The 43481-nt window shown below is 65.1% G+C and carries 41 protein-coding genes, 1 pseudogene and 1 riboswitch (1 of these 43 cut by a window edge); of the genes and pseudogenes, 20 read left to right on the forward strand and 22 right to left on the reverse strand.

All coding sequences use genetic code 11. The features are described from left to right. The 6 genes and pseudogenes from NU1_RS19945 to NU1_RS19975 form a co-directional block, all read right to left on the reverse strand. Positions 1 to 254 carry the beginning of an aldehyde dehydrogenase family protein gene (locus tag NU1_RS19945; protein ID WP_084521617.1) on the reverse strand. Its footprint begins 1291 nt before the window's first position, so only the first 254 of its 1545 coding nucleotides appear in the window; it begins with the start codon at positions 252 to 254; the stop codon falls past the left edge of the window. Next, positions 208 to 1068: a mycofactocin-coupled SDR family oxidoreductase gene (locus NU1_RS19950; RefSeq protein ID WP_067523295.1), complete on the reverse strand. Its 861-nt coding sequence runs from the start codon at positions 1066 to 1068 to the stop codon at positions 208 to 210. Before NU1_RS19950 ends, NU1_RS19945 begins: the two co-directional genes overlap by 47 nt. Positions 1069 to 1141: 73 nt before the next feature. Next, positions 1142 to 2134, reverse strand: a complete 993-nt coding sequence (locus NU1_RS19955) for an NAD(P)-dependent oxidoreductase (RefSeq protein ID WP_281221255.1) — start codon at positions 2132 to 2134, stop codon at positions 1142 to 1144. Beyond that, the gene (locus NU1_RS19960; protein WP_067523297.1) at positions 2135 to 2323 is read right to left on the reverse strand and encodes a ferredoxin; all 189 of its coding nucleotides are present in this window, start codon (positions 2321 to 2323) and stop codon (positions 2135 to 2137) included. Between the two features lie 444 nt (positions 2324 to 2767). Next, positions 2768 to 3747, reverse strand: a pseudogene (locus NU1_RS40470) (IS5 family transposase). 85 nt (positions 3748 to 3832) lie between these two features. Next, on the reverse strand, positions 3833 to 4672 hold the full coding sequence (locus NU1_RS19975; protein ID WP_067523298.1) for a TIGR02391 family protein: 840 nt from the start codon (positions 4670 to 4672) through the stop codon (positions 3833 to 3835). Positions 4673 to 4741: 69 nt separating this feature from the next. Between NU1_RS19975 and NU1_RS44300 the strand changes: the two genes are divergently transcribed. The 9 genes from NU1_RS44300 (at position 4742) to NU1_RS20015 (ending at position 11551) form a co-directional block, all read left to right on the forward strand. Continuing rightward, positions 4742 to 4990: a transposase gene (locus NU1_RS44300; protein ID WP_443093781.1), complete on the forward strand. Its 249-nt coding sequence runs from the start codon at positions 4742 to 4744 to the stop codon at positions 4988 to 4990. Beyond that, positions 4923 to 5501: an IS5 family transposase gene (locus NU1_RS40475; protein ID WP_371859817.1), complete on the forward strand. Its 579-nt coding sequence runs from the start codon at positions 4923 to 4925 to the stop codon at positions 5499 to 5501. The genes NU1_RS44300 and NU1_RS40475 overlap by 68 nt, the downstream gene beginning before the upstream one ends. 237 nt (positions 5502 to 5738) lie before the next feature. After that, positions 5739 to 6002 (forward strand): hypothetical protein, encoded by a 264-nt coding sequence (locus NU1_RS19990; protein WP_307644367.1) that lies wholly within the window; start codon positions 5739 to 5741, stop codon positions 6000 to 6002. 153 nt (positions 6003 to 6155) lie between these two features. Further along, entirely contained in the window at positions 6156 to 7493 is a 1338-nt protein-coding gene (locus NU1_RS19995) for a tyrosine-type recombinase/integrase (protein ID WP_067523301.1), read from the forward strand. 296 nt (positions 7494 to 7789) lie between these two features. After that, the gene (locus NU1_RS20000; protein ID WP_067523302.1) at positions 7790 to 8521 is read left to right on the forward strand and encodes a helix-turn-helix domain-containing protein; all 732 of its coding nucleotides are present in this window, start codon (positions 7790 to 7792) and stop codon (positions 8519 to 8521) included. A 138-nt stretch (positions 8522 to 8659) separates the two neighbouring features. Beyond that, positions 8660 to 8812 (forward strand): hypothetical protein, encoded by a 153-nt coding sequence (locus NU1_RS41575; RefSeq protein ID WP_157552601.1) that lies wholly within the window; start codon positions 8660 to 8662, stop codon positions 8810 to 8812. Between the two features lie 55 nt (positions 8813 to 8867). Further along, the gene (locus NU1_RS20005; RefSeq protein WP_067523303.1) at positions 8868 to 9407 is read left to right on the forward strand and encodes an HNH endonuclease; all 540 of its coding nucleotides are present in this window, start codon (positions 8868 to 8870) and stop codon (positions 9405 to 9407) included. Between the two features lie 60 nt (positions 9408 to 9467). After that, positions 9468 to 9734 carry a WhiB family transcriptional regulator gene (locus NU1_RS20010; protein WP_067523304.1) on the forward strand — a complete coding sequence of 89 codons (267 nt, stop codon included), beginning with the start codon at positions 9468 to 9470 and terminating at the stop codon, positions 9732 to 9734. 137 nt (positions 9735 to 9871) lie between these two features. After that, positions 9872 to 11551 carry a VWA domain-containing protein gene (locus NU1_RS20015; RefSeq protein ID WP_067523305.1) on the forward strand — a complete coding sequence of 560 codons (1680 nt, stop codon included), beginning with the start codon at positions 9872 to 9874 and terminating at the stop codon, positions 11549 to 11551. 253 nt (positions 11552 to 11804) lie between these two features. Here the strand turns inward: NU1_RS20015 and gcvP are convergent, their stop codons facing one another. From gcvP to NU1_RS20050, 7 genes are all read right to left on the reverse strand, one after another. Continuing rightward, positions 11805 to 14639, reverse strand: coding sequence for an aminomethyl-transferring glycine dehydrogenase (gene gcvP, locus NU1_RS20020; protein WP_067523350.1), 2835 nt, complete (start codon positions 14637 to 14639; stop codon positions 11805 to 11807). 172 nt (positions 14640 to 14811) lie between these two features. After that, a riboswitch (glycine riboswitch) is annotated at positions 14812 to 14905 on the reverse strand. 224 nt (positions 14906 to 15129) lie between these two features. Further along, on the reverse strand, positions 15130 to 15693 hold the full coding sequence (locus tag NU1_RS20025) for a MerR family transcriptional regulator (protein ID WP_067523306.1): 564 nt from the start codon (positions 15691 to 15693) through the stop codon (positions 15130 to 15132). Between the two features lie 172 nt (positions 15694 to 15865). Next, entirely contained in the window at positions 15866 to 16339 is a 474-nt protein-coding gene (locus NU1_RS20030; protein WP_067523351.1) for a bifunctional nuclease family protein, read from the reverse strand. Between the two features lie 81 nt (positions 16340 to 16420). Next, the gene (ftsR, locus tag NU1_RS20035) at positions 16421 to 17182 is read right to left on the reverse strand and encodes a transcriptional regulator FtsR (protein ID WP_157552604.1); all 762 of its coding nucleotides are present in this window, start codon (positions 17180 to 17182) and stop codon (positions 16421 to 16423) included. 44 nt (positions 17183 to 17226) lie between these two features. Then, on the reverse strand, positions 17227 to 17697 hold the full coding sequence (gene garA / locus NU1_RS20040) for a glycogen accumulation regulator GarA (protein WP_067523308.1): 471 nt from the start codon (positions 17695 to 17697) through the stop codon (positions 17227 to 17229). A 187-nt stretch (positions 17698 to 17884) separates the two neighbouring features. Continuing rightward, the gene (gcvH, locus tag NU1_RS20045; RefSeq protein WP_067523309.1) at positions 17885 to 18283 is read right to left on the reverse strand and encodes a glycine cleavage system protein GcvH; all 399 of its coding nucleotides are present in this window, start codon (positions 18281 to 18283) and stop codon (positions 17885 to 17887) included. 61 nt (positions 18284 to 18344) lie between these two features. Further along, positions 18345 to 18956, reverse strand: a complete 612-nt coding sequence (locus NU1_RS20050; RefSeq protein ID WP_067523310.1) for a CDP-alcohol phosphatidyltransferase family protein — start codon at positions 18954 to 18956, stop codon at positions 18345 to 18347. A gap of 150 nt (positions 18957 to 19106) precedes the next feature. Here NU1_RS20050 and NU1_RS20055 point away from each other — a divergent pair, with 150 nt between their 5' ends. The 3 genes from NU1_RS20055 to NU1_RS20065 all read left to right on the forward strand — a co-directional run bounded on the left by NU1_RS20055 (position 19107) and on the right by NU1_RS20065 (position 23400). After that, entirely contained in the window at positions 19107 to 20780 is a 1674-nt protein-coding gene (locus NU1_RS20055) for a GMC oxidoreductase (protein WP_067523311.1), read from the forward strand. A gap of 293 nt (positions 20781 to 21073) precedes the next feature. Further along, positions 21074 to 22411 carry a DUF2252 domain-containing protein gene (locus NU1_RS20060; protein ID WP_067523352.1) on the forward strand — a complete coding sequence of 446 codons (1338 nt, stop codon included), beginning with the start codon at positions 21074 to 21076 and terminating at the stop codon, positions 22409 to 22411. Positions 22412 to 22506: 95 nt separating this feature from the next. Next, positions 22507 to 23400, forward strand: coding sequence for an NERD domain-containing protein (locus NU1_RS20065; RefSeq protein WP_067523312.1), 894 nt, complete (start codon positions 22507 to 22509; stop codon positions 23398 to 23400). On the opposite strand, the gene NU1_RS43355 is transcribed toward NU1_RS20065, so the two are convergent. Together NU1_RS43355 and NU1_RS20075 are read right to left on the reverse strand one after the other, a co-directional pair. Further along, positions 23391 to 24341 carry a phosphatase PAP2 family protein gene (locus NU1_RS43355; RefSeq protein WP_245720208.1) on the reverse strand — a complete coding sequence of 317 codons (951 nt, stop codon included), beginning with the start codon at positions 24339 to 24341 and terminating at the stop codon, positions 23391 to 23393. The genes NU1_RS20065 and NU1_RS43355 overlap by 10 nt on opposite strands. Before the next feature lie 645 nt (positions 24342 to 24986). Then, entirely contained in the window at positions 24987 to 26900 is a 1914-nt protein-coding gene (locus NU1_RS20075) for an acyl-CoA dehydrogenase family protein (RefSeq protein WP_067523354.1), read from the reverse strand. Between the two features lie 114 nt (positions 26901 to 27014). Between NU1_RS20075 and NU1_RS20080 the strand changes: the two genes are divergently transcribed. Next, positions 27015 to 28463 (forward strand): threonine/serine exporter family protein, encoded by a 1449-nt coding sequence (locus NU1_RS20080; RefSeq protein ID WP_067523313.1) that lies wholly within the window; start codon positions 27015 to 27017, stop codon positions 28461 to 28463. 119 nt (positions 28464 to 28582) lie between these two features. On the opposite strand, the gene NU1_RS20085 is transcribed toward NU1_RS20080, so the two are convergent. Beyond that, positions 28583 to 28768 carry a hypothetical protein gene (locus NU1_RS20085; protein WP_067523314.1) on the reverse strand — a complete coding sequence of 62 codons (186 nt, stop codon included), beginning with the start codon at positions 28766 to 28768 and terminating at the stop codon, positions 28583 to 28585. 173 nt (positions 28769 to 28941) lie between these two features. On the opposite strand from NU1_RS20085, the gene NU1_RS20090 reads away from it, so the two are divergent. Both NU1_RS20090 and NU1_RS20095 read left to right on the forward strand, forming a co-directional pair. Then, a complete protein-coding gene (locus tag NU1_RS20090; protein ID WP_067523315.1) occupies positions 28942 to 29844 on the forward strand; it encodes a helix-turn-helix domain-containing protein in 903 nt (300 codons plus the stop codon). A 40-nt stretch (positions 29845 to 29884) separates the two neighbouring features. After that, positions 29885 to 30025, forward strand: coding sequence for a DUF397 domain-containing protein (locus NU1_RS20095; RefSeq protein ID WP_307644373.1), 141 nt, complete (start codon positions 29885 to 29887; stop codon positions 30023 to 30025). Positions 30026 to 30039: 14 nt separating this feature from the next. Here NU1_RS20095 and NU1_RS20100 read toward each other — a convergent pair whose 3' ends face one another. Then, positions 30040 to 30768, reverse strand: a complete 729-nt coding sequence (locus NU1_RS20100; protein WP_067523317.1) for a TetR/AcrR family transcriptional regulator — start codon at positions 30766 to 30768, stop codon at positions 30040 to 30042. Positions 30769 to 30892: 124 nt separating this feature from the next. Continuing rightward, positions 30893 to 32119, reverse strand: a complete 1227-nt coding sequence (locus tag NU1_RS20105; RefSeq protein ID WP_067523318.1) for a cytochrome P450 — start codon at positions 32117 to 32119, stop codon at positions 30893 to 30895. Between the two features lie 287 nt (positions 32120 to 32406). On the opposite strand from NU1_RS20105, the gene NU1_RS20110 reads away from it, so the two are divergent. Then, complete coding sequence (locus tag NU1_RS20110; RefSeq protein ID WP_084521620.1) at positions 32407 to 33912, forward strand: sugar transferase; 1506 nt, start codon at positions 32407 to 32409, stop codon at positions 33910 to 33912. Here the strand turns inward: NU1_RS20110 and asnB are convergent. After that, on the reverse strand, positions 33909 to 35768 hold the full coding sequence (gene asnB, locus NU1_RS20115) for an asparagine synthase (glutamine-hydrolyzing) (protein WP_084521621.1): 1860 nt from the start codon (positions 35766 to 35768) through the stop codon (positions 33909 to 33911). The two genes, NU1_RS20110 and asnB, sit on opposite strands and share 4 nt — an antisense overlap. A 131-nt stretch (positions 35769 to 35899) precedes the next feature. Beyond that, a complete protein-coding gene (locus NU1_RS20120; protein ID WP_067523357.1) occupies positions 35900 to 36469 on the reverse strand; it encodes a DapH/DapD/GlmU-related protein in 570 nt (189 codons plus the stop codon). A gap of 146 nt (positions 36470 to 36615) precedes the next feature. On the opposite strand from NU1_RS20120, the gene NU1_RS20125 reads away from it, so the two are divergent. After that, positions 36616 to 38694, forward strand: coding sequence for a heparinase II/III family protein (locus NU1_RS20125; RefSeq protein ID WP_084521622.1), 2079 nt, complete (start codon positions 36616 to 36618; stop codon positions 38692 to 38694). 51 nt (positions 38695 to 38745) lie between these two features. Here NU1_RS20125 and NU1_RS20130 read toward each other — a convergent pair whose 3' ends face one another. After that, a complete protein-coding gene (locus NU1_RS20130; RefSeq protein WP_067523320.1) occupies positions 38746 to 39597 on the reverse strand; it encodes an alpha/beta fold hydrolase in 852 nt (283 codons plus the stop codon). Between the two features lie 131 nt (positions 39598 to 39728). Beyond that, positions 39729 to 41171, reverse strand: a complete 1443-nt coding sequence (locus tag NU1_RS20135) for an FAD-binding oxidoreductase (protein ID WP_084521623.1) — start codon at positions 41169 to 41171, stop codon at positions 39729 to 39731. Positions 41172 to 41282: 111 nt separating this feature from the next. Between NU1_RS20135 and NU1_RS20140 the strand changes: the two genes are divergently transcribed. The 3 genes from NU1_RS20140 (at position 41283) to NU1_RS20150 (ending at position 43267) form a co-directional block, all read left to right on the forward strand. Beyond that, positions 41283 to 41882: a TetR/AcrR family transcriptional regulator gene (locus NU1_RS20140; protein WP_067523321.1), complete on the forward strand. Its 600-nt coding sequence runs from the start codon at positions 41283 to 41285 to the stop codon at positions 41880 to 41882. A 46-nt stretch (positions 41883 to 41928) separates the two neighbouring features. After that, a complete protein-coding gene (locus NU1_RS20145; protein WP_067523322.1) occupies positions 41929 to 42603 on the forward strand; it encodes an NAD(P)-dependent oxidoreductase in 675 nt (224 codons plus the stop codon). 286 nt (positions 42604 to 42889) lie between these two features. Then, a complete protein-coding gene (locus NU1_RS20150; protein WP_084521624.1) occupies positions 42890 to 43267 on the forward strand; it encodes a nitroreductase family deazaflavin-dependent oxidoreductase in 378 nt (125 codons plus the stop codon). Positions 43268 to 43481: the final 214 nt, after the last annotated feature.

Raw genomic sequence — 43481 nt, forward strand, 5'->3', positions numbered from 1 at the left:
GGGCCTTCGTCGAAGGCACGCCGGGCGGCCTCGATCGCGCGGGTCACCTCAGCGACAGTGGCTTGCGGCACGCGCCCGATGACCTCTTCCGTCGCCGGATTGAGGACGTCGATGATCGACTCGCTGACGCTGTCGACCCATGTGCCGTCGATGTAGAGCTGGGAAATACTCGTTACCACGGTGAACTCCGGTGTCGTTGCGGGCAGGTCAGAAACTCGGCTGCTGCGGGCGGAGTCGCACGTATCCACCGGCATCGACGCGCATCTGCATCCCAGTGACGTAACGCGAGGCGTCCGACAGCAAATAGAGCACCATTTCGGAGATGTCCTCGGGCTCGACGTACGCGACATTCATCGGGCTCATAGTCGCGAAGCCGGGCAGTGCGTCCTCCCGGGTCGGGTGCTCGAGGTCGGAACGGAACTGCCGGAACATCACCTCGCTGTTGAGCATGTCCGTGTTGCAGTTCGACGGGTGCACCGCATTCGCCCGGATCTTCCTCGGCCCCAGCACGATTGCGAGGTCATTGACAAAGGAAGCGACCATCCGTTTAGCCAGCGAGTACCCCTGACCCCCGGTACCGTACGCGGGGTTCTGCCCGGTGCTGTTCATCATCGCTGCCAGGCTGCCGGTGGCAACGATCGAGCCGCCCTCGCCCACGTGTGGGAGGGCGGCCTCGACGGCATTGACGACACCGTTGAAGTCCACTGCCATCGCGTCGATGAACGCCTGGGGATCATTCGAGCCGAGCGGGCAGATACCCGCGTTGGCCACGACGCCGTCGAGCTTGCCGAACGCTGCGACACCCTGCTCGACAGCCCTGGTGAGCGCCTGCCGGTCACGCACATCGGCAATCGTGGAGATCATGCGGCCACCGGCGGCCTCGACCAGGCGGGCCGTCTCGGCGAGGTCGTCGGGCGTCGCCAACGCGTAGTCGTTGGTCTTGACATCCTCGCAGAGGTCCACGCCGATGATGTTCGCGCCTTCCGATGCCAGTCGCACGGCGTGCGAACGCCCCTGACCGCGAGCAGCGCCGGTGATGAAGACGACTTTGCCTTCTACACGTCCCATGATGTGTCCTTCTTGTCGGTTCTAGCATGTGTCTGTGAAGAAGCTCAGCGATATCGCGCCGAGCGTCGACAAATCAGCCGATCGGGGTGGGCGAAGGCTGGTGCAGATCCATCGGCCCCAGCCGGGTCGCCCGCTCCAGATTCCGGATGTCCAGACCGATGTCCTCGGCAACGGCCCGAGCCGCCGCAACGTCTTTCGAGAGGAAGTGCGGCAGATGGGCAGCGAACTCACCGGCCGGCAGCGGTGATGCAGCGATGTATCGAGCCGCCGTGCTTCCACCGCTCGTAGTCTCGAGCGCGGCGAGAAGATGGTCCTCGTCGATTCCCAGCGACCCTGCCAGCTCGAGCGCGGTGAGCGTGAGCTGCGTGCACGCCGCGAACAACATGTTGTTGATGAGTTTGATCGATAACCCGCTGCCCAGGGGGCCGGTGCGCAGAATCCGGTCGGCATAGTCACCGATCACCCGCTCGGCTACCTCGACCGCGTCCTCGGACCCGCCGAGCAGCACGGTAAGCGCACCCGACCTGATGCCCTCGGCTGTTCCACTGAACGAGGCGTCGACCACTGCCGCCTCGACCGAATCGGACAGCTCCCGAAGTAGTTTCGGACTCCCGGTCGTATGCGAGACGAATACGGCACCAGGCCGGAGGAGTTCGATCACCGGTACGCACACGGTACTGATCTGATCGTCGTCGAACAGGCACGCGATCAGTACATCGACGTCGGCGAGATCCGTTGGCGCGCGGACGAGTGTCGCACCGGCCGCGGCCAGGCGCTCACGCACCGCCGGCCTGCGCGCGAACACCGAGACGGTCCGGCCTGCCCCCAGGAGACGTTCGATCATCGGTTCACCGATCTGTCCGGCGCCGATGAATCCGATGTGCTTGTCGTTCATGAATTCCCCGCGTCGTCCGTGATGGGAGATGATCTGGGCCGGAGCGTCCGGCGATGTCGGAATGATCGAAATCGAGCCGAGGCCACCCCGGCGGGTCCGGCGCCGTCCACCACGATGCGCGGGGGTCGCGTATCGGAATGTATGACATCGCCCGCTTCGTCGGTCTGACAATCAGCGAACGGAGATCGCTCGCTCGGGACAGGCCGCGACACCGGCGGCGATGTCCTCATCGAGAGGTTCGGTGACCTCACGGTCGATCGGCATCGCATAACCCAGGTCGTCGATATCGAACACGTCGGGGGCGACGGCATAGCAGCGAGCGTGGCCGGAGCACTTGGCGGTATCGATCGTGAGCTTCATTGGTCCTACCGTTTCGAGAGTTGCGGGCCCATACGATGAGCGTTGGAAGAGGGCATTTCCGCCGACCGTATACGCCTCAAGATATGAGACTCTACTGGAGTTTTCTCTCATAGATTGAGACCCTCCGGGGGCCAATAGTAGCGACCGACGCGCCACCTGTCGAGACCTAGCTCACATAGATAGATAAGTGACGATTCTAGACGCTGAGACCGCAAGTGAGAAGCGGGAACCACCAGGTACGTCGGAACTCAACGCGGCCGGATCGCACGAACGAGGTGCTCGATGGCGTGGTTTGCTGATCAACGCACACCGGCTGGGCTCCAACGTGATCGCACGCGTCCTCAACGAACGCGGCGAAGACCACGCCCACGAGCGCCACGCCGCCGAGCCGGCCTTCCCCAGCGCTACGCAGAATCCGGGCCCCTGACGACTTTCCCTCACCGACTAGGCCGTGTTTAACAAGTGGCCGTTGCCGAGCCAGATGTTGATGCCTGCGATCTGGGTGGTGGCCAGGTAGCGGACAGCGAGTTTGTCGTAGCGGGTCGCTACGGCACGGTGTTGTTTGAGCTGGTTGATGCCGCATTCGACGGCGTGACGCTGCTTGTAGATCTCGGTATCGAAGGCGTGGGGACGGCCACCGTCTGTTCCTCGCCGTCGGCGGTGGGCGAATTGGTCGGCAGGGATGGCGATGGTCGCTTTGATGCCTCGCCGCCGCAAGTAGGCGCGGTTGGCGCGGGAGCTGTAGGCCTTGTCGGCCAACACCCGGTCTGGTCGCGTACGGGTCCGACCGGTCGCGAAGCGGGGGACCTCGATCGCGTCGAGGACTGCCTTGAACTGCGGACTGTCACCCCACTGACCAGGAGTGATCAACAGCGCCAACGGTTTACGGCCCTGCTCGCACGCCAAGTGCAGTTTCGTGGTCCACCCGCCGCGGGAGCGACCCAGGCCGTGGTCGGCCGGCTCGACGGTAACCCCGCCGGGTGGTTCGACCTGCAGATCCCCCTTTTACGCGCACCAGCGGCGTGCTGGTGCGCGCGGGCGATCGTGGAATCCACGCTGACCTCCCAGACGATGTCTCCGGCGGCCTCGGCGCAGATCTGCAACGCCGACAGAATCGCCTCCCACACCCCGCCGCGCTGCCAGGACCGGAACAATCCGTACACCGACTGCCACGGCCCATACCGCTCGGGCACATCCCGCCACGGCGCCCCAACCCTTGTCCGCCAACGGATCCCGTCGATGAGCTGCCGTTTCATCCACTTCGGCGGGCGTCCGGTTCTCTTACCGACCGGCAGCAGCGGCTCGATCGCCGCCCACTGCTCATCGGTGAGATCCGCACGCCTCGATGCCGCTACGCTGGTCACGAGGTCTCCGGTATTCGGTTCGTCTTGGTAAACAAGCCATCTACCGGAGACCTCGCCCATCTCCCGGCAATGACACGCGAAACCCCAACGCCTACAAGCGACTACTCTTCAGCGACGCCGATATCAACCTCTTCTTAAATACGGCCTAGTCGCTGGAATCCTCCGGCCCGAATTCCAGCACGTCGCACTCGTCCACCCACCTCAGCAGCAGACTCAGGGCCGCGAGTCGCTCCAAGGCTTCCTGCTCGGTGTACTCGGTCGATTGATTGTGAGTCGCCTGGTTACGGATTGTCAGTTGAATTCCCGGCGCGTATCTAACCAGGCCGTCGATCATCGACTTCACCGATTGATGATTCGGATCTCCTGGCCAACGCAGCCGTCGCTCCCCCGCTCGTGGCTGGTTCGGGCTAAACGCGTTGTTCATTACTGATGTTCCTGGCTCCTTGTACTGATCCGTCAACGATCGCACGTACTGCTCGGCCATATCGCAGGCAACCAAGACAGCTTGTCTGTAGTGCCCGTCAATCCATAGCTTTCGAGCCGCGCCCCATACGACATGGTGCAACGACGAGGGCCCGATAGAAGGAGGCTCGGCGGCCGACACTTTTGCGATCATCGCGGTCAGGCGACCGATCACGTAGTCGGTGGTGTCCAATACTGTCGTGTCATCGACGATGGGCTTCGGCTCGGTCATCGATCGCCAGTTGACGATTGGATCGATCTGGCCGGCGGTTCCTTGTACCCACAGCATGCCGTCTGCGATGTGCGCCGCTTCGCTGGCTTCACCGGCCAGTCGGTTCAGTTCAGTCCTGAGATTGGCGATGACATCCACGTCGGCGCCAGCTTTCGGCACAACTGCGGGTGCGATACCCGGGGCAATCTCGCTTCGTTCGTGTAACTCCAGAAACTGCTTCAGGACGTCCTGGAACTGCGTTACTGCCGCGAGGACCGATTTGAGGTAGTTGACCTTGTACTCCTGCGCCATGAGCCATCACTCACTTTCGAGAACCTCGTCCATTCACGATTCACCAACAATCGCCTGGTAGTGGAGGGAATGCTGTATCGGCTACGGACGAGCCTGCCGTGGCGGGATCTGCCCGAGCACTTCGGGCCGTGGCAGACAGTGTGGAAGCGCTACCGCCGCTACGCCGCCGACGGCACCTGGGATCGGATGCTGACCGCACTGCTCGCCTTGGCCGACACCACCGGCGATATGGACTGGGTGGTCTCGATCGATTCGACGATCGTGCGGGCACACCAGCACGCCGCCGGCGGGGCCGCCGACTCGGTGTCGGGGCTATGAACCCGCCGACCACGCCATCGGGCGTTCCCGCGGCGGGCTGACGACCAAGGTTCATCTGGCCACCGATGGAGCAGGTCACGGCTTGGCCGTGCTGCTCACGCCCGGGCAGACCAACGACTCCCCGCTGCTGCCATCACTGCTGGACGCGGTCATGGTGCCCCGCCTCGCTGGTGGTCCGCCGCGACGTAATCCGGACGTGGTGATCGCCGACCGCGCCTACTCGGCGGCGTCGAATCGAACCTTGTTGCGGCCCAAACGTATCCAGACGGTCATTCCCGAACGTCGTGATCAGATCGCTAACCGCAAACGCAAGGGCAGTGTCGGCGGCCGGGCGCCGGGCTTCGACGCCGAGACCTACAAGCGGCGCAACGTCATCGAACGCGCCTTCAACAAGGTCAAACACTGGCGCGCGGTCGCCACCCGCTACGACAAGCTCGCGGTCACCTACCGTGCCGGATTCGTCCTGGCCCTCATCGTCGGATGGCTCAAATCATTGGGAGACACAACCTAGAGGCCACGGCGCGCAATCGATCCAAATTCGTGAATATGACAACGACCCATATGGGATGTACGAACATGCGTTGCACGCGCAAATGAACCAGGCGCACGATGACGGGGAAGCCACACCAGGCGAGGCAGGAAATCAGAAACGGGCAGAGAATCAACCTAGTTCCATCAAAAAACGAGGAGGATCCCGGATCGCCAACTGAAGGCGAAAGCTAAATTTGCATGAAAGAGGGTTGTGAAGATGGACGATGATCAATTGGATGAGGAAGACTGGTATTCAACGGCAAGGTCCGGAACCGCAGAAAAACCGGTGACGCGAGCGGACGTGTGCGAGTTGGCAACTCCTGCCGAGACCGCCAAATATCTGCGGACCACCGTGGGCAAGCTTGCCAACGACCGGTATCTGGGGGTCGGGCCGCGCTATATGAAGTATGGCCGCAGCGTCCTCTATCCATGGGACGCCTTACGGGCCTTTATAGACGAGAACACGGCCGACAGTCTGTAGTACCTCATCCGGAGGGTTCATCGGCAACCGCACAGTTACCGCACGGGGTCTTTCGTACGTGCTTATCACTTTCCTACGCTCTCGCCACGCGGCACAGCTAATTGGCAGTGCCCCGCAGTCCAAGGCGAATAACCGAGCAGGAAGGGGCTGAGTATGTCGCAGGCTGAGCTGGACCCGGGGATCCCAGGGAAGTTCAGTGAACCGAAGTGGAATGCCTCTCGTCAGACGTATCAGATCCATTGCCTCGTCGGCGAGCCGCTCGGTGAGCCAACAAAGGTCCACGCCTCCGGGAAGACGAAGCCGAAAGCCGTCGCGAATCTGAAGAAGCGAATCGCCGCATGGAAACCGAAGGCCGAGTCGCTTGGCGTGTACAGCTCGGACGTGACGGTCGAGGCGTTATGCCTAGCGTGGCTGAAGCTGTATGAGCATGACAACACGAAACGCCCGCAGAACGCCAAACACTATCGGCGAGAGATCAATCCCGCGACGAAAGGTTGTGGGAAACACGACAAAATCACGATTTCGGGGTCCGTGCTGGGGAAGATGAAGGCGTTGGAGGCCAGACCGTTCCACATCCGCATCCACCTGGAGCAAATGAACGGAACCGCGTACAAGAAGACCCGCCAGAAGTCGATCCTGCGCAATACGTTTCAAATGCTTGTGGACGACGGTCTCCGCGACGACAACCCGGTAAACAGTGTGCAGGGGAACAAGGGCAGTCGGACGAAGACCGTCAAGCGGGACCGCGTGCGAGCCGGCGTCAACCCGTACTTCCCTGACGAACCGCAGCCGTTCACGCCAAGCGAGATGAATTGGTATCAGGATGCGGAGCGCGACTACTTCCCACGCCCGTTCGCGTCGCGATGGTTCGAGCAACGCTACATGGACTTCACGGCTTTGGCCTACGAGCTTGCTGCGCGCCCCAGCGAGGCGCTCGCTGTCCGGTTTGATGACGTCGACTTCGAACGATGGGAGGTCGCTGTCACCGGAACAATCGTCGATACCGAACTCCGCGTGCATCAGGTGAGAGCCGTCGTCGAGCAGTACGAACTCCAGGACGACGAGATCGTATTCCCGCGCGGCTGGCCAGATTTCGACGACGAGGCAGTGGTGTGCGTTGCGTATCGGCAGCCGTTCACGAAGACCGCGAAATCGATGCGGACGATCAAGGTCGGCGACGACTGTATGGCGATACTGCGGCGACGGCAGATCGCAGCTCAGCCGGGGCAGCGCCTTGTGCTCCCCTCTCGAACGGGGAAGGTTGTGCGGTCGGAACAGATGTCGCTGACTTGGGCCAAGATCGTGAGCGGAACCGGCCTGGAGTGGTCGACGCCAAGAACCCTGCGCTCGACCCGGGCGACCCGCGTCGCCGAGAAGTACAAACTCCCAGCCGCTCGTCTCATCCTCGGACATGAGGAGAACTCACCCATCACGGCGCGGCACTACGTCCCCGACGAGCGCGTGGTCGTCGACTTGACCGATGCACGGTGAGCGCCAGGGATGCCGACTGATCTGTTCAAAACGTCCACAAAACGGCCACATGCCGACTCGCGTCAACGCCCGATGCAGGTCAGGATAGGTAGGCGAGCCGAAAGGGCTACACCGAGCCCATCCTGCACCGCCGTCGCCGTGAGGCGAAGGAGTACAACGCGAAGTTCTGCGTGTAACAGCGCGAAATCACTTGGCGGGTAAGGCATCGCGTCCCCGGTCCTTTCGGACCGGGGACGCGCTCGCTTACTGTCCATCGCGCGGTAGCTGTCGGATGTACTCGGTTCTGGAGGAAGCAGATGAGCGGGCCGCATATGGCCATTGCGGGATACCTTCGGGAACGTCGCGAGGCCGAGCGAATGACCCGCACCGAACTCGCCACCCGAGCGGGAATCTCCGAGGGTCTGATCCAGAAGCTCGAACAGGGCATCCGACCCCCCACACCCACCGCGCTCAACATCCTCTTCGAGGCGTTGGGCGTGCCTCCGGTCTTCCGCGACTACGCCGCGATAGTCCTACAACCCGAGCTGACCACCATTTCGGACGCCGGGCTCGTACCGAGCCGAGCCGAACTGGTCTTTCTCGAGAGCGTGCCGCACCCGGCCTGCTACGTCACCACCCCCGCGCAGGACATCGTCGCAACCAATACCGCCTACGCCCGCGCGTTTCCGGGCCAGGAGCCCGGCACCAATATCATCGCGTGGATGCTGCTGGACCCGCGCGCCCGCGTGGCGGTCGACGACTGGGAACGCGAAGCCCACGTGATGGTGCAGGCGTTCCGGCATATGGCTCCGGGTATCACCGCCCCCGAACGCATCGCCGAGATCATCCGGCTCGTCGAGCGGTCCCCCGACTGGCACCGACTGTGGTCCACCGATATTCCACCAGCCGATATGGTTCCGCGGCCGCTCCGCATCCGTCCGGTCGACGACGGCGCCTGGACGGCCATGCACGCGCACCTCTTGCGCTGCGCGCTGCCGCGGCGGGACTGGCGGATGTTCTGCCTGGTGCCGATCTCGACACCGTTGTGATCCTGTAATCGGTTTCACTGAAACAAAATCGGGGATCCTTCCGTTGTACAAGTACGGCCGAGGGGCGCGCCGCTGTCTACGGCACCCTGCGGCGGGGCGGAAATAAATCACCCGACAACGGTTGACCGTTGTGCCACCATGAGTTTCGAGATCATCGATCCGACCGCACGGTCGGCGACACGCAGGAAGGAGGAGACGGCTTTGAATCCGGAGTTCACCCGAGACCATGCCCCAGCGCGCGGGCTCGATCAGCTCGGTCGGAGTATCGGCCGTCTCGTCGAGCGGGCCTGACCCGCCATCCTCCTTCGCCTCCTCCTCTCTTCATTTCACGAAACATGGTGACCCCATGCACTTCCGTCATGCCGACCTGGAAATAACCGCCGACAACTGGATACACAGCGGAGTGCTGCTCCTCAACGCCTCCTACGAGGCGCTGACCGAGATCCGCGCCGAACGCGCCGTGGTGCTGCTCATCACCGGTGCCGCCGAGCCGGTAACCGAGCGTGAGCCGCACTTCGCGATCAGGTCGAAGCATGTGGAGATCGGCCTGCCCGAGACCATCCGGCTGCTGCGCTACGTGTACCTCGAGCACAGCCTGCTGGTCACCGACGGCAGCCGCGCGACCCTCCCGGCGGTACTGCGACGGGACAACTACCGATGCGGTTACTGCACCGACTGGGCCCGCACCGTGGACCACATTCGCCCGCGCAGCCGGGGTGGCCCCAATACCTGGGACAACCTCATCGCCGCCTGCGGACGATGCAATTCGCACAAGGCGGACCGGACTCCGGAAGAGGCCGGTATGCGCCTGCTGTGGGAGCCGAAGGCGCCCAGGGATATGGAGAAGAGACAACGGCGGATCTGGAAGGAACTGGCCGCCTCTTAGCCGAAAACGACCGAAGTAGATGTAGATACAGCGTGATCGGGACGAAAGGAGCGAGATCCGATGACGAATACAGCAGTGCAGGAGCTGACCCTCGCGGACCTGCTCCCCATCTCCGATTCGAAGGACTACTGGCAGCACGCCGCCTGCAAGGGTGATCCGAACCACGACGCCTGGTTCCCGTATCCCTCGCAGGACTTCGACTACGCGCGAACCATCTGCGCGGGCTGCCCGATCCGGCGCGAATGCGGTGACTTCGCTTCGCGCACCGGCCAGTCCGGTGTGTGGGGCGGCCACGAGTACGACCGCGGCAACCTGATTCGCGACTGAACACCCATAAGAGAACACCGGCAAGAGAGGCCGTCGCTGTGCCACCGGCACCGCGGCGGCCTCGATTCGTCTCCACCCCGCCGCCGAACCCCGCCTGACCTGCGGGGCGATTATGGCGTGAACATAGACTGAAGATCGTGGGAACTCATCGCGCCGGTGCTCGGCCACGAGGTATCAGCAAGGGACCGGTTATCGCCTTGGTGGCAGTGCTTCTGCTAGCGGTGGCCGTGGTCGGCTGGAGCTGGTTGCAGGAACGGGCGAAGGAACGCGATGCCGCCGCGGCCGCGAGCTGTGCCGAGGGCACCGCCACGCTGAACGTCACCGTCGATCCCGATATCGTCACACCGGTCCGGGCCGCCGCCGATCGGTACAACGCCACCAATCCGCGTATCCGCGACCATTGCGCACAGGTGGTGGTGAACCCGCAGCCGTCGGCGGCCATGGTGGCGGCCTTCACCTCGAACGAGCCCTGGAATACGGCGCTGGGACCGCAGCCCGCACTGTGGATTCCGAATTCCGCGCGCGCGGTGGAACTCATGCGGGTGCCGGGTCTCATCGAGGGCACGCCCGTGCCGGTCGCGGTGAGCGCCATCGCCCTCGGCGCACCCGATGAATTGCGTCGCGCGCTCGAGGCCGCGCAGGTGACCTGGTCGGATCTACCTCGGCTACAACAGGGTTCGCTCGCCGAGATCGGATTGGGCGGCTGGGGTGGGCTGCGCCTGGCCATGCCGTCCGGCGATGACACCCTCGCGCTCGCGCTCGCGGTCGGGTCGGGGGTCTCGGGTTCGGATCCGCTCACCGACGAGGCCGCAGGTTCCGGACAGGTGGTCTCGGCCATCTCGCGGCTGGCGGCCGGTGCGCCACCGGCATCGGATCCGGCCGCGGCACTCACCGAGGCGGCCACCGCCACCGATCTGCCGAACGCGCCCATTCACGCGGTGACCGCCACCGAACAGCAGATCAGGGCGGCCGAGGGCGGCCTGACCGTATTCCGGCCGGTCGGCAACGCACCGGTGGCCGACTATCCGGCGGCACTGCTCAATGGCTCGTGGGTGGATCAAACCCAGGGGCTCGGAGCCGGGCTGTTCGCGGACTTCCTGCGCGCCCCGGAGCAGGCGAAATTATTCACCGACAACGGTTTCGGCGCCGCACCGCCTACCGGACCGAAGGTTCCGGCCAAGCAGGTCCTCCAGCAGGTGCAGCAGGTGCTCGCGAATCCGGTCCTGGGCGTGCGGGCCACGGCACTCGTCGATGTGTCCTCGTCCATGGGCACCACCGACGGCACACTGACCCGGCTGGCGAATACCCTGGGCGCGCTGCAATCCACCATGAATGTCATGCCGCCCGATTTCGGTTTGGGCGTATGGACTTTCAGCAAGGATCTCGTCGGCACCGACCCGTACCAGGTGGTGTCGGCCACCGGGCCGCTGACCGACGCCCACCGCGCCGAGATCGCGCAGGCGCTCAGCGCCGTGACCGTGACGAGCTCGCAGACCGATCGCGCCTACCCCAGCCTGTCGGCCGCCTACCAGGCCGCCGTCGCGGGATATGTATCCGGACAAACCAATTCGGTCCTGCTCATTACCGACGGCCCGACCGACGACTCCCCCATTACCGGCGATCAACTCCTCGCCGAGATCGCCGACGCCACCGATCCGGCCCGCCCGGTGCGCGTGGACGTGATTGTGGTCGGCAGTCAGGGCCCCCAGACCCTGCAAACCCTCGCCGAGCAGACCGGTGGTACGTACACTCGCGTACCCACGACCAATGAGCTCGCCTTCGGCTCCGCAATGAACCAGGCGCTGACCACACCCTGACCGTGGCATCCGAGGACCGGGCCAGCTGTCCCGCGCCCCGGTCCGCTCCGGTCCGCTCCGGTCCGCTCCGGTCCGCTCCGGTCCGCTCCGGTCACGAAAGGTGCGGTACTTCGGCTGCGCACCGAGAACCCGACACCCACCAATCCAACGGCGCAGTCTGATCCAGCCGCCCAGGGCCCTCATACAACAGCCCAGCGCCCCACCGGTTTCCGAGAAACCAATGGGGCGCTGGGCGCTATGTCGCGACTGATGACTACTCCGCGTACGCGTCCAGCGGCGGGCAGGAGCAGACCAGGTTGCGGTCACCGAAGGCACCGTCGATGCGACGGACCGACGGCCATACCTTGGCGCGGGCATGCCGCACACCACGCGGGTAGACCGCCGTCTCACGGCTGTAGGGGTGATCCCACTCGCCGACCAGGCATTGCGCGGTGTGCGGCGCGCCGCGCAGCGGATTGTCCTCGATCGGCCAGATCCCGGCCGCGACCTGATCGATTTCACCCTTGATGGCGATCATGGCGTCGCAGAAGGCGTCGATCTCCTCCAGGTTCTCGCTCTCGGTCGGCTCCACCATCAGGGTGCCCGCGACCGGGAAGCTCATGGTGGGGGCGTGGAAACCGTAGTCCGCCAGGCGCTTGGCCACATCGTCGACGGTGACGCCGGTGCGCTTGGTGATCTCACGCAAGTCGAGGATGCACTCGTGAGCGACCATTCCGTTCTCGCCGGTGTAAAGCACGGGGAAGTGCTCGTTGAGGCGCCCGGCGATGTAGTTGGCCGAGGCGATGGCGGTGAGGGTGGCGCGGCGCAGGCCGTCGGCACCCATCATGCGAATGTAGGCCCAGGTGATGGGAAGGATTGAGGCGGAGCCGAATTCGGCGGCCGATACGGCGTGCGAATCCCGTTCGAGCGGGTCGCCGGGCAGGTACCGGGCCAGATGCTCGCGCACCGCGACCGGGCCGACACCGGGGCCACCGCCGCCGTGCGGGATGCAGAAGGTCTTGTGCAGGTTCAGGTGGCTGACATCGCCACCGAACTTACCCGGGCGGGCAAGGCCGACAAGGGCATTGAGGTTCGCACCGTCGACATAGACCTGGCCGCCCGCCTCGTGCACCAGGGCGCACAGTTCGGCGACCTCGTGCTCGTACACGCCGTGCGTGGACGGGTAGGTGATCATGATGCAGGCCAGGCGCTCGGCGTGGTCGGCGATCTTGGCACGCAGGACGTCGAGGTCGATATCGCCGTTCGCGCTGGTCTTCACGACCTCCACCCGCATACCGACCATGGCGGCGGAGGCGGCATTGGTGCCGTGCGCACTGGACGGGATCAGGCAGGTATCGCGGTGGGTATCACCGCGATCGAGGTGGTAGCGACGAATGGCGAGCAGGCCCGCGTATTCGCCCTGGCTACCGGCATTGGGCTGCAACGAGACCCGGTCGTAGCCGGTGACATCGCACAGCCAGCCCTCGAGGTCGGCGATGAGCTTGCGCAGGCCGGGGGCGTCCTCGACCGGCGCGTACGGGTGCACACGATTGAAGCCGGGCCAGGTAATGGATTCCATCTCGGCGGTGGCATTGAGCTTCATGGTGCAGGAGCCGAGCGGAATCATGCTGCGGTCCAGGGCAATATCCTTGTCCGACAGCGCGCGCAGGTAGCGCAGCATGGCGGTCTCGGTGTGGTACTTCGTGAATGCCGGAGCCGTCAGGAATTCCGAGGTGCGGTTCTCGATATGCGGGCGCTGCTTACCGTGGAACAGCGCGCCCTCGGGGCCGACCGGGATCTCCGCGCCGAAGCAGTCCAGCACCGCCACCACGTGCGCATCGGTGGTCGCCTCATCGCAGGCGATACCGACGTGGTCGGCGTCGACGAGGCGCAGATTGATCCCGACCCCCTTCGCCTTGGCCACAATGCCCTCCGCGCCACCGGGCACCCGCACCAGTACGGTGTCGAAGAAGCTCTGATGCACCACCGCGTCGCCGAGTCCGGCGGCCAGCCACTGTGCGTGTCCGTGCACGCGGCGCGCGATCTGCCGCAGGCCCTCGGCACCGTGGTACGAGGCGTACATGGCGGCGACAATGGCGAGCAGCACCTGCGCGGTGCAGATATTGGAGGTCGCCTTTTCCCGGCGAATGTGCTGCTCACGGGTTTGCAGCGCGAGCCGGTAGGCGGTATCGCCATCGGCGTCGACCGAGACGCCGACCAGTCGGCCCGGCAGCTGACGGGCGTGCGCGGAATGCACCGCGAGGTATCCGGCGTGCGGACCACCGAAGCCCAACGGCACCCCGAAGCGCTGGGTGGTGCCGAAACAGACATCCGCGCCCTGCTCGCCCGGGGCGTTGATGAGGGTCAGCGCCAGCAGGTCCGCGCCGACGGCGACCAGCGCACCGCGCTCGTGCGCGGCATCGATGACCGGCTTCCAGTCCACGATCCGGCCCGAGGCGCCCGGCAGCTGCGTCAGCACACCGAAGAATTCCCCCTCGGGCAGTTCCCCGTCGGCGAGGTCGGCCTCCACGATCTCGATACCGAGCGGCCGGGCGCGGGTGTAGAGCACGGTCCGCGTCTGCGGGAACAGGTCGGTATCGATCAGGAGGCGATCGGACTTGCTCTTGCGATTGGCCCGCTGCAGCAGCGTCATGGCCTCGGCCGCCGCGGTCGCCTCATCCAGCATGGAGGCATTAGCGACCTCCATCCCGGTCAGATCCGACACCATGGTCTGGAAGTTGAGCAGCGCCTCGAGGCGGCCCTGCGAGATCTCCGGCTGATACGGCGTGTACGCGGTGTACCAGGCCGGGTTCTCGAGCAGGCTGCGCACCAGGACCGGCGGGGTGAGGGTGTCGTAGTAACCGAGGCCGATCATGGTCGTGGCGACGGTATTGGAGGCGGCCAGCGCGGACAGTTCGGCGAGGGCCTCGTGCTCCGACAGCGCGGGCGGCAGGGCGTCGAGCCCATTGGTGGCGGCGTCGTCGAGAATGCTCGCGGGCACGGCCCGCGCGGCGAGCTCATCCAGCGATCCGATCCCCAGGGCGGACAGGATGCGGTCGGTTTCCCCGCGATCGGGTCCGATATGGCGGTCGGCGAAGGAACGGGTCAGCACGGCGGCTCCAAGGGTCGGGCGGGTCGTCGCGCCATCGCTGCGGGCGCGGACGACGAGTCGGGTGCCCTCCCCCTCTGTCGTTGGCGCCTGAGAGATTCGGGCCCGCTTGTGAGCGGTGCCCTTTCCCCATGGGCGGATGGCTCGCGGCCACCGCTTTCCAGAGGCGTCGAATCTCCGTACGGTCCCTTGTGCCTGAGAGATTGACGGGGAGGTGCTGCTCCTTCGGCGTCCGGTGTTGACCGGAACTCTCCCGCACGGCGGCGACGCACTGCCCAGTCTAAGGGGCGACAAGTTACAGGAATATTGCCTGGGTCATTTTCACACCCGTGTCACGCGGACCGTCCTCGCCATCCCGGCATGCTGCCCTCGTCATCCCGGCATATTTTCGGCCGGGATCCACTGCCTCGGAAGGGTGGATTCCGGCCAAAAGCACGCCGGAATGACGGGCGCGACGTGTGACCGAATGACGGCGTAACGACGGGGGCGATTAACCGGTCTTGCGGTTCATCCGCGTCTTGCGGCGGAACGACAATTCGTCCTCGGGGTGGTCGGTGAGACTGCCCGATTCGGCGCGCTCGGCCGGGAAACTGGCTATGGCGCCGGTCAATTCGCGCATGGCCCCACTGACGGCGATACCGAAGACGCCCTGTCCACCCTGGAGTAAATCGACGACCTCCTCGGGTGAGGTGCACTCGTACACCGTGGTCCCATCGGAGAACAGCGTGATTCCCGCTAGATCCTCCACGCCGCGATTGCGCAGGTGGTCCACCGCGATGCGGATGTTCTGCAGTGAGATGCCCGCATCGAGCAGCCGCTTCACAATTTTGAGGACCAGGATGTCCTTGAAGGAATACAGACGCTGGCTACCGGAGCCGGTAGCGGTACGGATGGATGGTGCGACCAGTCCGGTGCGGGCCCAGTAGTCGAGCTGCCGGTAGGTGATCCCGGCCGTCTCACATGCAGTGGGCACCCGGTAACCGACTAGCTCGTCCGGGACGGTGTCGTCGGGGAACAGCCCTGGCTGCACCACATCCTGCGGTTGATCTCCCACTGACTACTCCCTCACTACCGTGGCCTATCAGGGCTCGTCATCGACACTGGAGCTGTATGGCCTAACTGTCGAGGCTACTCCCCTGATTGTCCCGGCAGCATCGGCATCCGACCAAGCCTGCTGGGCCGCGTGTTTCTCACCCTAAACCTGAGGTCGAGACCCGAAAAGGAGCTCAGCTGTCGGTGGCCTTGAAGTCGTCGGGCGATACCGACTCGAGAAACTCCTTGAACTTCTCGACTTCGTCCTCTTTCTCGTCCGGCATGACCAGGCCGGCCTCTTCGAGAACCGCCTCTTCGGCATAGATCGGACATCCGACCCGCAACGCGATGGCGACGGAGTCCGACGGCCGTGCGGAGATGCGCGGTCCGTTCTCGAAGACCAGATCGGCGTAGAAGGTGCCCTCCTGCAGATCCACGATCCGCACCTCTTTCAAGGTGTGGCCCAAGTCCTTGATGAGGATTTTGATCAGATCGTGGGTCAGTGGCCGAATGGGCGTGACGCCCTCCTGCTCGAGCACGATCGCGGTCGCCTCGGCCTGCCCGATCCAAATGGGCAGATACCTGTCTCCGGACACCTCGCGAAGCAACAGCACGGGCTGGTTCTGTGGTTGTTCGACACGGATGCCGATCACACGCATTTCACTCATCGCCACTGCCTCCCAAATACTCAACCCGGCCGCCAGCCCTGCCATCCGAGTCAGCCGTATCACCGAGTCTAGGCGAAGATTTCAGCCACCGAGGGAAGCGCGCACGGCCGTCTTCACCAGGCACGTGTGCAGTGTCAGCGACAGCGCCGCCAACTCTCGGACGGTCTCTTCCGCACGAGCGCGAGCGTCCGCGTCCCGACTCTTGGCGATGGGTGCGGCGATCTGCGCCACCAACGCCGCCTCCCGATCGGCGGCCAGTTTGAAGGCACGCAGATGCCGTGCCTCCAAACCGAATTCCGCCAATGCCTGCGCGGTGCGCGCCAGTGTCACCGCGTCAGCATCGAAAAACCCTGCCGCGCCGGGGGTTATCAGATTGGCGCGAATGAGCTCCACCAGGAACTTCTCATCGATTCCGGCCTGGTCGATCAGGTCCGCCCGAGTGACCCGGATTTCGTGATCGAACCGGAGTTCCTCGGGCGATACCTCACCGGGCACGACTCCGAGCCGCCGGAGGCGACCCGTGCCCTCCACCGGCGCGGAACCATTCACCGCGTCGCCTCCCCCACCGGCCGCTCGGGCACGGGCTTCCCGCACACCGAGCGTCGCGGCGCCCTTGTCGATCGCTTCGAGCTGTTCCTTGATCACCTTCAACGGCAGGTACTGGTCCCGTTGCGCCGTCAAGACGAACCGGAGCCGTTCGACATCGTGCACCGCGAACCTGCGGTAACCCGACGGCGTCCGTTCCGGGCTGATCAGTCCCTCGGATTCGAGAAAACGGATCTTCGAGATGGTGATGTCCGGAAAGTCCGGACGCAGCAGATCCAACACGGAGCCGATCGACATACCTCCGCGCGTCCACTGCGCTGCGCCTGTCATTCCGCTCGGTCCTATAGCGTTCCCGCTGCCGAATCGCTCTGCGGCCGCGGACCGGTCAGGAACACGAGCCGGAACTTGCCGATCTGCACCTCGTCGCCGTTCTGCAGCTCAGAGGAATCGACCGGCTCCCGGTTGACATAGGTACCGTTCAAGCTGCCCACATCGACGACCTGGAAAGTGTCGTCGTCCTGACGGAATTCCGCGTGCCGACGGCTGACGGTGACGTCATCGAGAAAAATGTCACTGTCGGGGTGGCGCCCCGCGGAAGTGGTGGGCTGGTCCAGCAGGAACCGCGATCCGGCGTTCGGGCCGCGCTTCACAACCAGCAGCGCCGCGCCCGGAGGCAGGCCCTCGACCCCAACCGGCGCTTCGCCGGTCTGCTCGGTGCGCTGAGCGTCGACCTCGTTCAGGAAATCAGCGCGGAACACCGAGGTGGTCTCCGCCGCTGTCTCCGCGTAACCCGGGTCTTTGTTCTCGCTCACCCTTGCTCTCCTCCTCGAACCGAATAATCCATGCAAGCAGTTGATGCCTTCAGCGACACGGCCGCTCGACCGCTCCCCGCTTCTGGCAGGTCCGACAAGCTTCGGGGACCGGCTGCCGACACTTGTAGTTGGCATTGACCGTACCCTGCCAGGGCGTACCCGTGCAGGTGGAACTGTGAAGGCTGCTTCAGCCCTCGATAACTCCTTGATAACCTGCACTATCGAGCAGGTCACCGAGGGCGGCGTCGAGTGCTTCGTCATCGTCGAACTCGAGCTCGAACATCCAGCCGTCACCGTACGGGTCAGTATTGAGCGTCTCCGGCGCAGCCACCAGAACCTCGTTCACCGCAATGACTTTCGCGGCGAGAGGCGCGTAGATGTCGGACACACTCTTGGTGGACTCCACCTCGGCGATGCTGTCACCGGCGGCCACATCCTTGCCCGCTTCCGGCAACTGCACGAATACGACGTCACCGAGCTGTGACTGTGCGTAATCGGTGATGCCCACCCGCACCCGGGCGGGGCCGACCTTGCGCACCCATTCGTGCTCCTCGGTGTAGCGCAGATCCTCGGGTAGGTCGGTCACAGGCGGCGTCCTTTCAACGGATGTCCTCCGGTTAGTCGTTTTGTCGGCAACACCCTATCCGCTACGGGTTTCGGTGCGGCACGGCCGGTATCGAGCGGGCCACGGCAATGGCTTTGCCGACGTAGAGGATGCCGGTCCAGACGTAGACCGCCGTGCCCCAGATCAAGAATGCCCCACCGAACGCTTTGCTGAAACCCGCAGCCGCCCAGTCCATCTGACCGGCCAACCACCACGGCAGCGCGGACATGAGCGCGAATGTGGCGGCTTTGCCCAGGTAGATGACGTCGGGCGGGGGTAGCTCGCGACGTTTGTAGACCGTCAGCGTGAGGGTCAAGATCAGATCGCGGCCGACGATAATGGCGACCACCCACCACGGCAGAATGCCGCGGATCAGGAAGCCACCCACGGTCGCCAGCAGATAGAGCCGATCCACCAGGGGGTCCAGAATGGCGCCGAGTCGGGAGGCCTGATCCAACAGCCGGGCCAGCTTCCCGTCGAGGAAGTCGGTGAACCCGCTCACCACCAGGAGGGCGAACGCCCACCCGTCGGCCTCGCGGACCAACAACAACCACAGGAAGACCGGAACGCCGATCAGCCGCAGCACGCTCAGCGCGTTGGGCACGGTGAGAATGCGGTCGCCGAGAACCGGCTCGGCATTCCGTTCACTTGTCACAGGCCGTGCATACCCCAATCATTGCGGTATCGCCATCCGGGCACGCCGAAGGCCGAGCGTGCGGCGAGAGCGGTATGGTCTCGATCATTCCGACCGGATGAGAGAATGACTCGGCTTTTATTTCATCTGGGCAGTGTGAGAGGAAGACCAATGCCCGACTTCGACTATGACGTCGTCGTGATCGGTTCCGGATTCGGCGGCAGCGTGAGTGCGCTGCGGCTGACCGAGAAGGGGTATCGGGTGGCGGTGCTCGAATCGGGCCGCCGCTGGACTCCGGAGAACCTGCCGAAGACGAACTGGAATGTGCGCAAAGCGATTTGGGCACCGCGACTGGGAATGACCGGCACCCAGCGCATCAGCGTGCTAGGCAAGTGCGCGGTCTTCTCCGCCTCGGGGGTGGGCGGCGGATCGCTGATCTACGGCAATACCCTCTACGAGCCGCTGCCGGAGTTCTACACCGACCGGCAGTGGGCCCATATCACCGACTGGCGCTCCGAACTCGCGCCCTACTACGACCAGGCGCAGCGCATGCTGGGCGTGGGACCGAATCCGCGGATGACGCCCGCCGATGAGGTGATTCGTTCCGTCGCAGAAGATCTCGGTGTCGCCGATACCTTCCACCCCACGAATGTGGGCGTGTTCTTCAATGAGGAGAACCCGGGCGTGGAGGTGGACGACCCGTACTTCGGCGGGGTGGGGCCGCGCCGCAGCGGCTGCGTCCATTGCGCGCGCTGTATGACCGGCTGCCCGCACAATGCCAAGAACACCACCGTGAAGAACTACCTCTACCTCGCCGAACAGGCCGGGGCGCAGGTCTTCGAACTGACCGAGGCCACCTCCGTGCGCCCCATTGTCGGGGGTGGTTACGCCATCGAGACCCAGCGCGCCGATCGCTGGCTGCGCAAGGATCGCAAGGTATTCACCACCGACCAGGTGGTCTTCGCCGCGGCGGCGCTGGGCACCCAGAAGCTGCTGCACAAGATGCGCGACGAGGGGGTGCTGCCGAACCTGTCACCGCGACTGGGCGAGCTGACCCGCTCCAACTCCGAGGCCATTCTCAATGTGGTGAGCAAGGCCCGCGACGATTTCGCCGAGGGTATCGCCATCACGTCGTCGATCCACCCCGAACCCAATACCCACGTCGAGGTATGCCACTACGGCAAGGGGCAGAACGGCCTGTTCCCGCTGTCGGTGCCGATCGTGGACGGTGGCGCGTTCCGGTTCCTGCGGTTCCTGCTCGCCATGCTGTTGCACCCGATCGTGTTCGCGCGCAGCCTCAATGCGCGACGAGCCTCGGAGAAGTCGGTGATTCTGCTGGTCATGCAGTCCCTCGACAATTCGCTGACCTCATTCCGACGCTGGGGACAGCTGAAGACCAAACAGGGCATGGGCGAACCGAATCCGACCTGGATTCCGCTAGCCCACGACGTGGGCCGGCGGTTCGGCGAGAAGGTCGACGGCGATGTGCAGTCGCTGATCATGGATGTCTTCAATATCCCCGCGACCGCGCACTACATCGGTGGCTGTGTGATCGGTCAGGATCCGCAGACCGGGGTGGTGGATCCGTATCAGCGGGTGTTCGGACATCCGGGTCTGCATATCGCGGACGGGTCGGCGGTGACGGCCAACCTGGGTGTGAATCCGTCGCTGACCATTACCGCGCAGGCCGAGCGGGCGATGGCGTTCTGGCCCAATCGCAATGAGTCCGATCCGCGACCGGAGCTGGGGCAACCGTATCGGCGGATCGCGCCGGTACGTCCGCAGCGGGCGACGGTGCCGGACTCCGCGCCGGGCGCACTGCGGCTGCCGATCTTCCCGGGCTGACACCTCTACCCCTTCCCGCTATTCCGGCACGTACCGCCCCCGTCATTCCGGCACGCTTTTGGCCGGAATCCACCTCTGATCGAGTAATGGATCCCGGCCAAAAGCACGCCGGCATGACGAGAGACGAGAAACCAGCAGCACGCCGCGATGACTAGAAAGGAGCGGCACGGCGGGATGGCCGAGCACTCGTCCCCGGGACGACGGGAGATCGCACATCAGTGGTCGCGACGGTAGGTTGATTTCTCGTGTGCTCCAACGTGATCGACTTCCGCGCCGCCGTTTCCGCGGACGAGATGCGGAACCGGGGGCGGGAACTGCGTGAATGTGTACCCGTGCGAGTGCGGGACCGCGCGGCCGCCGCCGACCGGCCCGCGGTACTGGACTTCATCGAGGCCAGCAATCGGGGCCGCCTGGACCACCTCATCCCACTGCGCATCGGGCGGATGGCGGCCTCGCCGTTCTCGTTCTTCCGGGGCGCGGCCGGACTGATGGCGGCGGATCTGGCGGCCGGGCCGGTGAGCGGGCTCGACGCGCAGCTGTGCGGCGACGCTCACGCGGCGAACTTCGGTTTCTACGGGACTTCGCGCGGCAAGATCGTGATGGATATCAATGACTTCGACGAGACCGTTCGAGGGCCGTGGGAGTGGGATCTGGAGCGGCTCGCCGCCAGTCTGGTGCTGGCCGGGCGGGAGGGCGACGCCGACGCGGACAATTGCCTCGACGCGGCCCGCGACGCGGTGCAGTCGTATCGGGCCACCATCGCCGAATTGGCGGAGCAGCCGTTCCTGTCCTCCTGGACCGCCCTGGCCGATGAATCGGCGCTCGGGCAGGCCAGCGCCGACGCCCTCCTCGACGATTTCCGCGAGGCCGCCAAAAAGGCGCGTAAGAACACCAGCGCCAAGGTCGCCAGGAAGTGGACCGAACACCTCGAGGGGCACGAAACCGGAATCGTCAAACGGAAATTCGTGCCCGATCCGCCGATCCTCACCACCGTGGACGCCGCGGTCACCGATGCGGTGATCGACGGTCTCACCGCATACGTCGGCACCCTGCGCGAGTCACGACGATTGCTGATTTCGCGATATTCGCTGTCGGACATCGCCTTCCGTGTGGTCGGCACCGGCAGTGTCGGCCTGCACAGCTATCTGGCGCTACTGCACGGCAATGGCGACGAGGCGCTGGTACTGCAGCTCAAACAGGCCACTCCGTCGACCTTGACGCCATACCTGCCGCCGGTCCCGACCCGGCATGAGGGTGAGCGAATCGTGCAGGGGGCCAGGGCAGTTCAGGCCGAGACCGATATTCTGCTGGGATGGACCACACTGCGGGTGAACGGGCGGGAGTTGCCGTTCATCGTGCGCCAGTTCCGAAATCTCAAGGGCGGTATCGATCCTTCGGCGCTCGATGCCGATCACCTCGACGATTACGGTCGGCTGGCGGGCGCGCTGTTGGCGCGGGCGCATGCGCGTTCGGTCGATCCGCGACTGCTGGCCGGGTATCTGGAGGACGGCGAGGCCCTCGATGAGGCGGTGGCGCGGTTCGCGGTGCGCTACGCCGACCGCACCGAGGCCGATCACGCCGAACTGGTGGCCGCCGTGAAGGACGGGCGGCTCACCGCCGCGACCGACTGATCCGACCGACACACACGGCCGCGGTAAATCTGACCCGGAGGCTCCCACCCTCCGTACCATTTCGACTATCAATCGACGAGAAGGGTGCGAAGCCGATGCTCGTTCGAGTGCAGAACCCCGCCGGCACCCATGCCGAGAAGGTGCTGATCGACTGGCTGCGCACCTGGAAGGGCAGCGGCGATCCGCACGGCGTCGCCACCGTGAATTGCAGCCTCTTCCACGGTGATCGGCTCTACCCCTTCGATGTGGTGGTGTGGACGCCGACCAGCTGTGTGGTGGTCGAGACCGAGGCACTGGTCGAAAAGCTCGAGGGCACCCTCGAAGTGCCCTTGAGCGGGCCGTGGCGGGTCGCCGAGAAGATCATCACCTTCGAGGGCGGGGACCGCCGCACACCCCTGGACAAATCCCGCGATCACACCTTCGCACTGCAGAACTGGCTGGCCGAGCGCGGTCTCGGCCAGCGGGTGGTACACGGGGCGGTACTGGTGGTGCCGCCGCCGGGTTCCAAGGTGAAGGTGACACAGCTGTGGAGCGACCCGAGCTTCGAGGTGCTGCTCGGTGATGATCCGAATCGGCTGCGCGAGTATTTCGAGGCGCTGTCCTCGCGAGGCCGCCCACAGTGGTCGGCCAATGATGTGGCGTGGGCATTCCGCGGGCTCGGGATTCTGCCGTTTCTGCCCGCACCGCAGGACCTGCTGAACGAGGGTTTCCTCGGTCCGGTCGACATCACGCTCTGGCACGGCGGGCCACAGCAGGCTCAGGCCGAGGCTTTCGCCGAGGAGCAGGCACGGCTGGAGCGCGAAGCCCAACAGCGGCGCCGCGTCCGGATTCCGGTGCCCTGGTACAGCCCGACGAAGCTGTATCCGCGCGAAAGGGGCGATATCGATATCGGGCGCGGGTTCATGCGCGCGCTCTTGACCATCGGCATGATCGTGGCGGTGCTGTGGGTGCTGTGGTTCATCATTGCCGCGCTGCTGACCTACGGGTGAGCGCTCCGAGCCTGGACGCGGCGGACCGGTAGATAGAGAACGGTCACCATGGCGACGGCCGCCGCGGCGCCACCGAGTACATCGGTGGCGTGGTGGTAGCCGAGACCGATCATGCCGACCGTCACCGCTGGCGCGATGACCACGGCGGTGACGGCGGCGATGCCGGTTCGCGCCCGGCGCGACTCACTCGCCAGGGCAATGGCGGTAATGACCGCGACCAGGTGCACGGTATGCCCGCTCGGGTAGGCGAGATAGTGCTGCAGCGGTCGATCCCAGAGCGGTTTCAGCAGCAGAGAGTTCACGATAATGGCGAATTCCGGTGCGAGCAGGATGAATCCGGCCCGCCACCACAGTCGCCGATACGCGAACCACGCCGCACCCGCCAGGAGCAGCGGGATGACGATGTAGGTGTTGCTCGGTGCCACCAGGACGCGATAGAGACCGGTATCGCCGTCGAGACGGTCCTCGAACCAGGTATCGAGGCCGGTCGGTCCGCCATCGGCGGGGAATGACAACGGCAGCGCGACGGTGAGCAGGGCCGCGCACAGGGCGAGCAGGGGCAGGGCCGCGCGCATAAGTAAGGAAGCGGTGACCGTCGCAGGCACAGCGGCCGTCTCAGCCGCGGTCGCCACCTCGGCTACGGTGACCGTCTCAGCTACGGTGGCCGTCTCGGCTACGGTCGCCACCTCGGCTACGGTCGCCACCTCAGCTACGGTCGCCACCTCAGCCGCGGTCGCCACCTCAGCCGCGGTGACCTTCGCGGGCACACCGGTATTCGCGGCCGCAGTAGCCGCCTCAGCCGCAGTAGCCGCCTCGGGCACAGTGGTCGTCGCCTCAGCCGCAGTGGCTGCCTCGGGCACGGTGGTCATCTGGGGCGTGCTGACGGCGTCGCTCGTGGAGAGCGCTCCGGAGTCGGGCGACGGTTCGAGTCGTTCGGACACGGGTGAACGATAGCGATGGGCGAGCAGCTGCCGAACGTGAGGCTAGCCCGCGCCCTATCGAGGTGGGCGGCGCGGTGTCGGCACAGCAACCCGTCATCCCGGCATGCTTTTGGCCGGGATCCACTACTACGGGGGTGGATTCCGGCCAGAGCGCGCCGGAATGACGAAGGCGAAGGTGGGGATCGCTCTCGAAGCGCGGCCGTGTTCAGCAGCGGCCGCGCCCAGGTGCGCGGAGACCTCCGGATCGCGGTGCCCATACCGGGGTATGAAGGTGGATTCGATCAACCGGGTAGTCGAAACGCCGCTTGCGCGCGGCATTGCGACCCAGATCCACCTGTATGACCGCACCATCGGACTGCTCGGCGTCCCAGGCCGACCCCCGCGCTGCCCTGATGGTGCTCGGGCTCACCCCGAACCACTATCACTCCCGGCCGGGTGACCCCGCACTGTAACCACTGCCCGGCCGGATAGCCCCGCACCACGACTACTCCACGGCGGGTAGCCCCGCACCGCAACAATTGCCCGGCCAGGTGAGCCGTTCACCGGCCCCGTCATCGGTGACCGTGCGGCTGACCGAGCCGGTGGCGAGTTGGGTGCTCCCGCCCCACGCTCACCAACCGGCCCGGTCCTTGGAGCCCCGCTGAATCAGGCCGGATTCAGCATGGCGGCGTGCAGCATGTTCTCCGGCACGCCCATACCGGCTATGAGCGTCGTGGCCTGCGGGCGCAGGCGGTCGACGAGTTCGTTCACGCCGCGGCGCACCGCTTTCGCCCGCTCCGCCGACATGAAGCGGTGCATGATGTACCAGGCCTGATTCTCCTCGATGGTGGTGTAGACGTACAGGTCGCACACCCGGTCGGCCAATTCGCGGGCCTCGGGATCCTCGATCGCGGCGATACCTTCGATGAAGGCCTCCAGCACGAGGCGGTCGATATGGGCGGTACCCGCCATCAGAATGTGGTCCTGGGCGTTGTTGAACGCCTCGAACGGACCGGTTTCCTTGGCGCGGGCCTGGAGTCGATGTCCGGCGGTGCGGACCAGGTAGTCCTCCCGGTCGGCGAACAGGGCCAACTGGACATCGCGACGGGACAGGTCGGCGTCGTCGACGGTCTCGTCGGAGCGATCTCGCAGGCGTTGGATCAGCTGACGCACCCCGGAGTGTTCGCGGACCCGGTCGCGAGCCATGGTGGCGGCGAAGCGAACCCAGCCGAGCGCGTCGAGGTCACGGACCTCATCGGAGTAGGCGGTGAGCAGTTCCTTCGCCACCAGCTGGGTCAGCACGACATTGTCACCTTCGAAGGTGGTGAAGACGTCGGTGTCGGCTTTCAGCGTGACGAGGCGGTTTTCGGTGAGGTAGCCCGCGCCGCCGCAGGCCTCACGGCATTCCTGAATGGCGCGGGTGGCGTGGCGGGTCTGCGCGACCTTGAATCCGGCGGCGCGCTTTTCGAGCGCACGCTGCGCACTCGGGTCCTGATCTTGGCCGGTCTGCACCAGGTGCATACGGCGGACGAGATCGTTCTGCGCGAAGGCCAGGGCGTAGGACCGCGCCACCAGCGGCAGCAGTCGGCGCTGATGGCTGCGGTAGTCGAGCAGCACGGTCTCTTCGCCGGTATCGGGATCGGCGAACTGACGGCGCTGTTCGGCGTAGCGGACCGCGATGCTCAGGGCGACCCGGGCACCCGCCGCCGCGGCTCCCCCGACGCTCACGCGACCGCGCACCAGGGTGCCCAGGGTGGTGAAGAATCGGCGGCTCGGATTCTCGATCTCGGAGCTGTAGGTGCCGTCGGGGTCCACATCGGCATAGCGGTTCAGCAGATTCTCGCGCGGAATGCGTACCTGGTCGAATACAATTCGCCCATTGTCGACGCCGGGGAGGCCACCCTTGAGCCCGTCATCGGAGGTGGTGACGCCCGGCAGGTCATTGCCCTGCTCGTCGCGAATGGGCACCAGGAAACAATGCACGCCGCGACCTTCACCGCCGGTGATCAGCTGCGCGAAAACCGCTGCCATGCGGGCATGTTCGGCCGCGCCGCCGATGTAGTCCTTCCGCGCCGACGGGGTCGGGCTGTGCACCACGAATTCCTGGGTCGCCGGATCGTAGGTGGCGGTGGTTTCGAGATTGGCCACATCGCTGCCGTGACCGGTTTCGGTCATGGCGAAGCAGCCGAGCAGGTCGAGGGTTATCAGCTGTTCGATATACGGGGTGTGGCGTTCGGTGCCGAGGTTTTCCACCGCGCCGCCGAAAAGTCCCCACTGCACACCGCATTTCACCCACAGCGAGAGATCGGTGTAGGCCAGCATCTCCAGTGCCGTGACGGCCGCACCGGGGTCGTTCCCACCGCCGTGGCCGAGCTTGAAGCCCTTTTCGGCCCAGCCGAAGGTCGAGACGAGGTGCATCTGATCCAGGACGCGGGCTCGTGCCGCCTTGTAATCGAGGTAGGGGTCGCCGTAGAGGCGTTCGTCGTCGAGATGTTCGCGCGCCTTTTCCCGGACCTCCCGCCAGGGGCCGTCCAGGGCCGCACGTAGTTCGTCCGCAATACGGTCCGCATCGGTCGCCATGATCGCCACCCTACCGGCGGGGTTACGCTCGAATGGATGACTTACCGCACCCGTGTACCTTTTTCCGATGTGAGCAACGATTCGGCAACCGGAGCTGCGGGTCAGCCTACGGGTATGCGCGGTTGGCGGCGCTGGCTGCCCGATGTCGCGGGACTGTTGACCGCCGATCGGCTCGCCACCGTCGACGCGGTCACCGAGGCCCCCTCTCCGCTGCAGCCGATCGACCTGACCGACGATGCCAGCGTCACCGAGGTACTCGACCTGGCCGAACGCGTGGGCGAGGTGGTTCTCGCCGCCGGTACGTCGGTGATCGATACCACCATCCAGATCCAGTTCATCGCCTCCACCTATGGCCTGGACAAGACCGATATCGACGTCACCTACAACGCCATCCGTATCTCCGCCGATCGTGGGCCGAAGCTGCCGCCCGCCAGCACCATGCGCGTGGTGCACTACCGGTCGCTGGACTTCACCCGACTAGCCGCCGTCGACCGGCTAACTCGCCGCATCCGCCGGGAGATGGTGCCGCCCGAGGAAGCGCTGGCCGCGCTCGACGAAATCACTTCGGCCCCGCACCCCTATAAACGGTGGGTGGCCACGGCCGGTTGGGCACTCATGGCGGCGAGTATCGCGCTGCTCCTCGGCGGCGGCTGGCTGGTGGCGCTGCTGAGTTTCGCGACCACGGCCGCGATCGACCGCACCAACCGCATCCTCAACGGCCGCGGCCTGCCCTTCTTCTTCCAACATATGACGGGCGGTTTCATCGCGGCCATCCCCGCCGTGCTGATGTCCACCTTCGCGGGGCATCTGAGTATCGACCCGTCGCTCATCATCGCGGCCGGAATCGCCGTGCTGCTCGCCGGATTACAGCTCGTCGGCGCGGTCGAGGACGCCATTACCGGCGCACCCATCACCGCATCCGCCCGCATCCTCGAAGTCCTCATGATGACCTGCGGCATTATCGCGGGAATCGTGCTGGCACTGCGTATGTCCGTACTCCTCGGCGCGACCGTCCCCGCCATCGATATGGCCCTCAACCGTGACCTCACCGACTGGCCGCTGAAAGTTCTGGCCGGTGCCGTGGCATCGCTGGCCTTCGCCCTCGCCTGCTACGCCGAACGCCGCGCCCTGACCGCCGCCGCGGTCAGCGGGGGCGCCGCCACCATCTTCTTTCTGCTGGTCCAGGAAACAGGTTTCGGCCCGGTCGTCTCCTCCGGTGCGGCCGCCATCGTCGTAGGTCTCGCGGGTGGTCTGATGGCCCGCCGCTCCCTGACCCCGCCCCTGGTCATCGCGGTAGCCGGTATCACTCCCCTGCTCCCGGGCCTCAAGGTCTACCGAGGTCTCAACGCCATCCTCAACGACCAACAGCTCCTGGGCCTCAACCAACTCTTCAGCGCCTTCGCCGTAGGCGGCGCCCTGGCCGCCGGCGTAACGCTCGGCGAATGGTTCGCCCGCTCCCTGCGCCAACCCCGAATCCTGCAGCGCTTCGGCACAATTCGCCGCCCCCGCATCCGCAAGGTCACCCGTAAACAGCCTCCGGCGGGCCAGTCACCACGGCGATGAGGGGTAGGTCGAGCTGGATGGGTCGCTCGACCGGCCGCCCGCGCTGAGCCGAAACGTCAACGGGTGGGCGAGAATCCGGGAAGGCACCGGGCCGATGGCTCGGCGACGCCCGGATCGGATCAGGCGATGGTGTAATCGACCCCCGCGGGGACCAGGTGTTTGGCCTCGACGAGGCGGGCTTTGGCCTGACGCTTGACGGGGCAGGCGGCGATCGGGCAGTCGATATGTGCTTGCATGATCGCGTGGGCGTAGCCGACGGTCATGACGGAGAGCGGAAGATGGTTGGTCGGCGGGAGGCCGTACATCGGTTGGGTTCCTTCCCTTGGGGATTGGTGTGGGATCCCGGGCACACCATCAGTAGACATCCGGGGGTTGCCTGTTGGAAGATTTCAGTGAGCTACTGACGGGAGACTTGCCCGGTCTTCCAATCTCGGTGCGAAAACAATTCCAAAATCCAGCACCGTCATGAGGTGAGCTAATGACCGAAGGTGGTTCCGGCTCAACTGTTCCGCGCAGAATGCTGGGTCGACAGCTACGTCAGCTCCGAGAGGCCGCGGGGGTATCGGTGGCCGAAGGCTGTCGCGCCATTGAGGTTTCGGCGCAGACCATGTGGCGGCTCGAGGGTGGGCAGTCGGTCAAGTTGAAGGATATCTATATTCGAGCGCTGTGCGCCCTCTACGGTGCTTCGGACGATGACACGGCGGCGTTACTCGGATTGGTAGCCGAGACCAAGCGGTCTGGCTGGTGGCACTCGTACGGAGCCATGGTGCCAGCGCATTTCGACCTGTACATGGGTCTCGAGGAAGCCGCGAAACGGATAACCAGCTTCCAGTGCAACCTCTTACCGGGCCTGGTCCAGACCGCCGATTATCGCCGCGCGATGGTGTGGACGGTGCATCCGCAGATGACCACGGCCGAGGTGGAACGGCGGGTCGAGTTGATGGTCAAACGCCAGCACCGGCTCGCCGACAGCGAATTCGCGTTGAATGTCCTGCTGTCGGAGGCGGCCCTGCACCATCACGTCGGCGGTCCGGCGGTTATGGCCGAGCAACTCGCGCACCTCATGGGAATCAGCAGGCGTCAGAACGCATCGGTTCGGGTAATCCCTCGAAGTGTGGGCAGTTGGGCCGGGCTACAGGTCGGCCACTTCGTCCTCCTCGAGTTCCCACTACACCGGGAGACCAAATGGACCGAACCTCCGGTCGTCTACGTGGAGGGATACACCGGAGCCCTATATCTCGATCGCGACAACGAGATTCAGCAGTACAGGGCAGCTATTGCAGAGATAACCCGGGTCGCGTTGGATGAGAGCGATACCAGAGATCTGGTGACCGAGATAGCAAGGGAGATGCGGCGTGAGCAACGACCTGTTCGGAGCTAGCTGGTTCAAAAGTAGGCGGTCAGCGAATCAAGATGCGTGCGTGGAAGCCGCGCACCTGACGGGAAGCACTGTCGGCGTGCGGGATTCGAAAGATCCGACCGGTCCGGCCCTGATTTTCGGGCCCGGCGAATGGGACGACTTCGTCGCGGGTGTGCGCTCGGGGAAGTTCGACCTGCGGTAGCCGCGGCGACCGACTCAGGACTCGGCAAGTCCGATACTGCGACCGATATCGATCAGTGTGGTGTCGAACAGCACATCCGGATGTGCCACCGCGATCGGGTAGTTGCCGAATGCCTCCAGTGTCACGTGTCCGTACAGCCGCGCCCAGAATTGAATCATCACGTAACTCACACCGAGGTTCAGCTTCTCGGCCGGGAACTTCTGGCCGGATTCGGCGAGTACCGCAAGCAGATCCGTCTGGAAGCGGATGAGGTCGTCGCGCAGCTCGGGCGGAATCGCCTCGACCGGCGGGGTGACCACGTCGTAGTCGGCGAGCAGGCGGCCAGCGGCCTCCAGGAACAACCGCCCGACCGGTTCGCCGAATTGCCGCATGGCACTGGAGCCGCTGGCCGCTGCGGGCGAGGCGAAGACCAGCGTGAATTCCTGCGGGTGATGCAGCGCCCACCGCCGAAAACCGCGGCATACCTCGAAGAACCGGATCATGGCGTCATCGGGCTGGCCCTCCAGGGCCTTCGATATATCCAGCGCCAGATCGGCGCACACATCCAGGCGAACAGCGGCGACCAGATCGTCGCGGCTTTCGTAATACCGGTACAGCGCGGGAGCCGTAATCCCCAACTCCCGCGCGATGGCCCGCAGCGTTACCGCGTCGGGCCCCATCTCGACCAGCAGTGATCGCGCGACGCGCCGGATATCGGCATCGCTCACCGCTGGCACCCGGCCGCGTCGGCGCGTATCACTCATAGTCGTCTCCGTGTCGAATGTGCTGGGTCCCGCGTAGTGACGCGAGCTAGCTTCACGCTGCAGACATGCCGAATGAGCGGGGCCCTACGTGGTTACGCAGACTGCCGCCTCCGGGCCTGACCACTCATTCGTACGCGACCTGCCAGCTCTTGATGCCGTTGAGCCACCCCGAGCGCAGGCGCGTCGGCTCGGAGATCTGGCGCAGGTTCGGCATCACGTCCGCGATCGCATTGAACATGAGGTCGATTTCCAGGCGCGCCAGGTTGGCCCCTACACAGTAGTGCGTTCCGGTGCCACCGAAGCCCACATGTGGGTTGTTCTTGCGGAGCACGTCGAACTGGAACGGGTTCTCGAAGTGATCTTCGTCGAAGTTGGCGGCGGAGTAGAACATTCCGACGCGCTGGCCCTTCTTGATCTCCACACCACTGAGCACGGTGTCCTCCAGGGCGGTGCGCTGGAACGAGATAACCGGCGTGGCCCAGCGGACGATCTCGTCGGGAGCGGTGCGCGGACGCTGCTCCTTGTAGATCTCCCACTGATCCGGGTGGTCTACGAACGCCTTCATACCGTGGGTGATGGCATTGCGGGTGGTCTCATTGCCCGCGACGGCGAGCAGAATGACGAACCAGGCGAATTCGTCCGACGCCAGACCCTCACCATTGATATCGGCATTGAGCAAGGTCGTGGCGATATCGTCCATGGGGCACTTGCGCTTCTCCTCGGCGAGGTTCCACGCGTAGCCCATGACCTCGGCGGTGGCCATCTTGTGGTCACCTTCGAAATCCGGATCGTCGTAGGAGATCATCTGGTTGGTCCAGTTGAAGATCTTGCCGCGGTCCTCCTGCGGTACGCCGATGAGCTCGGCGATCGCCTGGAGCGGCAACTCACAGGCAATCTGCTCGACGAAGTCGCCGCCGCCACTCTTCTTGGCCTCGTGCACGATTCGCTCGGCGCGCTCGCGCAGCGCATTGCGCAGCGACTCCACGGCGCGGGGCGTGAAACCCTTGGAGATGGTGCGGCGCAGCTTGGTGTGCCGCGGGGGGTCCTGGTTCAGCAGCAGGTGGCGCTGGATCTCGATCTCATCGCGGGTGATATCGGCGTTGAAGCGGATAACCGCGGTGTTCTCCTCCGAGGAGTAGATCTCGGAGTGCTTCGAGATCTCCTTGACGTCATCGAGTTTGGTGACCACCCAGTAACCACCGGTGTCGAATCCGCTGACGCCATCGGCTTGCGGATTCCAGAAGATGGGGGCGGTGCGGCGGAGCTCAGCGAACTCCTCCACGGGCAGACGCTTGGCGAACAGCTCCGGATCGGTGAAATCGAACCCGGTGGGAATGGACGGCGCGGACACGGTACCTCCTTTGGAACACGTTCCTAGGAGTGAACCACACCACACCCGGTTTTGTGAACACCTATTAGTAAATCCCGTTCACTTGATGTGTCCCCGGCCGCCGAGCTACGCACGGCACCGACATACCGGACCAGCGAAACCCATTGGCGTCCAAACCATTCGGTCTGAAGATCGAAACGGTAATGCCCACCGCCCGGATACCGAAACCAGTAGTATTCAGCTCGGACGTCCGGTCGGAGGGACAGCTACCGAGGCTAGTGCGTGTGCGTCATGATGGAGCTCCTTCAATGGCCTTACAGACCAATCAGGATCCGCCTCTCGATCTGCCCCCTCGCCGTACCCTGTACCAGAAGTCCGAAAAGGGCCGCTGGCAGGCGGAATACGTACGGCGACTACGCATTACCGACGCCCTCGTCGTCTGCGGCGCCATCGCGCTGGCACAGCTCATCCGGTTCGGCGGCCCGAACAATGACGCGCCCCTGGACTGGGCGGGTGACGCGCGCATCGGTTACTCGGTCATCTCGGTACTGTTGGCGCTGACCTGGGTGGGATTCCTCGCCGTGGGCAATACCTGGTCGCCGACCGCGATCGGCACCGGTCCCGAGGAGTACCGCCGGCTGATCGCGGCGACCATGCGGCTGTTCGGGCTGATCGCGATCGTCTCACTGCTGCTGCGAATCGAATTCGCCCGCGGCTACCTGGCCGTCGCCTTCCCGGTCGGGGTGGCGGGGCTCATTCTGAACAGGCTGTACTGGCGCAAGTTCGCGGCCCGGCGGCGGGCGTCCGGGCGGTATCTCACCTCGGTCCTGGTCGTCGGCCGTCGCGATTCGGCGCGCGAGATCATGCGCTGTTTCGACCGCGATCCCGGCGTCGGGTACTGCGTCGTCGGCGTCTACACCCCCGGTGGCGGCGATCCGATCGAGGCCGAGACCGATGAGTCCGACCTGCCGATCGTCGGCGAATGGACGTCGGTCCTCGACGCGGTCACCGCGACCGGCGCCGATACCGTCGCGATCGCGGCGACCGAACAACTCGGCACCGCGGGTATCAACGATCTGCTCTGGAAGCTGGCGCCGCTCGGCGTCGAACTGGTGGTCACCCCCGGTGTCATGGATATCGCCGATCAGCGGCTGTCCATCCGACCGGTCGCCAATCTCCCGCTCCTGCACATCGAGAAGCCGCAATACGACCGGGCGCGGTCATTCGGACACGCGGTATTCGACTTCGCCTTCGCCGCGGCCGCACTGCTCGCCGTCTCCCCGGTCATGGTCGCCGCGGCCGTGGCCGTCAAGGCGACCAGTCGTGGTCCGGTCTTCTACCGATCCGAACGAATCGGTCTGCACGGCACACCATTTCGCATGATCAAGTTCCGGAGCATGTACGCGGACGCCGATAGGGATCTCGCCGAACTACTGCCGGCGAACGACGGAGCCGGGCCGCTGTTCAAACTGCGCGCGGATCCGCGCGTGACCCCGGTCGGCCGCATCCTGCGCAAATACAGCCTCGACGAGCTGCCACAGTTCATCAATGTGCTCCGCGGCGATATGAGCGTGGTCGGACCGCGCCCGCCACTGCGCTGCGAGGTGGAGCGCTACGACGGCAAGGTCAAGCGGCGACTACTGGTCAAGCCGGGTGTCACGGGCCTGTGGCAGGTATCGGGCCGCTCCGACCTGTCCTGGGACGAATCGGTCCGCCTCGACCTCACCTACGTCGAGAACTGGTCGATGGTGCAGGACCTGCTGATCATCAAGAAGACGATTTCCGCGGTGGCCCGCAGCGAGGGCGCGTACTAGTCGGTCACACCGGCCGATGCGGCCCCGGTGATGTGGCGCTGTAGTTCGCGGTGCCAGACCTCGAGCGAGAGCAGGGTCCAGATGCGCGGCTGTTCGTCACGATCGCCGGAGGTGTGATCTTCGAGCAGGCGGCGCACGGCGGCCGGGTCGAAATTCGCACCCACGAACGAGGAGGGACCGGCCAGTAGATCGAAGGCCATCTCGCGGAGATGGCCCCGAAACCAGGCGTCCAAGGGCACTTTGAAGCCGACCTTGGGCCGATCCACCAGCTCCGCCGGAAGGTGGTGGCGGGCCAGCTCTTTGACCACCCATTTGGTGGTACCGCCGCGCACCTTCACCTTGCTGGGCAACCGGAAGGCGAGTTCGGCGACGCGGTGGTCGAGGAAGGGCGGTCGCAGCTCGAGCGAGGCCGCCATGGACATGCGGTCGCCGCGTTCGAGGAGATTATCCGCGAGCCAGGTGTGGACGTCGGCGTAGAGCATGCGGCGCAACGCGTCTCCGTGGCCGTCCAGGTACGGGTCGAGCACACTGCGGCCGGGCGGACCGCTGAGGAGTTGGTCGCGTTCGCGGGCGGTGAACGGTGCGAACCAGCCGCGCATACGTTCGACGTAGGTGGGTTCGGACAGCGCGCGCACCGCGACCCGCAATCGGGCCTGATGCGCGGGCAAACGCCCCTCCAATATCCGCAGGGGCAATCCCGGGACCGCACCCGCCAGGCGGGTGGCGCGCGCGAATCGGTATTTCGGGTACCCGCCGAACAGTTCGTCGCTGCCCTCGCCGGAGAGCACCACCTTCACATGTTCGCGGGCGAGTTCGGCGAGCCGGTACACCGCGACATCGGCGGGCTCCGACAGCGGCGAATCCCGATGCCAGCTCAGCCGGGCCCAGTCGTCCTGAAAGTTATTGGCGGTAATGGTGGTTTCGTGGTGATCGCTGCCGACGAGTTCGGCCGCCATCCGCGCCCATCCCGTCTCATCGACGCGGTCATCGCCGAAACCCGCCGAGAAGGTGTGCAGCCCTTCGCCACCGCGCTGCTTCGCCACCAGTGCGCAGATGAGACTGCTGTCGACGCCGCCGGATAGGTAGGCCCCGACCGGAACATCCGCGACGAGCGCATCGCGCACCGCCGATTGCAGCGCGTCGTCGAGCAGATCGATCGCCGCCCGGGGCGTGACATCGAGAATCTCGGACTCGTCCGGCAGCTGCCAGTAGGCTGCGATATCGATGGTGCCATCGGCGCGCACGGTCAGATGGTGCCCCTGCGGCACCTTCCGCACACCGTCGAAGAAGGTGTAGGGCGCGGGAACCGACCGATGCGCCAGGAAGTCGTGCAGGCTCGCTGTATCGACCCGCGGCGCACCCATTACCGGGAACAGCGCCTTGATCTCCGAGGCGAACGCGAAAACCTCATCGGTGGCGTAGTAGTACAGCGGGAGGATGCCCAGGCGGTCGCGAAACAGATGGGTTTCGCCGGTCCCGGAATCGTGGATCGCATAGGCGAATTGGCCGCGCAGTTCGGCGACACCGGCGGGTCCGTACTTCTCGTACACCGCGAGCAGTACCTCGGTATCGCCGCGCGTGGTGAACGGATAGGTGAGCCGGTCGCGTAGTTCCCGATAGTTCAGGATCTCCCCATTGAAGGTGAGGTGCGTCGTTCCCCCCGCACCCGCCATGGGCTGCGCCGATCCCGCCAGATCGATAATCGACAGCCGGGTATGCGCGAAGCCGACGGAGTCGGCGCACCACACACCGTGATCGTCGGGGCCGCGGTGCCGCAGCCGCCGACCCATCTCGGCGAGCAGTTCCCCGCTGACCGGAGCGCCGTCGAACCGGCGTACACCGGCTATTCCGCACACATCGTCTCCACTTCGCCTCGACCGTCACAGTTCCCCCTGCACCGGCCTCGTCTGCCAGGGTAGTCGCGGTAGGTACCCGGTGAGAACCGCCCAAACCTCCTGTGGCTTTTACAAATTCGCAATTCATCCGCTCAGCGGACCGGCCCCTGAACATTCGAAATGCGACCTTCGTCCGATCCGGCGATGATCTTCGCGGGTACCCCCGCGACGTGCACACCGTCCGGCACATCCCGGATGACCACGGCTCCGGCCCGGACCTCCACCCCATTTCCGACGCTGGCACCGAGAACTATGGCATTGGGACCGAGAAAGACATCATCGCCGAGCACCGGACAGCGGTCGTCCGTGCCATTGCCGAGCGTGACGCCCTGATGGACCCGGCACCGCGCTCCCACCCGCGTACCGCTGTTCACCGTGAGCAGCCCGACATGCGCGATCGACAATCCCGGCCCGAACACATTGCGCGGCACCGTGAACCCGAGCCGCTCACCGAGCAGTTTGGCCCGCAGCGCGTACCAGGTGAAGACTACCCGGCCGATGGGATCGGTCCGCACATTTGCCCAGTACTCGGATTTGCGGAGCAACCACTGAAAATAGACGATCCGCCGGGTGAGCCGGTAGTGCCCGCGCCATCGCGACAGCCCGTGTGCCGCGAGATCCTCAGCGAGGTAGCGCCGAAGACTCTCCTTGGAGTCGATCACGCCGCTGATGATCCCCCACCGCTCCACCGGTTTTCAACCGAATCGCACGGTAACGTCCTACCGTCTTCGTACGCGGGGTGCGTCGTAAGCTCTGCCGGGAGGGCGTCTTGAGTCAGCTGGTCTGGTATCTCCATCGTCTCCGATCGATGAGCGGGCCGGAGATCCTTTGGCGCTCCGGACAATTGCGGCAACGCCTGATTGCCCGGCGGGTCACCTGGCAGTCCGCGGGTGATGCGCTGTTCGGGCGCGAACGCCCGGATTGGGATGTGCTGCTGGGGCGGTTCCGCGCCGGGGACGGCCCGGTATTGCTCGATCGGACGCACGCCAAGCTCATTGCCGCACAGCATCAGGACGCGGCGCAGGCGGTGATCGAAGCCGCCGAGCGTGTACTCGCCGGGGACGTGCGGTACTTCGGATACCCGCCGGTCTGTCTTGGTTCGCCCATCGATTGGCACTACGACCCGCTGACCGGAACACAGTGGCCGAGTATGGATTCCGAGCGGATCGACCACCGCACCGCGGCGAGTGATCCGAAGTGGATCTGGGAGTTGAACCGGCTCCAGCACCTGCCGTGGCTGGCGCAGGCGTGGCTGTTCACCGGCGAGGACCGCTTCGCGGACGCCGCCTTCGAGCACCTCGACAGTTGGATCGAACAGCAGCAACCCGGCGCGGGCATCGCGTGGCGCGGTGCGTTCGAATGCGGTATTCGCGCCGTGTCGGTGGCGGTCGCGCTCCAGGGTCTGCGCGACGCACCGGGTTTGACGCCGCAGCGCTACGCGCGAATCCTCACGCTGCTCGGTGAGAGCGCGCGCCGCTGCTGGGTGGATCGATCCCTGTTCAGCTCGGCGAACAATCATCTGATCGGTGAGATGACCGGGCTGGCGGTGGTGGCAATCCTCTTTCCGGAGTTGCCCGCCGCCGGGCGCTGGGAGCGGGACGCGCTCGCACTACTGACCGAACACGGCGATCGGCAGATTCTGCCCGACGGGGCCGGGGCAGAGCAGGCCATCGCCTATCAACTGTTCACGGTGGAGCTGTTGCTGGTGGTGTACACACTCTTGGCGCTGCGCGGTGACCCCCCGCATCGCATGGGCGCGGTGATCGACCGTAGCTCGCGATACCTCGCCCTGCTGGTGGGCGACAGCGATCCGCAGCCGCGGTATGGCGACGATGACGGCGGATTCGCGCTGCGGCTGGGCCCCGAAGAGGTCCGAACGGTGCGCGAACACCTCGGTATCGCCGATGCGGCCGTACCCGAACCGACCGCCGCCCGCGCGGCTACCCCGAGCATCACCGCCGCGTGGCTGCGTGCCGCGCTCGGGTTGAAATCCGTTGTATCCCAGATACCCCCCCAAAGCGCCTACGCACCAGACGGCGGCCTGGTGGTCCTCCGCTCGCCCGGTCGTCGCGTCACCATGGATGCCGGCCCGCTGGGCTACCTGTCGATCGCCGCCCACGGACACGCCGACGCCCTGTCGGTCACGCTCGCCATTGACGGCGGCGACGTCATCGGCGATCCCGGAACCGCCAGCTACTACGGGCATCCCAACTGGCGCGCCGCCCACCGCAGCACGCGTGCGCATCCCACGGTAACCGTCGATGACCTGGATCAGTCCGTGGTCGGCGGCCCATTTCTGTGGAGTGAGCACGCCGAGGTGCGAGTCCGGGCGGTCGACCTCGACCGGGGTGTGGTGGATGCCGAACACAACGGTTACCGCCGCCTGTCCGATCCGGTGGTCCATCGGCGCTGGTTGGTCGCACCGCCGGATGGCCGCGAAATTGTAGTGGTAGACCTGTTGTCAGGCAACGGAATTCACTCGGCTCAGGCCTCGTGGCCGCTGCATCCAAGGCTCGACGTTCGTCCGGTCGATGGCGGTCATATCGTGAGTCGTGCGGGTGACACCGTCCTGGCGGCCGCCTACGCATCGACGGTTGGGTTCGAGCCCAACCAGATCCGTGGCGACGAGCAGAATCAAATCGGCTGGTGGTCGGAGCGCCTGGAGGCCCGCACGCCGTCCTGGTTGATCGGCGCGCGGTCTTCCGGCACAGCACCTTTCGTTATCGTCACCGTGTTCGGTGGCGACGCCACATCGATCCGTGGATTGCGGGTCACACTGACGGACGCCGACATCCGCGTGCGATGGATGGACGGCGAGACGCCCCGCGCACTGGCCATCGACACCCGACTCGACGGAGCGGCAGAACTCGGCACCCCGGATCGATGAACGTATCCCGGCCGAACTCAGCGAAGCATCCCCTTAAATGGGCCAGCCCGCCTACTGACGGGACGTGTCCGCCGTGGCAGCGAGGAACTCGCCGATGGTTTCGGCAAGCCGCTCGGGCTGATCTTCGGGCAGCAGCGTGTAGCTGTCCTCGATCTCCACCAGTCGAGCGTCGGGATAGAGTCCGGCCAGGCGGCGGGCATGCGCGACCGGCATCATCTTGTCCTCGGTCGCCCAGACGATCAGCACCGGTCCGGTGAAGGCCGCATTGCGCTCCGCGATCTCGAGCAGTTCGGCACGCGACGGCACCGTGTTCAAGTACTTGGCCAGATCCCGACGAATATCGCGATCGACTGTCGCCGGGCGGAACCACGCGTCGATCACCTCCTTCGGCACCGGGCGCTTGCTCATCCACCCCCAGGTGCCGGGGCCGCGCCGCCCGAGGCGGGTGCCGAGCACCGCCATGACGATGCGCAGCCCGCCGGGCACCTTCGCAGCGGCGACAATGAGGCGAGCAGGCTTGGGCGGATAGTTGTCGAAGGCCTCACACGAGGTCAGTACGAGTCGGCCAACGCGATCGCTGCCTCGCGTGCCGAGCAGGAGCTGCGCACCGCCCCAATCGTTTTGGACCAAGGTGACATTCCGCAGATCGAGTGCCGTGAGGAAGTCCCCGACCAACCCGGCTATACCGAGGAAGGACAGATCCCCGTCCTCGTTCATGGGCTTTCGATGTCCGCCCAACGGCCAGGTCGGGACGATGCACCGGTATTCGGTCCGCAGCCGGGCCACTACATGCCGCCAGCCCGAACCGTCCATGATCAGTCCGTGGATGAAGACCAACACCGGTCCATCCCCACCGGTGTCCTCGTACTCGATGACACCCGCTGAAAGCTGTACCTCGAACATTTCACTGTCTCCTTTGTTCATCCCTCCGGCAGACCGAAATCGGCCCGCCTCGGCTCTGTCACTACTCGGTTGCGGCTGACCCATCACGCACTGTGCGCCGCAACGCATTCGATCCGCCCAGCCAGGGCGACTCAGCGTCCGGCCACTGGATCCAGCACCGGGAAGTTGCTGCGGAACACGCCATTCGGGTCCCAACTGCTCTTGATTGCGCGCAGTCGATTCAGAATGCCCGGATCGAGTGCATCGATCGCCGTCTGCACTGGGCTCAGCAAGCTGAGCGGCGTGCGCCGACTACGTGATCGAGCGAGCGCGGCGAGGTATTCCTGGATCCGGTTCTCGTTGGCCGCCGCCGCGTCCGGTGTCCCCTGACTGCCGATGAGGCTGATGTAGTACGGGGCGGCGACGCCCCCCGGCGGGCTGTCCGAGGGGCGTGTGAGCGCACCGCCGAGGTGGCGAATCTGGATGGCGCCCAGGGGTTCCATCGATTTGGTCAGCAGGGTCTCGACATCGGAGTCGGTCAGCCCGTTCAGCAGCTCGACGTGCGAGCGAATCGGGCTGGGATCGGTAGGTTCGCCGACAGTATCGCCCAAATCGGCAGTCGGCATGAGCCTGCGAGTATCGGCGATTCGCCCGCCGATGCTGTCGAACGATCGCAATAGTGCCCGGCCCGCCGACGCGTCGCCGAGATAGGTCGTGTCGATGCCGACCATTGGTGGTGCGCCGTCCATTCGCAGGAGGCTCCACCAGAGGGTCAGCTCGTCGGGTGCCGCCGCGGTGATCTCTCGAAACGCCGCCATTACCTGCGGGGCACTTTCGACGGGCCAGAGCATCTTTCCGCCGTAGAGGCCGGATACCGGATACAGCGCAAACTCGAGCGCCGTGACCAGCGCGTAGTCGCCGCCACCACCCCGCAGCGCCCAGAACAGATCCGGCTCGGACGATGCGGTGACTCGCCGTGTCCGACCGTCGGCATCGACGATGTCGAAGGCGGTGGCGCTGTCGCAGGCCCAGCCGAATCGCCGTGCGAACCAGCTCAATCCGCCACCGAGGGTGTAGCCGGTGACGCCGACCGCCGGAGAGCTGCCTGCCACTCCGGTCAACCCGTGCGGGCTGGCCGCCGCCTGCACCTGCCCCCAGGTGACTCCCGCGCCGACCCGTGCGGATCGAGTACCTGGATCGATCCGCACCTCGTTCAATCGGTTGGTGCGCACCAGAATCGTTCCGTCCACAGCGCGCGAAGGGTTATGACCATTCGGCTGCACCGCCAATACTCGACCGGCGTCCTGCGCATATCGGATCAGCGCCGACGCATCGTCGGCATCGGCGAGTTCGACGACGGCGCGCACAGACTGGTCGACCGTGAGATTCCACGGCTTGCGGGCTTGGTCGAAGCCATTGTCGACGGGCAGTAGCACGCGACCGCGGACAGCGGATCGCAGCCCGCTGTCGTCGGCGGCGTGCGGCCCGGAAGTATCCGTCGCACACGCGGCCGCTAGGAATCCCCCGCCGACCGCGAACAAGCGGCGGCGGTTCAGCTCGAAGTCTTCGTATTTTCCGCCCTGACCTGTGCTCATGGCACTTCCTTCCGTACGGTCCATTACGAAACGGTACAAGACTGTTTCGTTACCGGAAATACGATACAGAACACACTTGTTTCGTAAGCCCGAGAGAGTTACGCTCACCTCGTGTCGACACCACAGGACGATGCCACCAGGCCGAAGACCGGCGGTCGCCCCCGGGATCCGGATCGGGACCGCGCGCTGCTGGCAGCCGTCAGCGAGATCCTGCCCGAGGTCGGATATGACCGGCTGACAATGGATTCCGTCGCCGCCCGAGCGGGAGCGAGCCGGGCCACCGTCTACCGACGCTGGAAAGACAAGTCAGAGCTGGTTCGCGACGCGGTTCGGATGCTGGCCTGGAATGAACCACCGCCCGACACCGGTAGCCTCCGATCCGACCTGATCGCCGTGGGAGCCATGTATCTCGACCGGAGCGGCCCGCGCGATGCGATCCTGTCCGCGATCGCTGCCTCCATCAACCGCGATCCACAGCTACGCGAAACCGTCGAACAGGTAATCGCCGAGCCGCGCCGGGCGGCCTACGCCGCCATCGTCGAACGGGCACGCGAACGTGGGGAAATCGCCGACGGGGTGGATACGGAGCTGATCGCGGATGTCGTTCCCGCGATGATCTTCTACCGACTGCTCGATCTCGGAGAGGCGCTGGACGGCACCTACTACGAGCGCATCATCGATTCGCTGATCGTTCCGCTATTGACAGGGTGAAGATCATTAGCTTTCACATTGGAATACGCATGATGCAGGGGACAAAATGAAGATTGCCGTATTCGGTGCCAACGGTCCAACCGGTATCAATGTAATTCGTCAGGCAATAGGCAGGGGGCAGCAAGTTACCGCCGCGGTCCGCCGTCCCGACGATTTCCCCTTCACCGATCCGAGCCTGCGAGTCGTGCGCGCGGATGCGCGGGACACCACCTCGGTCACGCGAGCGGTAACTGGACACGATGCTTTGATATCGGTACTCGGCGGAACCTACACCCTGAAGCCCGTCTCGATATTTACCGAGGGCGTGGGAAATATTATGGGGGCAATGACGGTTGCTGGCGTGAAGCGCCTGGTCTGCGTCAGTTCGGTCTGCGTCGCCGGTACCGCGGCCCCGGGGGAAACCTTCGTTTTCCGAACGCTGCTCCTCCCCATCCTGCTCACATTGGGGCGGACCGCGTACGCCGATATGCGACGGATGGAAGCGGATGTCAAGAACAGTGACCTCGACTGGACGATCGTCCGTGCCTCCGGGCTCTTCGATGGCACCGCGATCACCGATTACACCATGGCGCCCTCGAGCATTCCCGGCCGATACACCTCACGCGCCGATCTCGCCGACGCACTGTTGCGCGAGGCCATCGAGAACACGAATGTCGGCGGGTGCGTCGACGTGATCACCACTACCGGAACTCCCCGCCTCACCGACAGCTTCCGTCGCTGACCCCACGCTGCGGACCGAGACAATCCATGCCGGACAGTGCTGCCACAGAAGGGCTTTCGGCCGAGCGCGCTGCGATCTACTATCGGCTGTAGTAGTTCAGCATCGGGGAGGTACTCATAATGTCCAGTACGGGCCGGCCCGACAGTAACGGCGAGTTGAGGGCAGGAGCACGGTCACGCCCGCCGTTGTTTACGAGACTGGTGACGTCGAGTTCGCAATTCGCCAACAAACACGGGGTCTATCTGGGGCGACGTTCGACGAAGCTGCACGTGGCCGGCTATCGGCGATCAATGGAAGAATCGGCGGCCACCTCCCGGGGTGGCCTTCGGCTCGCATCCTGCTCCTCGACCACATCGGCGCCAAGAGCGGGATCCACCGGACATCTCCGCTGATGTACCACGATGAGGGTGAATTCGTTGCGGTAGTGGCGTCGAAAGGCGGGCAGCCGACCCATCCGGCCTGGTTCCACAACCTGAAGGCGAACCCGGACACCACAATTCAGATCGACTCGGCGGTACAGCGGGTCCGGGCGCGAGTCGCGACGGATGCGGAGCGAGATAGCTTGTGGCAGAGGTGTGTTGCGTTCTATCCCGGCTACGAATTCTTCCAACGCATCACGCGAGGCCGCAAGATCCCGATCGTAATCCTCGAGCCGCGCGAGTAGCGGCCGCCACCGAGGTCCTTCTGTTTGCGATCTTTCCATTCCTCGGCCAACTCGCTCCAGATTCGATCAATACGACTCAGATCGTCCCGAACATGGGCCGGGACGGAAGCGGTCGCATGATCAGTTGCGACACGCGAAAGCGCTGGTAGAGGGAACAATTCGCTAGCGTGTCGCCCGCTGGACGCGATAGAATTCGAACATGCATTCGACACCT

The organism is Nocardia uniformis NBRC 13702 (assembly GCF_001613345.1).
Classification (GTDB): Bacteria; Actinomycetota; Actinomycetes; order Mycobacteriales; family Mycobacteriaceae; genus Nocardia; species Nocardia uniformis.

Bases quoted from the DNA above. Each gene is read 5' to 3' on its own strand.
- NU1_RS20110 (WP_084521620.1), top strand. From the start codon at position 32,407: ATGGCCTTACAGACCAATCAGGATCCGCCTCTCGATCTGCCCCCTCGC.
- NU1_RS20065 (WP_067523312.1), top strand. From the start codon at position 22,507: ATGCTCGTTCGAGTGCAGAACCCCGCCGGCACCCATGCCGAGAAGGTG.
- NU1_RS20135 (WP_084521623.1), bottom strand. From the start codon at position 41,171: ATGAGCACAGGTCAGGGCGGAAAATACGAAGACTTCGAGCTGAACCGC.
- ftsR (WP_157552604.1), bottom strand. From the start codon at position 17,182: ATGTCGATCGGCTCCGTGTTGGATCTGCTGCGTCCGGACTTTCCGGAC.
- NU1_RS20005 (WP_067523303.1), top strand. From the start codon at position 8,868: ATGCACTTCCGTCATGCCGACCTGGAAATAACCGCCGACAACTGGATA.
- NU1_RS19990 (WP_307644367.1), top strand. From the start codon at position 5,739: ATGGACGATGATCAATTGGATGAGGAAGACTGGTATTCAACGGCAAGG.
- NU1_RS20085 (WP_067523314.1), bottom strand. From the start codon at position 28,768: ATGTACGGCCTCCCGCCGACCAACCATCTTCCGCTCTCCGTCATGACC.
- NU1_RS20010 (WP_067523304.1), top strand. From the start codon at position 9,468: ATGACGAATACAGCAGTGCAGGAGCTGACCCTCGCGGACCTGCTCCCC.
- NU1_RS20100 (WP_067523317.1), bottom strand. From the start codon at position 30,768: ATGAGTGATACGCGCCGACGCGGCCGGGTGCCAGCGGTGAGCGATGCC.
- NU1_RS20030 (WP_067523351.1), bottom strand. From the start codon at position 16,339: ATGAGTGAAATGCGTGTGATCGGCATCCGTGTCGAACAACCACAGAAC.
- NU1_RS20090 (WP_067523315.1), top strand. From the start codon at position 28,942: ATGACCGAAGGTGGTTCCGGCTCAACTGTTCCGCGCAGAATGCTGGGT.
- NU1_RS20130 (WP_067523320.1), bottom strand. From the start codon at position 39,597: ATGTTCGAGGTACAGCTTTCAGCGGGTGTCATCGAGTACGAGGACACC.
- NU1_RS41575 (WP_157552601.1), top strand. From the start codon at position 8,660: ATGAGTTTCGAGATCATCGATCCGACCGCACGGTCGGCGACACGCAGG.
- NU1_RS44300 (WP_443093781.1), top strand. From the start codon at position 4,742: ATGCTGTATCGGCTACGGACGAGCCTGCCGTGGCGGGATCTGCCCGAG.
- NU1_RS20125 (WP_084521622.1), top strand. From the start codon at position 36,616: ATGAGCGGGCCGGAGATCCTTTGGCGCTCCGGACAATTGCGGCAACGC.
- NU1_RS20075 (WP_067523354.1), bottom strand. From the start codon at position 26,900: ATGGCGACCGATGCGGACCGTATTGCGGACGAACTACGTGCGGCCCTG.
- NU1_RS19960 (WP_067523297.1), bottom strand. From the start codon at position 2,323: ATGAAGCTCACGATCGATACCGCCAAGTGCTCCGGCCACGCTCGCTGC.
- NU1_RS19995 (WP_067523301.1), top strand. From the start codon at position 6,156: ATGTCGCAGGCTGAGCTGGACCCGGGGATCCCAGGGAAGTTCAGTGAA.
- NU1_RS20060 (WP_067523352.1), top strand. From the start codon at position 21,074: ATGCGGAACCGGGGGCGGGAACTGCGTGAATGTGTACCCGTGCGAGTG.
- NU1_RS20000 (WP_067523302.1), top strand. From the start codon at position 7,790: ATGAGCGGGCCGCATATGGCCATTGCGGGATACCTTCGGGAACGTCGC.
- NU1_RS19975 (WP_067523298.1), bottom strand. From the start codon at position 4,672: ATGGCGCAGGAGTACAAGGTCAACTACCTCAAATCGGTCCTCGCGGCA.
- NU1_RS20145 (WP_067523322.1), top strand. From the start codon at position 41,929: ATGAAGATTGCCGTATTCGGTGCCAACGGTCCAACCGGTATCAATGTA.
- NU1_RS20080 (WP_067523313.1), top strand. From the start codon at position 27,015: ATGCGCGGTTGGCGGCGCTGGCTGCCCGATGTCGCGGGACTGTTGACC.
- NU1_RS20055 (WP_067523311.1), top strand. From the start codon at position 19,107: ATGCCCGACTTCGACTATGACGTCGTCGTGATCGGTTCCGGATTCGGC.
- NU1_RS19950 (WP_067523295.1), bottom strand. From the start codon at position 1,068: ATGGGACGTGTAGAAGGCAAAGTCGTCTTCATCACCGGCGCTGCTCGC.